Below are 47,443 nucleotides of genomic sequence, written 5' to 3'. Positions count from 1 at the left end.
GACTTCCACTTGTAGAATGTAGCAGAGCTCATACCATGTTCGCGGCACAAGTTCGGTATGGGTGTTCCTGCTTCAGCTTGCTTCAAGATACTCATGATCAAGCTGTCTGAATACTTAGATGTTTTCAGAGAAAATCTCCTTAAATCAAGGTTATTCGATTTTCTACTTTTAAACTCAATTATTTTTAGGGAGGATTACCGTGATAATCAATCATTTTAAAAAAATTAGACTTTAAATTATTTTTCTGTGCTTCATCTTTTTGATTAATAATTGTATAAATCAAGAGGAATATGCTTGATGCACTTAAGAGAGTACCTATAACTCCTCCATACAAATTACCTAAAGAAGCTCCTAAATTTGGATCAATCAAGGAGGTTACTCCAATTTGAAAAGCTTTGTTGGTAAAAATAAAATAGGTAGCTAGCAAACTAATAATTATCAAGACTATTGGTAGAACTAAGCAAAAAAACTTTATCCATCTATTCATTATTTATAACTATAAAAAAACCCCACTAAAATATAGCAGGGCTTTTTATCAGTGTCTAAAAATTAAGACACTTTATCACCCGGTTTTGCGCCAGATTCAGGTGAAATCACCCAAACACCTTCGCCATTACCCGCAGCAAGTACCATACCGTTAGAAATACCAAAACGCATTTTACGAGGTGCAAGGTTAGCCACCATCACCACCAATTTGCCTTTTAAATCTTCTGGTTGATAAAATTCACGAATACCACTAAACACATTACGTGGCTCAGCTTCACCTACATTTAAAGTTAATTGAAGCAGTTTGTCTGAACCTTCAACGGTTGCAGCCTCTAAAACTTCTGCAATACGTAAATCAATTTTGACAAAGTCATCAATCGTGATAATTTCCGCTTCACCGACTTTTGGTTCTGCTTTTTTCTCTTTGGCTTTTTCTTTTTTCTTTTCCGTTTTTGGTGCTTCAGCAGGTGCGGCTAAAGAATCTTTAGATGCATCTACCATTGCAGCTACCGCTTTCGGATCAACACGTTGCATGAGTGGTTGGAACAACGCAATTTCATGACCGACTAAAACAGTTTTACGTGATTCAAAGTTAAAGCTATCTAACTGTAAGAAGGCTTGAACTTGTTCAGCCAAGGTTGGCAGTACAGGCGCAAGATAAATCGCCAATTGACGGAATAGGTTAATCCCTACAGAACATACGTCATGAACTTGCTGTTCTTCGCCTTCAATTTTGGCTAAAGCCCAAGGCTTTTTCTCATCAATATATTGGTTGGCGCGGTCAGCAAGCGCCATAATTTCACGAATTGCCGCAGAGAATTCACGCTCTTCGTATGCTTTGGCAATCGAGTCACCTGCAGCAATAAAGCTTTGTACTAACTCAGGTTCAGCGCAGTTTGCACTTAATTTGTTATCAAATTTAGTGTTGATGAATTTGGCACAACGACTGGCAATATTCACCACTTTACCTACAAGATCAGAGTTTACTTTCTGCACAAAATCATCCAGATTTAAGTCAGAGTCTTCAACTTTATCAGACAGTTTTGATGCAAAGTAATAGCGTAAATATTCAGGATTTAAATGCTGTAAATACGTTTCTGCTTTAATAAATGTGCCGCGAGATTTCGACATTTTTTGACCATTTACAGTCAAGAAACCATTTACAAATAAACCTGTAGGCGTGCGATAACCCGCACCATCTAACATTGCAGGCCAGAATAAAGCGTGGAAATATACGATGTCTTTACCAATGAAGTGATAGACTTCTTTGTCTGAATCTTTTTTCCAGTAATCGTCAAAATTTAGGTCAGGGCGTTTGGTTTTTACGTAGTTTTCAAAACTCGACATATAACCAATTGGTGCATCAACCCATACATAAAAATATTTATTTGGTGCGTCTGGAATTTCAAAACCAAAATATGGTGCATCACGTGAAATATCCCAGTCATTCAAGCCATTTTCAAACCATTCATCTAATTTGTTGGCGATCGAAACTGGCAAACGACCTTCATCGCGTGTCCATTTTTGCAAATATTCGCCAAAATTAGGCAATTTAAAGAAGTAATGATCTGATGATTTTTCTACTGGCGTTGCACCGCTCAAAGTCGATTTTGGATTAATCAGCTCAGTCGCATTATAGGTTGTGCCGCAAACTTCGCAAGAATCGCCGTATTGATCTTCCGCTTTACATTTTGGGCAAGTGCCTTTAATAAAACGATCTGATAAGAACATGCCTTTTTCAGGGTCAAATAATTGCGTGACGGGACGAACAGCAATATTGCCTGCATCACGGTTTTTGACATAAATTTCGCTGGCACGTGCGCGGTTGGTGTCGCTATGCGTTGAATCATAATGATCAAAATGCACACCAAAACCGTCAAAATCGCGAATGTGTTCTTGTTGCACATTGGCAATTTGCTGTTCAGGGCTAATCCCGTTGGCTTCGGCACGCAGCATGATTGCTGTACCATGCGCATCATCCGCACAGACATAAGTCACGTCATGTCCCATTGCACGCATGGCGCGAACCCAGATATCTGCCTGGATATAACCGAGTAAGTGACCCATATGGATCGGACCATTGGCGTATGGTAGGGCGTTAGTGACTAAAATTTGACGCACGGATATAACTCTCTCAAATAGGGACGATGCAATTCGGGCAATTTTACCTTAGATAGCACATAGATGCACAAGGGATTCCAGGAATTCTTTTCAAATCCGCTTAGAAGGCTAAATACAATATCGAAACAAGCTCTTGGTCTGCATTTGAAGATAAATCATGTCAAAAACCAAGCAATATACTCAGAATTAAGTATTTCAGTGATAGCACGACTTAACCTTATACTGAATTATCGTTACACTATCAAAATCGCGGTATTTCCAAACTTTGGAGTAAATCTATGTCTTGGCTTTCTTCACTTAAATCAGTTTTTTCACCTTCGCATACGGTGAATGAGGAAGCTATTCAGCACGTGCTACAAAGTTATATATTGCCTGAATCTGAACATGCTTTAAAAGATCGTATTTCTCAAGTGAATGTGCAAGGTGATATTCTGCAAATCACCATCAATACTTATCCTGAAGAAAAACAACATTTACAACAAATTCATGATGAACTGGCAGATGCTTTAGAAAAATGCGGCATTAAAGAACTGAATATGCATGTGATTCAGCAGAAATCTGGACAGAAAAAAGAAAGTTGTGGGCATCAACATGCTGAAGATGAAAGCTGCGCAACATCGACCACACAGACTGCAACATCTCATTTACCACCGGTGGTCGATGCTGCGGGCCAAAGTTCAATGCAAGAAGCCGATCCGAATAATCCACCGATTCAAAAAGCTGCGCCACACCAACGTGATGTGCCGAAACATCCGCGTATTCAAAACGTAATTTTGGTATCTTCAGGCAAAGGCGGGGTTGGAAAATCTACCACTACAGTAAATTTGGCTTTAGCTTTGCAAAAGCTCGGCTTAAAAGTTGGCGTATTGGATGCCGATATTTATGGTCCAAGTATTCCGACCATGCTCGGCAATGCAGGCAGAACCCCAATGATTGAAGCCGAGCAGTTTGTGCCGTTGGATGCTTTTGGGATGCCTGTGTTATCCATCGGACATTTAACAGGTGACCACAATACACCTGTAGCGTGGCGTGGACCAAAAGCCACAGGTGCATTAATGCAGCTCTTTAATCAAACCTTATGGCCAGATTTAGATGTGTTGATGATTGATATGCCACCAGGAACGGGGGATATTCAACTGACCCTTGCACAGCGTATTCCTGTAACGGGAGCGGTGATTGTGACTACACCACAAAATGTTGCCTTAATGGATGCTGTGAAAGGCATCGAGCTGTTTAATCGTGTGCAAATTCCTGTGATGGGCGTAATTGAGAATATGTCGACGCATATCTGCTCAAACTGCGGCTACGAAGAACAAATTTTTGGTCAAGGTGGTGGCGATAAACTGGCAGAACAATATGACATTCCGTTACTTGGGCGTTTACCATTGAATGTCAGTATTCGTGAAAATGTCGATGCAGGTACGCCGTCAGTGATTGCAGGCGATGATGCTGCCGATAGTTACATTGCGATTGCTCAGCAAATTGCAAAAAAACTGCCTAAAGCTGAAAAAGATCAGAATCGTATTTTCTAGTGAGGGATCTCAGCTTGGAATGATTGCAGTTGCAGTCATTAAGTTATCATTCTTTAAATTTTGACTGATTCATCTTTAAAAGCTAAGTCACAATATTTTGAAAATTTGGCTCACTTCGGTGAGCTATTTTTTTTGATTAAAAAATACACAAGCATCTGATTTAATGGTGTTTAATCTCTAAATACCTTAAAAATGTTAAGATAAAATGACTTATAAGTTACCATTTAATTAAAAAATATTTTTTATATAAGTGATTGAATAAAATAATAAATTTAAAATGTTAAACTGATCAAGAATTTGTCTTACAAAATACTTTTTGCCAATTGCAATGAACTATTTTAATCTGCGCTCATTCAGTAGTGAGGTCAATGCATGATTTCATGGTTTTTTATCGGTTTGGTGATCACAATTTTATTGACACCAGGGCCAACCAATACCTTGCTTGCATCATCAGGTATTCAGGTTGGTATCCGCAAATCTTTCCGATTAATTCCAGCAGAAGCATTGGGTTATTTGATTTCTATTACACTTTGGGGCGCCTTAATTGGTACGGTGTCTACTCATCTCCCGTTGTTGCCCACCATTCTAAAATTATTCAGTGCAAGCTATATTATTTTCTTGGCGATTAAATTATGGCGCACGGCTAAAGTCGAGCAAAGCTTTAATCAACCTACGATCCGTGCGAGTGAGCTATTTTTAGCGACTTTACTGAATCCTAAAGCATTGTTGTTCGCCTCTGCAATTTTCCCAACGATTGCATGGGTAAAAGCAGACTATTATGTGGCACACATGTTGGCATTTTTATGTTTAATCGTGCCGATTGCTTTTTTCTGGACATTTATTGGTTCGGTGCTCGCTAAAAATAAAATTAGCTGGCTCAATCAGTGCAATCTACAAAAAACAGCTTCTATTGTGTTGCTGAGCTTTTCAATTCCTTTAAGTTATTCGGCTTTGTTGAGTCTATAAAGCCAACGTTGTATCTAAAAGTTGTATCTACTGGAAATAGGGTCTGTTGACATTTCATAAATGGCTTGCGCTGTAGGCTAAAACTGAGCAGATCAGGCATGAAACGCAGGGAATAGTGGGTCTATTGCCAAGTTTCATAACGCAATCTGAGAAAGTTTTAGCCACATGAGCGAGAACAAAGCATTGCTTTGTTTGCTGCGCAAGGGGACAAGCATATTTTTTGCTGCTATTGCGTTATGTGCCAGTCATTTAGAATGACTAAATTTCCTGTCCCATGCCTTATATCAGCTAAAAAACCTTGCGAGATATATCTCTCATGTCGCAAACATAGACGAATTGTCAACAGCCCCTAATCATTGCACTTAAAAAAGCGATGTGAGGGAAACGGCTGGTTTTCATTAACTTAGATTTCAGTTAAAGTACAGCACAGTTAAACATTCATATTTTGGATAGAAAATAAATGGCAATTAAGTCTGATCGTTGGATTCGCGAAATGAGCGAAAAACACGGCATGATTGAACCGTATGCAGAAAACCAAGTTCGCTTTGACGAAAATGGCGAGAAACTCATTTCTTATGGTGTTTCTAGTTATGGTTATGATGTACGTTGTGCACGTGAATTTAAAGTCTTTACCAATGTTCACTCCGCAATTGTCGATCCAAAAAACTTTGATGAAAAAAGTTTTATCGATATTGAATCAGATGTGTGCATCATTCCGCCAAACTCGTTTGCCTTGGCGCGTACTGTTGAATATTTCCGTATTCCGCGTAATGTCTTGACGGTGTGTTTGGGTAAGTCGACCTATGCGCGTTGCGGTATTATTGTCAATGTCACTCCGTTAGAACCTGAGTGGGAAGGGCATGTCACCTTAGAATTCTCTAATACGACTAATTTGCCTGCACGTATTTACGCTGGCGAAGGCGTGGCGCAAATGCTATTTTTTGAATCAGATGAAGTTTGTGAAACCTCGTACAAAGACCGTGGTGGTAAGTATCAGGGGCAAACAGGTGTGACTTTACCTAAAGCATAACTGATAGACTAATTCAGATTAAAAGAAAGCGAGCCGAAAGGTTCGCTTTTTTCATTCATCGGAAAGCTGTGCTGTTTAGCCAGTTTTTTTTTGCATTTGTATTAATATTCAGCATAATTAAATTTGAGATTGGTTTGGCATAATCACGTTTTTAAGGATAAAAACACCCTAATAAATAGCCAAGTCATAGATAAATAAAAGAAAGATGCGGAGCATCAGATAAAAGGAAGGTCGAGATGACTGAACACGCAATTACTTTCCCTTTTCGTAAGCGTTGCTTAGCCACTGCGATAGGCTTACTTTTGACGAACCCGAGTTATGCTTTACAAGCACTCTCCGATGACTCTTTGTCAAATACCACAGGCGAAGGGGTTGCTTTAGTCCTTGATGATTTCAAAATGGTGTTTCAGCAACCGAATGACCTATCAACAGGGTCGAGCTATACACGTGGGCTAGAAAACCCTAGTCAATATGATACGGGCTTTATTCGTATTATCCCGACGGGGGAGAATTATGCGCAGTTGGCAGAAAGTGCATACCATACGGTTTATAACAATACTTATAATCAAAGTGTTTTAGAAGGTAAGGCAGCACATAAATATAACGAAACTTACCGTTCAACTTATGAACAAACCTATACAAGTCAATATTCAACTCTGTATCAAGAATATACTAAAAATATTGAAAAAGATGTTGAAGCGAAAACAGAAACATTTACATTTGATGTTCGTGAAGGTTTTTTTAATAATGAGACGCTCAAGAATTATTACAATCAGCGTCTTGCAGACTATAGGGATGGGACTTCGGGGCGTAGAAAGAGTTTAAAAAAAGATGGAACTACTGCATATACCACACGACCAGTTAGCGAGGATCCAACTGGCGTTTTAAAGTATGAAAAGAAAGCAAAAGAATATGCTATTACAAACACTTATGAAATGCTTGATCTTTTATATGGGAGTCGGTCGGCAGAAGATAATAATGATTTATTGAATTCTGATTTTTATAAAGGGCTTGGCAACTTCACTCGAGAAGACCAAGTTGGCTCACAAGTAGACACATTAATACAGGCTGAAATAACCAAAGAAACAGCATCGGCTGATATTCGGGCTAAATATAATGCGAGTCAACTTGCAGAAGATACAGCCAAGTCTGCTGTGGCAGAAGTTTATGCTCAAATTATACAATCGGCTGAACAGGCAGCGGAAATTGCTGCATTAGGTTCTCCTGTGCAATCTTTAAGAACCAAAGCAGATGTCTTTATTTATGGTCTGGCATTATCTAAAAGTGATAACTCTTTAAGCAGTCGTTATAGCAATCAGGGTTTTAACTGGGGTTCTGCAGACAATCCATGGTTATTCCGTGCAGGTACAGAAAAAGTCAAACAATTTAAAAATGTAGAAAAAGATGTTGGTTATTTAGCACTAGAGGCACCGCTCGCAACTACTACAGCAACTGAAAGTGATAATAATATTAAATTGGGCTTTTGGACTGATATTTTTTCACGTCAGTTGAACTCAAGTGCAGAGGTGGATCCAAGCACTGGGGCGCCAAAATCTGGTTTAGATAAAGAGCACCGTTTACGTACTCAGTTTGTTGCCAATGGTTTAAGCCTAAATGGTTCTCAAACGCGACTATTTCAGACTTTAGACTCTGATAATCCAAATCATCATCAAACCTTGGGTATGGCAAGTTTATTGCGTTTAAATACCAATGATAATCCTGCGAATCTAAGTTTCACAGATTCAAACTTAGACAGTAAAGGGATTCGCATTAGTACAGCAGCAAAATCAGATACTTTGGATGGAACGGCGGTCACACCAGCAATAAATGGTTCATTGGCACCAGTTTTTCATGATACAGAGGGTTTGTATTTATACAGTCCGAATATCAATTTAGTTTTAGGGAATATGTATCAGCCTTTTGTGGTGGGTTCGGAAGGCAATAATATTGTGCTGGAAGTAACACGTATTCCGAATGTTCCTGAAATTTACAATAAAATTTATCAAAATTATGAAGATGGAAAGGGTGGGTATTTAGGTTCTACAGCATTTACAGGTTCTACCTGTAATGTGGTGAGTTGTGGCACACCGCTAAAAGCCAATGTCAATGACAGTGCTGCGATGTATCAAGGACGTAATGCGACGCATAGTAGTATTGCAATTGGTACTGTAGAACGCTTGCCAAATAATATGTTGCGTGCCAAAGATCATACGGATGCCACAGGTGTTGTATTTAAGGGTGTAGATGGTACTGCTAAGAATCTAGGTTCAGTTGCAATAGATGGTGTGCTGATTCAGCACCTTAAATTTAAAACAACAGGTCTATAAAAGGAGAATCATCATGTTGAAAAAACTGTCTTGTATTGCATTGATGTGTAGTCCTTTGACCCATGCCAATTTAATTGCACTGGAAAATCATGAATTAACGCAGGCTACTGGTCAAGGTGGAGCAGACCTCAGTTGGACGTTATCGTTAAACCATGAATATGCCGAAAATTTAGAACTCAGCAATATTTCTAAATTTAATGGTGGGACTAAACCTACAGAAGTTTATTATCGCTATAGTAAAAATTGTGCTGACAATAATGTGCTTTGTCGTTTAGCGATTGCACCCAATAACCATGAAGATAATAACGGCAATAAAAAATGGCTGGTATTTAAACAAATTCAGGGCACCATACAAATAGATAAATTTTCTTTAGATGGCACGACTATTATTAATCATAAAAATGACCCACAAACGGCAATGCAGCTTAAGTTTTATGATGATAAGCCATTAAAAATAAGAAATTTGGGTTTTGCAACCATGGCGATCGAAACAGGTACAGGGCAGGGAGCAAATGAAGGTTATGCAAATTCAGAGGTATATACCAAATTTCAAGGAAGAAATTATCAACAAGATGGTAGTTATAACTTAGTTCAGCAAGATGTACCTTTGTTTGATCAGGGCGCTGAAAAAGGATTTATGGGCTTAAATATTCACGGCAATATGCACATGTCTGGCAATGTGAAAATATTTAGCTACAACTGTACAGGTTCAGCAGCAAGTCGTTGTTGAATATAGGATTAAGTACAGTATAGGGAAATAACAATGAAAAAAATAATGCAGTTGAATTTATTAACATTGAGCGTACTTTGTGCGCAACAAGTGTATGCTTTAGAGCTGATTGCAGACCAGCATTTGTCTGATGTAAGTGGGCAAGATGGTATTGTAATCACCCATGAAATGTCTAAAGCCACGATTAATCAAGTCAATTGGTATGATCCTGATTTAGTGGCTGGAACTCAACAGGGTTTAGGCTTACATAATGTAGAAATTAAAGGACAGAATAACCAGCCTATTATCAGTAAGCTTGCTTTAGATGTGGGGAAAACTGATGTTGGCGCAGGTGTGCGTATCGATGCGAGTATTGATGCTTTTCAATCGACTGCAGATTTAAACTTGGTCAAAAAAAACTGTGTCGGAAATAGTTGTACTAAAGAAACACAAAGCTTGGGTCAGTTCGGCTTAGAAACTAAATCACCTTTAAAAGTTTTATTAGAAACCAAAGCAGGTTTATTCAATCAAAATGAAACGGCACATTTAAACTTCCAGTTACAGAATGCCAAAATTAGTCATGGTTTAGGTAAGCATGAATTATCTATGCATGATTTTAACTTTAATTTTGCGACTGACGGCTATATGTACATTGATGCCGATGAGGGATTGGTCTTTACCACTAAAAATGGCACCACCGACCATTTTGTGAATCTTGGACGAGTGAAAGACCTGAGTGATGTTGCTAGTAGCCGACAAAATGCAACTAACCCTGGGGTCAATATTGACTTGCGTTATGATGATAAAAATTTAATTCGCTTTGGTGCATCAGGTGCGGTAAGCAATGCGAAATTGTTTTTTAATGGGCATCAAAAAAATGTTGCCAATTTTGACGTTTCGAATAAGGTCAATGGTGTAATTGAAACTAAAAATACCGCAGTTACAGGCTACGATACTGTGGTGGGGCAAGGTGGTTTGCATTTGGGCTTATCTGCTGATTTTACCAATCAAAATACGGTAGGCTTGGCTGCAGGGCAATTACCAACAACCTTAGAAATTGGGCACACAGGAAAAGGCAGTTATGCGGTTGAGTTTTCGAATTTAAGACCGCTAACCACACGTGATGCACAAGGTGCTTTGCACAATAAAAATGCTTATATTGATTTTGGCGATATTTATATTAATACCGTACAAGCGAAAAACCTCAATTTTTTAGTCAATGAAAATATTAAAAATACCATTGGTGCAACCAGTCCTATTTTAAACCAGTTGCTATCGAGTAAGCTTGAAGGTGACCAGTTCTCACTGATCGCTGTTCGTGGTATGGACTTTCAGTCTATTGCAGCCAAAGCTAGAATTATTTCTGACAACTCTTTAAATGAATTGACAGGAGATGGTGGTTCTTGGGGTATTGGGATTCCAATTTATAATTTAAATGCCAATGTGGCCTTGTCGGGTAAACAATATCTGTCACCTTATGATGGAACGAACAAAACTGGAATTGGTTATAACGCTATTGTTTCTACCGAAGGTTATGGCATTGATTCAAAAACAGGCTTACCAAGTACCACTTCTATTATCTTAATTGACGGGCAAGACAGCCTGCATGCTGGTGAAGCTGTCAACTATTATGCTGGTTTAAGAAATATTGATGCATTAATTCAGTCCGACGGTGTGATTGGTTATGAAGATGAAGGGATTTATATTCGTGCAGATCATTTATTAGTTGCAGCAAAAGCAGAGTTAGCGATTGGACAATTACCAGGTTCGAAATACAACTGCGTCACAGGATCAACTAAATGCGGTGGTTTTGTACCTTACGATAATTTCTCTAAGAAAGATGATGTGTTGACCACAATTGCTTTTAAATTAGATGGCAATGGTGAATTGTTGGTAATTCCTGGAATGGATCCAACCGATACTAATCCGAACTCAAACTTTTTGTCTTTTGATGCGAACTTTAAGTTTAGAAGTCTAGATAGCACAGAACAGGCTGATCCGAAGAATTTAGGTAGTTATTTTAGTTTGATTAATGAAGATCAAGTGAATAATGAAACTGTTCAAACGTCTTCTATTAACTTGAATCGTATGGAAGGTCATTTAGGTGTCAAAGGAAAAGTCGTCGTCAGTGCAGATACGGTCACTTTAGACAATCAAGTGAAATTTAATTATAAAAATGATATTGCTCAACCCTTTAAAACAAACTTTGCAATGTCTACCAATGGCAATATGCAGAAAATCGCATCTGTCGCACTTACAGGTGGAACCATGCGCAGCACATTGGGCATTACGCCACGCTAAAGGATAGAAATAAAATGAAAAAAACAATTTTAGTTGCATCTATTTTAAGTACAGCTTTTTCATTCAATTCTGCTCAAGCGATGCAGGCTTTAAATGATGATCAGTTATCTCATGTACAAGGTCAGGCACTTTTGAACCTGATGACTGCGACAGATCAATCGCAAGGGTTAAATTTTTATAAACTAAGTGTTGATGCACTCATGGAGCTTAATGCCAACATTAAAACGCTACAATTAGGTTGTGGCGGTGTAAATAACGCGATTGGTGGTAAAGCGGGATGTGATATTGATATTTCTAATATTTCGTTAAGTGGTTTGAATGAATCCTATGATTCAACAGGTAACCCAAAGTTTAATGGTGAACGTGCGGGTACCAGTGCACAAATTACCAATCCATTTATTGAATTTGCGATTAGTGGAAATAGTGCGTCAACACGTGAAGTGGTTGGTTTTCGCTTAGGTGCAGAAGAAATTTTAGGTCTACTGACTTTGGGTACAGATAACGTGCAAAACCCAAATGACGGGATTAAAAGTTTCAGTGGTTATATGAAAATGGCACAAACGCAAGGGCATTCATTTACTAAAGAAGCTAAATTTGGTAATGCCTCTGACCAAAAAATTAGTGGGATACTGACTGCGTTGGGGCAGGATCGTGTCTATACAAGTAAACCTGGCGCAGAAGGACATACTGGGATTACCGTTCCATCGATGCGAGCTGATTTTACGATGCCTGAAACAGTAGTGACTGGTCAGCGTATGGAGTCCGCTATAGTTACGGGTATCCGTTCAACATTAGCTTCTATTCCGCTAGCGGCAACAGAGTCTGGGACATATACTGGTGATGTAAATGGAACACCTGACTTTTCAAAAGACCAGTTATATGTCACATTTCCTCCTTTATTGTTTGGTTCTGTTGGTGATCACTCATTCTTTAAAATGTCAGCAGGCTCGAGTTTGGATGAACTTAATATGGATATTACTTTTGTCCAAGCCCTAAATATGATTCACAATATTCCACTCAATGGCACAGGAGGGTATTTATCTCTGCAAAGTAAACCTGTGCAGTGGATGGGTGCAGATGAAAAAGATATTGCACAACAAGGTTGGTGGATGTCGTTTAAGGAACCAGTGCAATTAGGTTATTTGGCAACTGCGGATTTGGTAGATGTTTCTGCAGTACTACCACAGGTCGCAAAAGCATTAACTTCTGAGTTAATGCAAGATAAGCATAATGTAGATGTAAGTTTGTTAGAAGCATTAGGTTCATTGGCTGGTACACCAATCGAGCGTAAAATGAATATCGATGTTGGTGGTTACACAGGATATTACACGGGTCAACCAGCCAGATTAACACTTAATAATCAGGTTTTACAAAACCAAAACGTTACCCCTAACTGTTATGGTGGTATGAAATTCTGTTAATTCCAAATGAAAAAAATCCCGCAACTTGTGCGGGATTTTTTATGCTTAGTGTTTAACCTTATTTAGCAATTTTGATGAGTAATTCTTCTTTCGTCAGGTTGCTAGATTCAGCATCACGACGACCTTTATATTCAAAAGTACCTGCATCTAAACCTTTCTCACCAATCACAATACGGTGCGGAATACCTGTAAGCTCAAGATCAGAGAATTTCACCCCAGGACGTTCATTACGATCATCCAGTAATACATCATAACCTGCAGCTTGAAGTTCAGCATAAAGTGCTTCTGCTGCTTCTAATGTACGTGGTGATTTATGTGCGTTCATTGGCACAATCGCAATTTCAAATGGTGCGATGGCTGCAGGCCAAATAATCCCTTTATCATCAAAGTTCTGTTCAATGGCAGAGGCAACCACACGGGTAACACCAATCCCATAGCATCCCATGGTAACAGTAAACGGTTTGCCATCTTCACCTAATACTTTACAGCCCAACGCTTCTGAGTATTTAGTACCAAGCTGGAAGATATGACCGACTTCAATACCGCGTTTAATTTGCAGAGTTCCTTTCCCATCGGGAGATGGATCGCCCTCAACGACATTACGTAAATCATAAACTTCAGTATATTGTGCATCGCGCTCCCAGTTTACACCTGTTGCGTGTTGATCAACTTGGTTTGCACCTGCAACGAAGTCAGACAGTACTGATGCAGCACGGTCTACAATCACAGTTATGCCTTTTTCAACCAAACCTTGTGGACCAACAAAGCCAGCAGTTAAACCTAACGCTGCAATTTGTGCATCGGTTGCAAAAGTAAGTGGTGCTGCAATCTGTGGATGCTTTTCTGCTTTAATTTCGTTGAGTTCATGGTCACCGCGCAGGAATAATGCAATCACAGGCACTTGACCTGTTTCATCTGCAACACCTTGAACCAAGAGCGCTTTGACTGATTGGTTACTATTTGTGCCTAAAAATGCAGAAACTTCCGCAATGGTTTTTTGGTTTGGTGTATCCACAATTTTGAGTTCTTGCGTTGCCGCAGCACGTTCACCCACCAAAATAGCTTCAGCCATTTCAATATTGGCTGCATAATCAGATTCGGTAGAGAAGGCGATATCATCTTCACCACTTGAAGCTAGAACGTGGAATTCATGTGAACCTGAACCACCAATAGAACCTGTATCTGCCTGTACTGGGCGGAAGTCTAAACCTAAGCGCGAGAAAATACGGCAGTAGGTGTCGTACATGACATCGTAAGTTTCTTGTAAAGAAGCTTGATCGGTATGGAAAGAATAAGCATCTTTCATAATAAATTCGCGTGAACGCATTACCCCAAAACGTGGGCGAATTTCGTCACGGAATTTAGTTTGAATTTGATAGAAGTTGATTGGCAATTGCTTATAGCTTTTTAATTCATTACGCGCCAAATCGGTAATGACTTCTTCATGTGTTGGGCCAAGTACAAAAGGATTGTCGTGGCGATCTTTAAAGCGTAGTAATTCAGGACCGTATTGCACATAACGCCCTGATTCTTCCCAAAGTGAGGCAGGCTGAGTGACAGGCATAAAAGTTTCTAAAGCACCTGCGCGATTCATTTCTTCACGAACAATGGCTTCAACTTTATTTAGCACACGCACACCCATTGGCAGCCAAGTATATAAACCTGAAGCCAATTTACGAATCATACCCGCACGTAACATCAGCTGGTGAGAAATCACCTCGGCATCGTTTGGGGTTTCTCTTAACGTAGCAAATAAAAAGCGACTCGCGCGCATGGAAACTGTCCTAAAAAGTGAAGCGTTAAATGGAGTTTTTTCAAAGCCAGATTATACAATAAAAATCGGGCTAAACTTGCGTTAAAATTTAGCCCGAACGATTGTGTGACTTTGCGTGAGATTTTAAGAAATCAGTTTACGCGTTTGGCGTAACATAAAATTCTTAAAATCATCTAAGTAAGTGAAAATGACAGGTACGACCACCAAGGTGAGTAGGGTGGATGTAATTACACCGCCAATGACTGCGTGTGCCATAGGCGCACTTTGTTCGCCGCCTTCACCCAAGCCAAGTGCGAGTGGCACCATCCCCATCACCATTGCACTGGTGGTCATTAAAATAGGGCGTAAACGGGTTTTCCCTGCAGCTATAATTGCATCATAACGTGAATCGCCCTGATCCATGGCTTTTTTAATAAAATCAATTAGTAAAATCGCATTTTTGGTGACCAATCCCATCAGCATAATAATACCGATAATAGAAAACAGGTTCATGGTCGAGTTAAAAATAAACAGTGCCAAGAATACTCCAATCAACGATAAAGGTAGGGAAGCCATAATTGCTGCGGGGTGAATGAAACTGTTGAATTGCGAACCTAAAACAATATAAATAAACACAATAGACAGGGTAATTGCAGTCAGTGCATAACCTGCAGATTCAGCCATGTCAGCATTGGCGCCTTGAGTGTCGAAGCTATAACCTGCGGGTAATTTAAAGTTATCCTGAATTTTTTGAATGTCGGCACCAATGTCCCCTGCAGGACGTCCAGCAGTGTTAGCTTCGACCAAAACTTCACGGGCCAAATCACGGCGGTTGATTTGCGCTGCACCTAAACTTTCTTCAAACTTCGCCACACTTGCTAGAGGCACTAAAATATTTTGTCCATTGGCATCGGTTTTTTGTGAAGTTAAATACATATTTTGCACATCGCTCGGCAAGCTACGATGGTTTTCTGTAAGGCGAACATTGACATCGTAGGTTTCGCCACGTTCATCTTGCCAAGTGGTGACATCATCCCCCGCAATCAGTGGGCGGATAATATTGGCAATTTGATTTACCGATAGCCCTAAATCGCTGGCAAGGACACGGTTAATATGAACACCTAATGTAGGTTTAGGAGCTTTTAGCGAGCTTTCTAAATCGACAATACCATTCACCTGAGCAATTTCGGTCATAAAGCGGTCAGAGATTTTTTGTAATTCTGCTAAATCAGGGCCTTTAATAGACACCATCACAGGTTTTTGCCCACCAGAAACCGTTTCATCGGCAGAGGCGACAGAGGTGATGGTGATGCCCGCAACACTTTGTAGACGCTGGCGAAATTCGTTATTGAGTTCGGTTAGCGTTTGTTGACGTTCATTACGCGGGCTGACAGTTACACGTAAATTAACATGATTTTTCCCGCGATCTGTCACGCTGTTAATGGCCCCGTAAGTCGCGCGTACTTCTGGGTGTTGACGAATGATTTGATCTACTTGTTTTAATTTTGCTTGTGAATATTCAAGCGATGCATCCACAGGTGTTTCAAATTTAATCCGAATTTCACCTTTGTCAGGTACAGGTACAAACTCTGTGCCAATCAGTTTGGATAATCCGAGTGCAGCAAATAATGAACCCACGGCAATCAATAAGGTGATAACGCGAAATCGTAGTGCCAATTTTAAAAGTTTTTCATAATGATGGCTTAAATTGTCGAGTTTGTTAGAAATCCAGTTTAAGAAGCGTTTTACCCGTCCAGGTTTTTTATTCGGATTTGCTTTTTCTGCCCAGTGTGCAGAAAGCATTGGATCCAGCGTAAAACTGACAAACATGGAAATCAGTACGGCAGTACTGACGGTGACACCAAATTGATAAAAAAAGCGTCCGATAATGCCGCCCATAAATGCCACAGGTAAAAATACCGCCACAATGGTTAAGGTGGTTGCTAAAACTGCTAAGCCAATTTCTTTAGTACCATCCAAAGCAGCCGTGACATGGTCTTTGCCCATATCTGCATGACGCACGATATTTTCACGTACCACAATTGCATCATCAATCAATAAGCCAATACTGAGCGAGAGCGCCAGTAAGGTCATCATGTTGATGGTAAAGCCAAATGCCCAAATAAAGGTGAGTGTGCCGAGTAGGGCGATTGGCAGGGTCAATCCTGTAATGGCGGTAGAACGGAATGAACCAAGAAACAACAGTACAATCAGGACTGCCAGAATCGCACCCTCAATAATGGTGCGCGCTACATCACGGATACTGCCACGAATCCCTTTAGAAGAATCCACCACGACTTTTGCAGTCATGCCAGCAGGCAGTTGGGTTTGAATACGTTCTAAGGTTTTATAAGTGTTATCTACCACTTCAATGACATTAGAGTCTGAACTACGCAAGATATCGACAGCAACTGCAGTTTGCCCATTTAAAAATGCACTGGTTTCCAGCTCTGCTTGACTGTCTTGAATTGTGGCAACTTGTTTTAAAAAGATTGGCGCACCATTTTTATTGGCAATAATTAAATCGCCAAAAGCCAGAGGGTGAATGACTTTGGATTGGATTTCGACCACCAATTCACTATTGGCTTGTTTGAGTGTGCCGCCAGGTACTTCAATATTTTCAGCTTTGAGCGTGTTGATGACCTGATCTACACCCAGTCCAAAACTCATTAACTTTTGTGGATCTACCTCAATACGAATTTGTCGCTGTGCATCACCCAATAAATTAACAGTTCCGACACCAGACACAGTGCGCAGTTGCGGTACAACTTGTTGATCTAAATAGGAACTTAAATCACGCAAAGACATTTGTGAGGATTCAAACACAATCGACATGACTGCATTGGCAGTTGGGTCGTAGCGCTCCACCACAGGGTCTTGAATTTCATCTCGAAAGCCTGCACTGACAGACGAAATTTTATCGCGTACATCTTGTGCCGCCACTGCCGAAGGAACATCTAAATTAAACTCGGCAATAATAGTAGATAACCCTTCACTGGATTGTGAAACCAGTTGTTTGAGTCCAGAAATGGTGTTGATCTGATCTTCCATTTTCTTGGTGATTTCAGATTCAACTGTTTCAGGTGATGCACCTGGATAACTGGTATAAACCACTACAAACGGAAAATCGACGTCAGGAAATTCTTCCACGCCCATACGTTGCCATGAAGCCAAGCCAAGCACCATTAGACAAAACATCATCATGATGGTAAAAACGGGATACTTGACGCTAACTCGGGTAAACCACATAACAACGATCCTGATTTTTTATTTATTGGACATCTGCACTACTGCATTGAGATGAAATTCAATTTATTGAGGGTTATTTTGAATGATCACCTGCTGCTGAATTTGATCGGGGTTGAACACCACTCGACTGACTAGATCACTGCTCTGTAAGCCTTGAATCACAGCAGTATTGTCACTATAGCGCTGTTCTAAAACTGTGATATCCACGCGGGCAATTTTTTGATCTCGAATCACCCAAACATAAGGTTTGTTTTGGATATCGTGAATGGTATTGAGTGGGATGATTTGCCCTGAAATTGTCGTGTTCGCTAAAATATAACCATCCACAAATGCCCCAATACTTAAAGAGGGAAGACGATCAAGCGGGGTTGCAAAAAATTCAATTTGACGACTGGCTAAATCCGCAACAGGAGAAACACGGCTAATTTGTGCATTAAATGTGTTTGCTTGTCCTTGGAGTTGATATTCAATTTTTTGACCAATTTTGAGTGCGGCTTGTAAGTCGCTTGGTAATTTCGCTTGAATTTCTAATTGGTTCGGATCGACGACTTCAAATAAGGTTTGTCCTGCAGCCACAGTTTGCCCAGGCTCAACTTGACGTTGGGTAATGACACCATGAATTGGACTGGTAATCGTGCCATCTTGATCGGCTTTTAGTGCAATATCGACATTGGCTTGTTGGGCGCGTACATTTTCCATTTGCGCACGATAATCTAACTGACTTTGCTCATATTCCACTTGTGAAATAAAACCCTGATCGAGCAAACGTTTTTTTCGTTGCATCATGTTGCGGGCTTGGTTGGCTTGCGCTTGCGTTGCAGCTAAATTGGCGCGAGCTTGTGCTAAACGCGCAGCATTATCCTGATTATTTAAGCGTAGCAAGGTTTGACCACGTTGTACGCTATCTCCCACTTTGACATAGACTGAGGTTGCTGTGGCAGTCACCTGTGCTTGAATACTGCTTTGATTCACAGCACGCACTGTGCCTGTAAAGGCAGTTTTACTGATTGCGCTGCCTTGTTGTGGTGTCACTAAATCTTGCTGAATGAGTTCAATTTTTTCTGATACTGTTGTTTTATTTTCAGTTTCTGTTTTTTGGCAGGCACTCAGCAAAATACATAAACCGATTGCACCGATACGAAAAATGGGTAAATGCTGCCGATTAAACCTAACTGCGATACGCTGTGCAATGTGCATGCATATTTGTCCTTATTGATTGCCAAAATGACAAGGTAATTCAAATCAACTATTCAAGTGCTTTTAAGCGAGTAATAATTCTGTCGTATTCTGCTTGTGTATTTCGATAGCTTGTTTGTAAAGATTGAATCATATCTTTTTTAAGCTCGATGTTTTTTAAGTTATTGTCCAAATTGGTTTTTAGTTGTGCAGGCACAGGTTTGACCTTGCGTAAATACTCCATTTCTTGACGTTTAAAAGTAATACGGTCATTTTGCAGCTGTTTGAGTTGTTCTTGTTGGAAAATAATTTGCTTTTTAATATGCGCTAAAGCGTTATTACGTTTAGTGATTGCGGTTTGACTATTGGTATAGGCTTTTTTTAAACGCTGATCAGATTCCATTTGATACGCTTGAGCAGCACGTTGTGGGGCTTTTTTAATATCCATTTCAGTGTTGTATGGACGTGCGCGCTGAATCACTTGCATGTTACGGTCTAATGCTTCATAGCCATGACGAATATGATTAGGTGTCACATTACTACTAATATTTGCAACGCCATGTTGATCATAATAGCGATACCACACCGCTTTGTTCTGGCTGTCAGCCATGAGTGGGGCAGAGGACAAGAGCAGTAAAGCAAGCATGCCCAATTTAAGTGACTGCTTATTTTGTTTTAATTTGACAGCGAGTGATTTTGCAAAAAAAGTGCTCACGTTGTCCCCCACAATAAAGTTGACTAAATTACTTAAATTACACGTAATAATAGTGTTATATTAGATCAAAATTAGGAATTAAAAAAATACAACCGATAAAAAATATCAATGGTCACAAGAAAGTGTGAGCGGTTTGGTGATAATGGTGTAAAAGTGTAGATTTACACTAAATATGTTCATTGAAACTACAAGTAAAGATATGTTAAAAATACGATCAATGTGTAAGATTTTTCTACTCAGTTGCTTGTACAAACAAAAATGGGAAGGGTCATTGAATGGACGATAAATTCCAAAATCTAAAAGTCATGGTGATTGATGATTCAAAAACCATTCGCCGTACAGCTGAAACACTTCTGCAGCGTGAAGGTTGTGAAGTGGTTACCGCAGTTGATGGATTTGAAGCTTTATCCAAAATTGCAGAATCAAATCCAGATATCGTATTCGTAGATATTATGATGCCACGCCTAGATGGTTACCAAACGTGTGCCTTAATTAAAAACTCGCAAAACTACCAAAACATTCCTGTCATTATGCTATCAAGTAAAGATGGTTTATTTGACCAAGCTAAAGGACGTGTCGTGGGTTCTGATGAGTATCTGACTAAACCATTTAGTAAAGATGAATTATTAAACGCCATTCGTAACCACGTGACCGCATAATTATTAGTTAGTTAGATTTATTGGGGAAAATAATGGCTCGTATTCTTATTGTAGATGATTCACCTACAGAAACATTCCGCTTTAGAGAAATCTTGACCAAGCATGGTTTTGAAGTCATTGAAGCAGCGAATGGTGCAGATGGCGTGACCATGGCGCAAGCTGAATTACCAGATTTAGTATTAATGGATGTGGTTATGCCAGGCGTGAATGGCTTTCAGGCAACACGTCAAATTTCGCGTGGTGACACCACCAAACACATTCCAATTGTAATTGTGAGTACCAAAGATCAGGCAACTGATCGTGTTTGGGGAAAACGCCAAGGTGCAAGCGATTACTTAACTAAGCCTGTTGACGAAAAACAATTAATTGATGTGATTAATCAACACCTTAATGCAGGATAAGCTATGGCTGCAAATGGTTTTATTGAATTGCTTCGGTTATCTAAACGTGGAAACAAAAACTACGTTAGTACCGAAAATGAGGTAAACCGCTGGTCAGGCATTGCTTTTGAGATGATGGGGCAATATTTCGTTGCTCCATTAGGAGAAGTTTCTGAGGTTATTTATCCACCGAAATATACGCCAGTGCCAAATACCCAACCTTGGGTAGTAGGTTTAGCGAATATTCGCGGAAGATTACTTTCAGTTTCAGATTTGGCACATTATGTTTCTGGGCAAAGCAGCCAATATTCACCTACTCAAAAAGTAATGTGTATTAGTCATAATGACCATTATGTCGGTTTAGTTGTAGATCAAGTTTTGGGTATACAGCACTTTAATAAGAAAAGTTTCTTTTCTAAACACAATGATTTAGATAGTAATTTACAAGAATATTGTCAGGGGTATTTTCACCAACATAACCAACAATGGCATGTTTTCTTATTTAGTCGTTTATTGCAAAACCCAAAATACATGAACGCATCTATAAAATTTATAAATTAACTGTCGCGCACCTAAAAAATGAAGGCGTCAATCGGGGAGAAGCTGCATGGGCTTTAAACTTAAAAAGAAAAATTCAGGCGAAGAAACCGTCCGTAAAGCAAGTGGTCCAGGTTTTTTTGCAAAATTACAGGCGCGAACAGAAGAGTTTGCGAGTGTATTTGGCGAAACAGAAAAATCTAAGCCACTTATTTTAGGCGCAGCTTTTTGTATCATCTTATCGCTTTTCCTGTTGTTATACCTTTTTTATAGCGTGCCGCGTAATAACGATTTTACCCGTAGTTTGGGTGATTTACGTCTGTTGTCACAAACCATTTCACGTCAAGCAACCGAAGCGACTGCATCAGGTACGCCTGAATCTATTAAAAACTTAACAGATTCACAAAAAGCCTTTGCTGCTCACTTAGAAACAGTGAAGGATATTCATGCCAGCACAGATACACTGCGTGAAGTGGAAACACAGTGGAAATCGGTTTCTGAAAATATTGATTTGATTGCTTCGCAACAAAAAATCATTAACCAACTCTATGACACCAACATTGCAATTGGTGAAACCATTCCGGGTATTCAGGCTGAATATAACTTGATGGTTGACCAAATGGCACGTCAAGACATGCCAAGTAGCCAGGTGGTTATTGCAAAGAACCAAGTATTCATTGCAGAACGTATTTTACGTTCAATCAGTTCTGTATTAACAGGTACAGACAGTTCACGTGAATCTGCAGATGACTTTAGTGCCGATACCGAAACGTTTGGTGCTTACTTGGCAGCACAGTTAAATGGTAGTGTGGAACTTGGTGTACAACGTATTACTCAAGAAGATTTACGTAGTTCATTAGAAGGTATTCAAGCAGAATATGAAGATGTATTGAAATCTGCTGCTGCAACAGTTTTAAATAACTCAACACAAATTGTAAAAGTACGTCAGGCATCATCTTCTATTTTTGATCAGTCAGATAAGCTTTTAACCAATTTAAATAAATTGTCTAGCGGTTCAGGTTGGTCTATTGCAATTCCTGCAATTGGCTTAATTGCAGCATTACTTGCGTTCTTATTCTGTGTATTCAAACTCTTGAACTTACGTGGTGAAGCCGATAAAACTCGCGTGGTTCGTCTACAAGATGAATATGACCGTAACCAGAACGCGATTTTACGTTTACTTGATGAGATTGCCGACCTTGCAGATGGTGACTTACGTTCATACGCAACAGTATCGGAAGACTTCACGGGTGCAATTGCCGACTCGATTAACTTCGCAATTGACCAATTACGTGACCTTGTATCGCGTATTCACGAAACATCGCACGAAGTTGCACAATATACGGCAACCACACAGAACATTACCAACCAGCTTGCTGAAGCATCTGAGCATCAGGCGCAAGAAATTGCAGGTGCATCTGCCGCAATTAACGAAATGGCAATGTCGATTGACCAAGTATCTGCCAACGCTGAAGAATCAGCAGCGGTAGCAGAACGTTCAGTACATATTGCATCGAATGGTGCAGACGTTGTAAACCGTTCAATTGAAGGTATGGATATCATTCGTGAGCAAATTCAAGAAACCTCTAAACGTATTAAGCGTTTGGGTGAATCTTCACAAGAGATTGGTAACATCGTTGCCTTGATTAACGATATTGCCGACCAAACTAACATCTTGGCATTAAACGCAGCAATTCAGGCGTCTATGGCGGGTGAAGCAGGTCGTGGTTTCGCAGTCGTAGCCGACGAGGTACAGCGTCTAGCGGAACGTTCAGCATCTGCAACCAAACAGATTGAAACACTGGTTAAAACCATTCAGACCGATACCAACGAAGCCGTAATTTCGATGGAACAAACCACATCGGAAGTTGTACGTGGTGCGAACTTATCTAAGGATGCGGGTGTTGCACTGGATGAAATTCAAACGGTATCGACCAACCTTGCGAAATTGATTTCTAACATTTCGGATGCTGCAAAACTTCAGTCTGCTTCTGCAGGTCACATTGCAACCACGATGAACGTTGTACAGGAAATTACCTCGCAAACGACCAGTGCAACTTTCGATACTGCACGTTCGGTATCTGAGTTGGCCAACATGGCAGAATCATTACGTGAATCTGTAACTGACTTTAAACTACCTGAATAAGCGGGATTCCAGCTTGGGGAAAGGTGTACCTATACACTGTTATGGGTACACCATCATTCAGAGATAAAGCATCGCAAAGATGAACTTAACTTTTGGGTTAGGGGCATTCAGGATGGTTACAATTAAGTTGAAGTGCCTTTTGGTGCTGAAAACGTAAGAAGCCTTAGCTATGAAAGAAATATTAAAAAATTTAGTCGAAACAATGACGCTTCCTGAAGATAGTTATCTTGAGCAAGATGCGGAAATTCTTGAAATTTTTGTCGAAGAAATTGAAGAAATCTTCGAAGAATTAAATCCATTATTTACAACTTGGTTTGCGAACCCAACAGATCAAGAAACTTTAGTAACTATTCGTCGTCACTTTCACACTTTAAAAGGCTCGGGTCGCATGGTGGGTGCGAAGTCTGCGGGCGAGTTGGCATGGACGGTTGAAGATACTTTAAACCGTGTGCTTTCGGGTGCGGTAACACTCAATACTGATATTCAAAAATACGCAAAAACTGTTTTAAATATTTATCAATACAAGCTTTATCCAATTTTTAAGCAAGTCGGTTTAATTGATCTTGATTTACGCCCATTGGTGCTTTTAGGACAACAATTACAGCAAAACCAAAGTCCTGAACCTGCATTGGAAGAGTTGCTGGTTTTAGCAGATCAACTGACTGCCACTGATATGCCGACAGGACTAGAATTGACGGATGCTGCAGTTGAAACAGCAGCTGTCGCAGCAGTTGAATCATCTGAAGATGTAATGACTGCTGAAGAAATGCCGCAGACAGAAGTTGCACAAGAAGAGGCTGCTGATGCGAGTCTATTGGCTGAAACTCTGGCTATTTTTGTAGAAGAAGCTGAAGAGCATTTAGCGACCATTGATCAGTTCTTGGCACAAGATCAGATTTACTCACAAGACTATAATGGCTTAATCCGTGCATTACATACACTGCGCGGCAGTTCGTCTATGGCGCAAATTGATCAAGTTTTTCAAGCCAGTTCTAAAGTTGAAAACTTGTTTAAAGCGTTTGTACAAGATGAAATTGAATCTACATCAAAAGAAACTGCGCTGTTGGTGCAATATGCAGAATTTGTCCGGGATTATCTGCATGTACTTCGTCAAGGTCACTGTGATGGTTTAGATGTAATCTATGCAACTTTTAATAAAGCATGGGATAGCTACGGCTTTAGCACCAGCGATACAGAAGACTCTAATCCTCAAGGTTTAGTATCGAAGCTAATCGAACTGAATATTGATCGTTTACTTGATGCCGAATTTGAATTTGATAAATTGGCGCAAGCGCAATTCCCAATCTATTTAGAAGAACTCAGCGCACAAGCGCAATTGTTGGTAGAGCATACCGATAACCGTGCGTCTGTGGGTATTCATCAATTTACTGAAGAACTTAAAGCTGCTTACGACAGTGTTTTAGCCAAACCAATTCTGCTTAACTCTGAATATGGTTATGAGTTATTTGCACAGGCACACCAAGAGTTTATTCATTTATTCGATACCTTGGCTGCGGGACAGCGTGTTACGGTTACAGAAGACATTCAGAAAACCTTAAATGACTTAACTGCATTTGTGCAGCAAGACATTGATGCAATTGCACTTGAAGATGCTGAAACATCAGTGAGCGACAATGCTGTAGAAACAACAGTTGTTGCAGAACCTGAAGCGGTGCCTGCTGCAGTTGCTAGCGAAAATTCGGGCACAGTGAATTTGGCGCAATTGTCACAACGTATTGCATCAGATCAACAAAACATGCATGCCGATGATGCCAACAAAGACTTCGATCCTGACTTGCTGGATATCTTCTTGGAAGAAGCAGAAGAGCTTTTGGTGGGTATGGATGAAGATGTCAATACTTGGTCAAAAGACGCCAGCGATACTTCGGCTTTAAACAACTTAATGCGTTATTTGCACACTTTAAAAGGTGGTGCAAATATGATTTCTGCGACGCATATTGGTTTAATTGCACACAACCTTGAGTCGATTTACGAGCGTATCATTAACAACCAAATTGTTGTTTCACCTGCGTTAATTCAAATTATTCGTTTGGTGCAAGATGATATTGCAGACCGTATTCAGACCATTCGTGATGAGCGTGTGGACTATGCTGCGCCAGAGTCGATTGCAATTTTAGGCAACATTGTTAGCTTGGCACAAGGCGATGCAGATGTGTCAGTTGCAAGTGCGACAACCGCAGCGCAGCCTGAACAGACTATTGAGGCAGTAGAAGAGGTTGATGCACAGCCTGAGTTGGCGGTAGAAGCGTTGCAAGATACAACTGCAGATTTAGCTGAAGATGACGCAGTTATTGCTGATGATGCACATTTTGAAGACGCTGCTGCTGCGGCATTTGAGCCGATCACAGAAACTGTAAGTCTTGAAGCAAGTGCTGAATCTGAAGATGAGCAATTACATTCAATTGTGGTTGAAACTTTCCGAGAAGAAGCGGAAGAAATTTTGGATGCTGCAGATCAGCGTTTGAAACAATGGTTTGAACAGCGTAGTGACCGTAGTATCTTGCTTCAATTACAACGTGCGGCACACAGCTTAAAAGGCGGTGCACGTATGGCTGAAATTGAGCCTGTTGCGCAAATTGCCTATCAACTTGAAAGTGCCTTTGAACAGTTTGCGGTGCATCAATTTAACTCAAATGTTTATGATGCCTTGTTGCAAACCACGTTAGCGTGGTTACGTGATGCAATTTTCAAAGCAGATTACAGCAATTATGACAGCTTAAAATCTAGCTTGTCGGCAATGCAGTTTGTAGATGTATCTGCGCAATTGCCTGAGCGTTTAACGCATACCGACTTGTTATCGCCAAGCCGTAGTTATGAGTTTGTTCAGGGTGATGGTACAGAGCCGCCTGCAATGTCGGGTGAGTGGGGCGAAACCACACAGCTGGATAATAGCAATGAGATGATTCGTATCTCGGCCGATTTAGTCGAGAAGATGATTGACTTGTCAGGCGAGAACTCGATTAACCGTTCACGTATTGAAATGGAGCTTGGGCAACTGGGCGGTACGTTGAATGAGATGGAATTGGCGATTAAACGTCTTGCCGATCAGTTACGTCGAATGGAAGGCGAGCTGGAATCGCAAATTATTGCCAAGCACGGTTCTGAAAACTCACGTTATGCAGACTTTGACCCATTAGAGATGGATCAATATTCATCGTTGAATCAGTTGTCTAAATCTCTGGCGGAATCTGCATCGGACTTGGTGGACTTTAAGAGCACCTTGGCTGAAAAAATTCGTGATGCTGAAGGTTTGTTATTACAACAATCACGTATTCAGGCCGAAATTCAAGAAAGCTTGATGCGCACACGCCTTGTACCATTCTCACGTTTATTGCCACGTTTACAACGTATTGTGCGTCAGACTTCATCGACCTTAAACCGTCCAACAGAATTGGTGGTTTATAACACTGAAGGTGAATTAGACCGTACCATTCTAGAGCGTTTGGTGACACCGTTTGAACACATGCTGCGTAATGCGGTCGACCATGGTATTGAAGACCCTGCACAACGTGCTGCAGCCAATAAACCTGAAGTTGGTAAAATTGAACTGAACATTACTCGCCAAGGCACAGATGTTATGGTGACTTTTGTGGATGATGGTAAGGGTATTGATGATGCCAAGATTAAAGAAAAAGCATTGAGCTTAGGTTTAATCAAAGCCGATCAGAATTTAGATAAAAACGAAATTCTGCAATACATTTTCCACCCAGGCTTTACAACAGCACAATCGGTTACACAAATTTCAGGTCGTGGCGTTGGTTTAGACGTGGTGCAAAGTGAGATTAAGGCGCTCGGCGGTCACGTTTCTGTAGATTCAACATTAGGTCAAGGCACAACCTTTAGTATTCGTGTACCAACGACGGTTGCGGTATCCGATGCCTTAATGGTTAAAGTTGGTGATCAACAATTTGCTGTACCGTTGGCGCAAATTGACCGTATTGTACGTATTGCACCAACCACTTTGGAATCTTACTTCAACAGCAATGAAGATTTCTTCCAAATTGACAACCAGAACTACAAGTTACGTTACTTATCTGAGTTCGTTGGCAATCAGCCATTACCGCGTTTAAGCCATGTGGGTCATTCACTACCTGTTCTGTTAATTAAAGGCAGCACAGGTCAAACCATTGCTTTACTAGTCGATCAGTTGATTGGTTCGCGTGGTCAAATTGTTGTGAAACCAATTGGACAACAGTTCTCAAGCATTGGTGCAATTGCAGGCGCAACTATTTTGGGTGATGGTCAAGTTTGTTTGATTTTGGATGGTCAGAACATTGCCCGTCAAATTCTTGCAACGCAACGTACTAAACAAGCCAGCGATCAACGTGATAGCCAACGTCGTGATACACGCCGCTTAATTATGATTGTGGATGACTCAGTCACCGTACGTAAAGTAACTTCACGTCTGCTTGAGCGTCAAGGTTATGACATCGTGACTGCCAAAGATGGTGTCGATGCCATGGAGCAGCTTGAAAACGTCAAACCTGACTTGATGTTACTGGATATTGAAATGCCACGTATGGATGGTTTTGAGGTGACTAACCTTGTACGCCACCACGACATGCATAGCAATCTGCCGATCATCATGATTACGTCACGTACAGGTGAAAAACACCGCGAACGAGCGTTTAGCTTGGGTGTGACGCACTACATGGGTAAACCGTTCCAAGAGGCAGAATTGCTTGCCAATATTGAACAATTATTAGCAGTTAGTCAGGGGTAAACGATGAGTCAGACGAATAGTCCAAATTTACTCGGGCAAATCAGTCAGCAAGAGCTGCAACATTTAATTACCGTATCTACCGGTTTTATTGATGCTTATATTGTTGAATGTCATGGTAAACAACCAATGCTGATACCTCAAAATATTGTGTTGTCAGCGCTGGATAACGCCACTCAAGTTAAAACTGTGGAATGGCACGAATCGCAATTGCCTGTTTATGCGGTCAATGACCCAGAGAAAAAAATGGGCGTGGCACTGGTTATTGAAGGCGATGAAATGGAGCAGCGTTTTGCTTTGATGTGCAATGAAATGCCTAAAACCCTGCGCTTGCGTATTTCTGAAGTGGTAGATGATGACCAGCAAACCACGACTGATCCTGCGGTATTCCAATATGTCCGTATGGGTGAGCAGGTCTTTCATGTGCCTAATTTGCAATACATTCAAGAAAATTTGACGATCTAAACGCAATTTTCTCCGTTGTAAAATAGAAAAGGAACTCAAATAGAGTTCCTTTTCTGCTTCATGCAACTAATCTTATTGGATTTAAGTTAGTAATCCTTCCAAAATCTGTTCATAAATTTCTGCCAATGGCTCTAAATCAGCCACATCAACATGCTCGTTAATTTGGTGAATGGTGGCATTGAGTACGCCTAACTCCAACACTTGTGCACCTGTCGGCGCAATAAAGCGACCATCAGATGTACCGCCACTGGTCGATAATTCTGTTTCAACACCTGTGACATTGCGAATGGCTTGACGTGCAGCATTAACCAATTCGCCCACAGGGGTTAAAAATGGCAAACCTGAAAGCGTCCACTCGATTTCATAATCCACTTGATGGCGATCTAAAATTTCCAAGACACGTGCTTTTAGCTCATCTGCAGTCACTTCAGTCGAATAACGGAAGTTAAAGGTCACCGTCATGTTACCTGGGACAACATTGGTCGCACCTGTTCCTGCTTGAATATTTGAAATTTGAAATGAGGTGGCAGGGAAGTATTCATTGCCATGATCCCACACCGTTTCACACAGTTCCGAAATCGCTTTAGACGCGGTATGAATCGGGTTAATTGCCAAGTGTGGATAAGCCACATGACCTTGTTTGCCTTTTACAGTCAAGACACCATTGAGCGAACCGCGACGCCCATTTTTAATAATATCGCCTAATTTATGGGTACTTGAAGGTTCACCTACCAAACACCAAGTCATTTTTTCCTGACGTGCTTCTAAAGTTTCAACGACTTTGACGGTGCCGTTAATAGAGGGGCCTTCTTCATCAGAAGTGATCAAAAAGGCAATTGAGCCTTTGTGATCAGGATGTTTGGCGACAAAGCGTTCAGAGGCAACCACCATGGCTGCCAATGCGGTTTTCATGTCGGCACTGCCACGACCATAAAGTTTGCCATCACGAATTTCAGGTACGAATGGATCGGTATTCCATGCGTTTAAATTGCCAGTTGGTACAACATCGGTATGACCTGCAAAGCAAAAGACTGGTGCTTCCGTACCTTTACGCGCCCAGAGGTTATCTACATCGTCAAAACGCATAGATTCAATCTTAAATCCAATTTTTTCTAAGCGTTCTGCCATGAGGTTTTGACAGTTGTGATCGACAGGAGTGACAGACGGTTGGCGTAAAAGCTGAAGGCTTAAATCCAGAGTAGCAGAAGAGGTCATGAGAGTTTCAGACGTTTATCAAGAGTAAGTGCTAATAATAGGGGAATAATGCAACAAAAGTGAAATTTTAGCGTGAAAAAACCTTGTCCGAGAACAAGGTTTTTTGTGGTTTTTGTGAAGATATTCCTGAAATACTCAGAATTATTTGCGAATTTCTTGTTGGGTTTTTTCAGCAGTATTACTCACCGCATGACCTGCAGAAGATACGTCTTCGCCCACGCCTTTAATTGTATTACAACCCGTTAAAACAAAGGCTAATAGTAGTGAAGTCGCTAGAATTTTTTTCATGATCATCTCCAATATGTTCTAGATAGATTATTTTGATGTGTTTTTTAGCTTAGGAAATAAACAGAATAATAAATAGGCAACTTTTATGGTGCTTACGTAATAAAATGTTGAAACTGGTATTCAGCGTGTTAATGGTGGATAGCTAATCAGCGGTGCAGCACGATACATATAAAATTGTGAATGTGCCGCCCGATAATACAAGCCATCTCCCCACCATTGATTCGGTAGGCTACTGGCTTGAGCATTTTGACAAATCCATTCATGACGTTGTAGGCGATAAAACCGTTCTGCTTGGGCAGGAATATCACTCCCCCAAAGACCTAAACGACGAGCGCGATTAATCCAGTGTGGCGTAAGTGTTGTAGATGATTGTGCCAAGTGATGTATGGCGAAATACAATTGTCCTTTGAGTACAGCAAAACGGCGTTGAATCGGCACATCCAAGGCTTGCTTAAATTGAAATTGCTTTTGACTAAAATGATTCAGTTTACGCGCCAAAGTATCGGAGCGGTTTAAACCATACCAGTGTGCCAAAGAGCAATCCGCTTCGGCTAAATAGTATTTTAATGCGACTTCCCAATGTTCAACCTGCTGTGTGTCATGGTTGTGCAGTAAAAAATCCAGTTCACCCACAGTTTTAGCGCCATCAATAATTTGAATACTGTGTCCCAATAATTCGAAGGGATGATAATCACGATCACGCAGCCAAAACCACATCAGCATTTCAAAGCGTAAGCCTAAACGGGTACTTTTCAGTTGATTTAAAAAATCGTACACCGCTTCGGGATGTGAATCTAAATAGGCTAAACGTGATTGATAAGCGTGATAATGGTGTTGCCAAAAAGTATCTGAATGGAATTCAAAAGTATGTTGAATGGGCAATTGCTCAGGCACAGCACATAAAATATTCGGACTTGCCACACTAAAAGCCAACTGACGGATAAGCGGGGTTTTGTAGGTCAGCCATACTTCGGGCAGAAGCTCGGGTTGATGCAACTCAATCATTATGAATCCATGCTGAAAAATGCAGAATTACAACGGAAAATTAAAAAACGCTTTATACTACCGCAATTCGTAGTTTAGGACAGTGGTATGCAAAGCTTGTTATGGCGAAGTTTAGTGGTGATCTTTGTCATCCTTGGCTTTATTGGTGCATTGTTGCCGGGTATGCCTACTACAGTTTTTTTGATTTTAGCAGCTTGGGCATCGTCACGCGGTTGGCCGCAAATGGACAACTGGTTACTGAATCATCCTAAATATGGCAGTACACTCAGAGATTGGCGCGCCAATGGTACTGTACCGCGTAAAGCCAAATGGTTTGCAACGATCATGATGAGTATTAGTGCCGTGATCATGCTGTTCACAACTGCGCCCGTTGCGGTCAAAATTTTTACCAATACCACCATGTTGGTGGTGTGTATTTGGTTGTGGTTACGTCCTGAACCACAGCCGCCCACGAAAGAAGAAGAATAGGGTAGCGCAATGTCTTTTTTATACACACAAGCAGATATTTTGATTGATTTAGCCGAGCAAACTTTATATTTGCCGAAGCATCAGAAACTCTACGTCATCTCGAGTGGTGTGAATGGCATTGGTGAAACTGAAAATAGTGGTAAAACACCACGTGGCTGGCATGAAGTCGCTTTAAAGTTTGGTGAAAATGAACCTGAAAATGCAGTGTTCATTGCACGTCAACCGACAGGGGAAATTTACAATTTAGATTTAGCTGAACAATTTCCTGAACGGGACTGGATTTTAAGCCGCATTTTATGGCTCAGTGGTTTGCAAGAAGGTTTTAATCAAGGCATTGGCTGCGATACTTTTCAGCGTTATATTTATATACATGGCACACCAGATACAGAGCCGATGGGCATTCCTGCATCGCATGGCTGTATTCGGATGCGTAACCACGATATTTTAGAATTGTATGAACTGATTCCAGAAAAAGCCTTGGTTTATATTTCTGAACACAAGCTAGATTTAAATAGCTTAGGTTTGCTTGGTTGATGGTGCGAGTCAATTGAATAAAGTTGTATTCATCGCAACATAAAAAACCAACATATTGAGCAGATAGATTGCAGAGCTAACAAGTTGAAAAGCACATTAATTTTGCTTGAAAACTAAAATAACTTGCAGAATTTGTTTGTTTTTATAGCGGATCACCTATTTTTTAATCACTCAGTCACAAAAAACTGAAAACAAGCCGAAAAGCGTTTGACAGGCGGTAAAGATTCTCTATAATGCACCTCACAAACGATAAAGACGTTAAGGGCGCTTAGCTCAGTTGGTAGAGCGTCTGCCTTACAAGCAGAATGTCGGCGGTTCGATCCCGTCAGCGCCCACCAAGCCTTTACGTTATAGATTCTTACGTGCAGCGGTAGTTCAGTTGGTTAGAATACCGGCCTGTCACGCCGGGGGTCGCGGGTTCGAGCCCCGTCCGCTGCGCCACTTAAGATTCTTTAACCATTGTTTGTACCACAATAGTGACTTTGTGTAAGTGCAGCGGTAGTTCAGTTGGTTAGAATACCGGCCTGTCACGCCGGGGGTCGCGGGTTCGAGCCCCGTCCGCTGCGCCATTTACATAAAATTGCTTTTGAGGGCGCTTAGCTCAGTTGGTAGAGCGTCTGCCTTACAAGCAGAATGTCGGCGGTTCGATCCCGTCAGCGCCCACCAGATTCTTTTGCGATGCAGCGGTAGTTCAGTTGGTTAGAATACCGGCCTGTCACGCCGGGGGTCGCGGGTTCGAGCCCCGTCCGCTGCGCCATTCAAAAGAAAAGTTTAGGTTGCCTGATAGACTTAAACTGAAATGATGCAAAGTTTGACAGTTTTGCAAAATCAGAACAAAATATTGTTTTGATCTTATCAGGGCGCTTAGCTCAGTTGGTAGAGCGTCTGCCTTACAAGCAGAATGTCGGCGGTTCGATCCCGTCAGCGCCCACCATATTTTAGTATTTATGCTTGGCATACATACAAAAAAGACCTTAATTGCTTACGCAATTACCGTTGCAGCGGTAGTTCAGTTGGTTAGAATACCGGCCTGTCACGCCGGGGGTCGCGGGTTCGAGCCCCGTCCGCTGCGCCATTTTTCATTCCCTGATGTGAAAAATGTATTTCAAAGTTCAAGACGACGTTCTTTGCTTGTCTTGCATCATAAAAAATAACGATGTTATTTTTTAATCTTCAGGGCGCTTAGCTCAGTTGGTAGAGCGTCTGCCTTACAAGCAGAATGTCGGCGGTTCGATCCCGTCAGCGCCCACCATATCCTTTCATCCTCATTTATCTTATATTACTTGCGTATTGCAATAAATTCGCCTAAAATTTTTATTTAATAATAATACTAATATCCGTGACTTATGCGAAATCCTTATCAACGTAAAGCTGCATCTAAGCAAGCAACGCAAACTTATAATGCACAAGATATTTACAAGCAATTTATTGAGACCATTGTGTCTCAGGGGCATGTTTTTGCATTGTATGAAGATGGCTGGGCGCTCTGTGCCACGCCTACAGGGCAACGTGCTTTTGCAATGTGGCAAAATAAAAGTCTGGCAAAACTGTTAATTAAAGACAATTGGGCCAATTATCAAGTCGAAGAAATTTCACTGAAAGATTTTATTGAAAAAGTGATTCCATTTTTACGTCAGGAAGCCATCAATATTTCGATGAATCTAAGCCCAGAAGGGCAGAATGTATTGGTTGCCCCTGAAAAGTTATTGCTTGATCTAAAAAATTATTTGTATCAGGTGTATATGCAAAAACCTGAATTTTTTAAAGATATGCAAATTCCTTTACCACGCTCGATACGTTTGAATTAAGTGATCTGCTTGCTAGATTTTATTTTTAATACTCATTCAGCAGCCAACCACTGATATAAGCAAAATACTCGCGTAACCATGCGTTATAGCGGGTATAGAGTGGTGTCGTTGCACTGAGCATGCTGAACTGTGTGTATCCTTGTCGTTTGGCAATGGCTGCTGCACGTGGTGTGTGAAAGTCGCTGGTGACAATTATAATCGGTTGGGTTTTATCTGTGCCTAATGTATGCAGCAAGGGCTGACTGTTTTTCAAATTAAGTGCCGTACTGGTGCTTTGGGTTTCCAAGATAATGTGTGATGCTGCAATTGCATAACGTTGTTGCAAATAATTAGACATCACCTGTGCTTCAGTGAGTTGTTCCGCAAATGCAGGGCCACCACTAACAATGAAATAACTTTGAGGATGCTCCAAGGCATACGCGGCTGCAGTATCCAGTCGTTTGGCGAGCGTGGGCGATGGTTGTCCATTTTCAATGCCACTGCCGAGTACAATCACCACTTTAGCATTGTTGGTTACAGTATTTTGCTGCTGTGTACTGAAATGAATATAAGTAAAAAAGATCAGCAGGCTGATGCACCACAGCCAAAATACGCCCCAACCGAATTTCCACAGCCAATCTAAGCGTGTATGTTGTTTTAAGTAGCTTTGAATCCAAGTATAGAAAATGGCATAACACAGCAGCATCATGCCTATTAAAACAGGTAAAACGGTGCCGAAATGAATTTTCTTTAAGCTGATGAGATAGGCACCATCCAATACTAAAATTAATCCAATTAGGCTACTCAATATTCTTTTAAATAGACTAAATTGTGTTTGTACGTGACTTGCTTGCATGCCTTGCATAATTTTATTGTACTGTGATGCTGTACAAACAGTATAGCCGAAGCTGCTGAAAAATTTTGCCTCAACTGAATTATGTTTCGGCTGAGGCTATGGATAAAACTTGGGTGAATTGCCAAGTTTTAGCTATAGAGCTACAGCGCAAGCCATTTAAAAAGTGTCAACAAATCCTAATACACATCTCGGCGATAACGTCCTTGCTGACGTAATTGTTCCAGTTGAGTTTCACCTAGAATATCTTTTAAGGCTTGGTCGACATCACTGGCCATGCCTTGAATGCTACCGCAGACATAAATCACGGCATTTTGTTCAATCCAGCGTTTTAATTCTTCAGCCTGTTCGCGTAACTTATGGTGTACATAGACTTTTTCGGCTTGATCACGGGAAAAGGCCAAATCAAGGCGTTGTAGCATACCTGTGCTTTGCCAAGCCTCGATGGTGTGCTGATAAAAGTAATCGTGCGCTTGCTGACGTTCACCAAAAAACAACCAGTTTTGGGTGTAATTCAGGCGGGTACGTGCATGCAATAAGCTCATTAATCCTGCAAGCCCTGTACCGTTGCCAATACAAATAATTGGGCGGTCATCATCAATTAAATGGAAAGATGGATTATTGCGAATGCGTAATGCGATATTTTGCCCAAGTGCAGCATGTGCAGTTAACCAACCTGAACCTAAGCCAAGCTCGCCTTGAGCATCGAATTTTTGACGCACCACAAGTCTTAAAACCTGTTGTGAAGGAATACTGGCAATTGAATATTCACGACTAGGCAAGGGTGAAAGTTGTGCCAATAATTCATCCGCAGTTTTAAATGTCTGAATTGGCGCGGTGAGGTCTTTATCTGCCAAAGCCTGTACTAAGGTTTGCTGACCATCAGCAAGAATTGTATTGGCATCGAGTTGATGCTGTTTTAAAAAGGCGTGAATCCGTGCAGTGCTGTTTTCAGGCTGAATTTCTGCAATATCACCTGCAGACCAATGCACATCATGTTGTGCTAACAGTTCAATATTGAAGGCGGGTGCGCCTAAACTGTTGGGATTTAGCAAGTCACGTTGCTGTAAGGTCCATGTATCAAAAGTTTTTTCGATATGCATACTTGGTAAGTCAAGTTGTGTGACCTGTACCAAAGCCTGATTCCAACGCTGTATGTCTGCAGGATTGGCATTATTTACTTCAATGGTATTGAACAAGGCATGTGCTTGATTACGTTGCAGCCATGCAGCAATCGTATGTCCAAAACGGCAGTAATGATCTGCATATTCACGTGAACCTAAAGCCAGTACTGCATAACGCAAATGACTCAGGTCACAGGTTTGCGGTAGGATTTTTTTCACAAAACTTGAGGTCAAATCGGGTGCATCACCTGTGCCATAAGTGCTAGCAATACATAACAGTTGGGTGGTGTTTTTAAGATCTTCAAGGCTGAGATGTTGCAGGGCTTTGACTGTGACAGGCTGATGTGCTTCTTGCAGACTAGTAGCGGTGCGCCATGCCAATTGTTCGGCAGTACCTGTTTGGCTGGCATAGACAATGAGCCAGTGTGCAGCATTTGGGTCGATCTGAAATTGAGTCTGGTTTTGACGTGCAGCAAGAGTCAAACGCTTTTGTTTACGACGTTTTAAATACAGCATCCAACCTGTGACGAAAAACAGCGGCATCATCAATGCAGAAAGCATGGCTAAAAATTGATAAACAGGCCCAAAGAAACTACCGCGATGCACAGGCAGCATACTGCTCATGATTTTTTCATTAAGCCGTTTGTCTACATATAATTCAAGTTGAGTAATACGTGCTTGTTGATAATCAAAAGTTGCGTTATTGCGGGCACGTTCATGTTGTGGAATGACATCGACAAAGTTAATTTCAATTTCACTATTGGTGTGTTTAGGCACATTAAAAGTGATACTGGAATAATCCTGCCCCAATTGCTGCGGGAAATGTTGCCATGCCTTCGTCAATGCCAGATTGATTTGTGCCTGATCCAGCGTATTCTGCTTGGCTGGTTTTGTAGTGTTTGCGCGGCGTCCTGCAGTTTGTGTTTGCGCAGCCTGATGAAGTGCTTGAGCATTTGGATTTACAGTTTTATTGCGTCCATCTGCTTGCAATTGCGCTTGTGGTCTTTCCACACCCATGACTTTAAACATGCCATTGCGCCACCATTCATACGACCAATATAGTCCTGTGCATGCCAAAACTAGATAGAAAATCACCACCCACGTGCCGACTACCGCATGTAAATCCCAAATAAAATTACGTCCTTTTAATTGGGGTTTGAGTGCAAACCATTGTTTAAATGAATGGCGTTTCGGCCAGCGCAGGTAAATGCCACTTAGCACAAAGAACAACAACATGAGGGTACATGCCGCTGTAATTTGCTTACCAATAGGTCCTACGGTTAAATTACGGTGTAATTGCTGAATAAACTGGAAAAATTCACGTCCCCGAATTTCAGGCAACACTGCTGCCGAGTAAGGATTAATCAGGATATTTTGTCCACGTTTTGCACCTTCTTTCGCAATATTGATGCTTGAAGATGCAGCCGGGTCTTTTGCAACGGTGATGCTATTAATTTTATAGTCAGGTTGGGTACGCTGAAAATGTTGATAAATTTCTGCAGGGCTTAGTTTGGCTTTCTGCTCAACTTGTACCTGATAACTGTTCGGATTCATCCATTTTAGAATTTCTTGTTCGTAGGAATAAATCGCACCTGTCACGCCCATGAGTGACAAGATCAGTCCTGCAGTAATACCAAGGAACCAGTGAATTTGGAAAAAGGCTTTCTTCAGCATAAGCGTTGGTTGTTGAGTATGAATTGTGATGCAGAATAATGCAGAGATGAAGTTAATGCAAATGCTATTTATTCTCATTATCGTTCATTGTTTTAATTTTAAGCAAAAAAAACCTCCATCACAGGGGATAGAGGTTTATTTTTAAATAGGGATATTTAGATTTGCTTGGCTTCGCCTGCAGCTTCAGTCAAATGCTTGCGAATGGTGTTGAACGAAAAGTTCTTGCTGTCCATACGCTTAGGCAGAATATAAGCACCTTGCTGACCTTTTACTTTGAAGTTCATCAAGATAAACTCAGGGGTATTGTACCATTCATACACATCTTTCCAGCCAATTGCACCCACGCCTTCTTGAGCGCCCATTTGCTGACGCATCACGATACCGTGCGGCTGTACGCCTAAACGAATCCCTTTAATTTCTTGAACAGGAAATTCATTCATTTTTCGCTTAACGTACCATTCCAAGCCGTATTTACGCACCAGCAGGTAGAGCACCACACAGACAATGGCAACCCAGCAGAAAATTGTCGAATAATTTTTTAATAGCAGAATGCCTAAAATGGAAAGGGCAACAATCACACCCATAATAATCCATGCTTTCATGCCAATTTTATTGGTACTGCGCCAAATTACCAGTTGTGCGTGACGTTGTTCTTCTTCAGAAACTTCGTAGATCACAGGCTGTAGGGTATAGGCGTATAAACTTTTCGCGGTCATAGTGAAACTAACAAATTTAAAACTATAAAAAGTTTAGCATTAATTGCTGTCATGCAGTGAGTATATTGTCGCAAAATCATGCTAAGGTCGGTGAATTCATATTGTGCTAAGGCTGAGAAAGTAGACATAGATCCTTTGCAGAATGATTTATAAAGACGCCAGTTCAGTTGCGTCCTGATCATGTTCGTGGCTTAAACTTTGTTTTAAGCGACTTAATTGTTGCAAGATACTCATCATCAAAGATAATTGCTGCAAAATAATTAATGATTTTTGATCTTCTTCTTTGTTTTGGCTTAAACGCTGACGAATGGTTTGCAACATGTTGTGTGCACTTAAATCTGGCGTTTCATCTTTCAGTAAAGCACCTTGAATATCGTCCATTGCTTGATCGAGCAGTTGCAAGACTTCCTGATCGTCAATTTTGTCACGATGCGCACCAAGTGCAGCAATATAGCTAATAAAGGTGTGATTTAGACACAAGAACTCAAAGGCTTGAGCTTTTTGATTGGGGTCAAAATCAGGTTCGGTGGCGAGTGTTGAAATCAGTGAAGCAACTTCTGCATCGGTATTATGAGCAGCACGGCGCACGACACGATAATTCAAACCGTTGTTGCGTCCATTTTTATATTGTTCAATCACTTCTGCCAAATAGCCACATTGCGCGGTGAGTGAGCGGCGAATCGTGCGTGATAAACGACGGAATTTCCAATCGGGGAAGATAAAACTCACGCCAAACCATGCTAGCGCACAACCAATTAAGGTATCGACCATACGTGGCACAGCTGCGGCATAGCCCAAACCTTCTAGGTTAAAATTCATCAGCGCCAAAATGGTCATAAAGGCAGTGGCTTGTGCATATTGTTTACTGCGCAATTCAAAGAACAACATGCCACTAATCACTAAAACCAGTAATTGCCCTTCAACGGACGGTACAAAATATAAAATGGTGTAGCCGACTACAATCCCTGCTAACGTCCCAATAATACGCAAACGTAAACGCCGTTTGGTGGTGTTAAAGTTAGGCTGCATCACAAACAGGGCGGTCAGTAAAATCCAGTAGCCATATTGAATGTTGGTGACTTGCACAAAAATATAGCCAATCAACAGCACAATCGACAAACGAATGGCGTGGCGGAACAAAACCGATTCGGGGGTTAAATGCTGCTTAATCCGAATGACAATATCATCCCAACTTTTTAAGTCATCATCTTTCAGTTGCTGTTCAATATGTTTGGATTTATCCAGTTTAATATTGCGTTCGGTTTCAAGGTTACGCAATTGAGCATCAATAGATTTCAGGTTTTGGTATAGGGCAAACAATGCATTAATCCAGACTTGGTCATATTGCTGTTCACTGCGCAGTTTTTCTAAAGACTGTTTAAGATTTTCAAAAGCATGTTTAAAACGCTTGTTATGCACATAAGGTTTACGGTGCAAAATGCTTTCGCTTAAATCTTTACAGGCTTTGCCCTGAATCGACAAAATGCGTTGGAAGCGAAATAAAATATCGCTGTGCTGAAATATTTTCGCCAGTTTTTGATAATCAATATGTGCAGAGTCGGCACGTTCGTGAATGTCTTGTGCGACAAAGTAATACTGTAAGCTACGTCGGGTATCTTTTTGCCCGCGGTCACCTTTTAAACGGGTCAGTAAAGCGGTTTTTAAGTCGTTAAAAATCGCAATTAATTTGCCATTTTCAAGTGATAAATCAATGATACTTTGTTGATAACTCGGTGCAGTCATATCCACATCAAATAGATTTGATTTGGCAAATAAAAAATCACCCAAAGAAGAATAACTGAGTGAAAGTTTGTCTTGTAAGGCACGAACAGGGAACAGTAAAAAGCTGATGGTCGAAATTAAGCCGTACCAAATTGCGCCCGAAACCAAAAGCAGCGGCTGCATGTACCAGTCATCAAATAGGTTGACGCCAAGCATGGAATAGACCGATACTACCAAACAGCCATAAGAAATGGTGGCATAACGTCGTCCGAGCGAACCGAGCAAAATTAAGACAATACACGACAGGATTAAGCCTGTAGCAAATAAAATAGGATGCGGAAATAAAAACTGAATTGATGTGGCGGTAACAAAGAAACCAATATAGGTATAGAGCTGATTGACAATACGCACCGAAAAACGGTCATCAATATCACTCAAACCTGCGGCAAGCACACCTAAAGTTAAAGGAATAGTGGCAAGCTGCATCCCCATAAAATAGGGAACAAAAGCAGTTCCCGCAAATGCAATGAGCATGCGGATGTTATACATAAATGTGGTGTTATAGGTCGCTTGTTTGAGCTTTATCAGCCAAGGTTTCAACATCATTCCTTTAAGTAAACTTTTCTGTCTAAACAGAGATTTATGCTGCGAGATGAAAGGTTGCGTACATTGTAACTGTAGATGAGATATTTAGAGTGCTTAATATGTGAAAATTCATCTTTGATCACAACAAATCATACTATGGAGCGTGTAAGCTTGTCTGTACATCTGTCATTTCATCATAAAATATGAGCATATCGAAAACGCTGCCAAGTTCAAGCAGTACGCCACCATCTGCGCAACAACCCAACATGCGGCAATATTCGACTGCGTGGATTTTATTGTTGGCGTTATTGACTTCGCTTGGGCCTTTATCGATTGATATGTATTTGCCTGCCTTGCCCGTTATGGCAAGCGAGTTTGGCGTATCGACCCAAATGGTCGCAAACAGTTTGCCTGCCTACTTTTTAGGTTTGGCATTGGGTCAACTGATTTACGGGCCGCTGAGTGATCGGATTGGACGTAAGCCGCCTTTATATTTTGGCTTGGCACTATTTTCACTCGCCAGTATGTGGTGTGTGTTTGCACAAAATGAATGGGGACTGATTGCTGCACGTATTTTGCAGGCTTTGGGTGGCTGTGTGGGTGTGGTAATTGCACGAGCAGCTATTCGTGATCGCTTGGATTTGCAAACATCCGCTCAAGCTTTTTCGAGCATGATGATTGTGATGACCATTGCGCCCATTATTGCACCTACGCTGGGCGCATGGGTACTTAGATGGATGAATTGGCAAGCTATTTTTGTAGTGCTGACCTGCGTTGGAATTATTTGCTGTTTATGTGTGCACTTCTTTTTTAAAGAAACTTTGGCTAAAGAACGTCGTTTAAATTTGAACTTTCAGCAAGTACTGACCTTATATTTTGCCATTTTAAAAGATCGTGATTTTCGTTTTCCAATGTTGGCAGGCTGTCTGACTGGTGGGGCATTGTTTTGCTATATCAGCGGTTCAAGTGCAGTCATGATGGATCAATATGGCTTGAGTGAAACAGCTTTTGCTTATGTGTTTGGTGCCAATGCGATTGGTATTATGCTGTTTTCGACCCTGAATAAAAAAATCAGTGGCAAATTGGGTGTGTTACAACGCTTAAAATTGGGCAGCATGATTCAACTGAGTGGTGCGGTCATTCTACTGCTTGCAGGTAGTTTGGGGTATGCACCTTTGGCATTGGTGATGGTCGGTTTATTTCTTGCCGTGTCTGGGATTGGTTTTACAGGCCCGAATGCCATGGCACTAGCTATGGCAAAACAAGGCGCACGTGCAGGAACAGCCAGTGCGGTCATGGGCAGTGTGCAATTCTTTTGTGGCTTGATTGGTGGAGTGTTACTCAACTTTTTAACAGGCAGTGCTTTGCTGAATATGGCTGTATTAATGCTGCTATTTATTGGGTTTGGGATGTTTGCCGTTTTTCATATTTTACAACCGCAACCAGACTGAGTTGAGGTCAATACTTTTTCAAATGGTGATTTTTTTCGTAAAAATCTGGCTTTTAGGCAGAACCGAAATATATACAATAGTCTAATGGTGGTGTAAATACTTGAATAATCAACCTATTTAAGGTGTTGAATTTTATATGGTTTAATTGTTTGAATCTGTAATTATGATTAATTGTGATTTCTTATTCGGGAAAACTGATTTTAATAAACGTCATAACTTGATAGATTTAAGCCTGTAATAAATGACACAAATTGTAATATTTTAAATATTTGGGTGTCTTGGACTATTTGGCAAAAGTGTTTTGATTTTTCAGCCATTTTTATAATTCGATGTGAAATCGATAGATGACGAACAAAATCATCATGCACGGATGCAGCGTTGTTTTATTTTGGAGAGATAAATGAGTCAATTACTCAACGGTCAATTTATGATCAAAGGTTTAGCTATTGCTGTTACAACTTTAATGGTAGGTACTGCACACGCAGCAAAAACTGAGCAACAACAAATTCAAGAACTTCGTCAAGAAGTTGAAGCGTTAAAATCATTAATTCAGCAACAACAGCAAGTACAACAACAGCAGCAAACTCAAATTGCCCAAGTACAACAGGCGAAGCCTGCTGCACCTGTAAGTGCATTAAGCAGTTTAAAGTCTAAATCTGGTGCAGATGTTTCTATTTATGGTTCGATCCGTGGTGATGCAAACTATATTATTAAAGGTGCGGATAATGACTTTAACTCAGCACATACAAGTAAAGAAGAAGCAAGTGACAAATTACGTGCTACCGCAAAAGTCACCCGCTTAGGTTTAGACTTTAATACACCTGTTGGTGACAACAAAGTAGGCGGTAAAGTTGAGGTTGACTTTGCAAGCGGATCTGACAACTTGCGTATCCGTCATGCTTATTTAACTTTAAACAACTGGTTATTCGGTCAAACCACATCGAACTTCTTGTCAAATCATGCACCAGAAATGATTGACTTTGCAACGAATATTGGTGGTGGTACAACACGTGTACCGCAAGTTCGTTACAACTATAAATTAGCCCCTGCAACAGAATTATTTGTTTCTGCTGAAGAAGGTAATAGTTCTTCGCAAATTTATGATGCTAAAGAGGATAAAATTGTTAGCTCTGACGTAACTTACCGAGCTCCAGTATTGACTGCAAAAGTGACTCAAGGTTTTGCTGATGGTAAAGGTTTAGCTTCTGCACGTGCATTGGTTGAACATTACAAATCAGAAGCAGCAAATGATGATAAAACTGGTTGGGGTGCTGCTGTAGGTACGAATTATCAAGTTGCAGAACCTTTAAAAGTGTCTGCTGATGTCTCTTATGTTAAGGGCAACAGCAACTACTTATATGGTAATAACTCTGCATTTTACGTAAATACAGTTAATGGTGAAATTGAGCAAAATGAAACGATTGGTGTACAAGTGGGTGCAACTTATAAGTTCTCACCACAACTACGTTCAACTTTAGCCTATGGTGCTTTATTTGCGGATGATGGTACAGACTATGCGCGTTTAAATACGGGTGCTAACGAGAAAGTACAACAAGCGTGGATCAACTTCATTTACTCACCTGTAAAACCAGTCGATTTAGGTATTGAATATATCAATGGTGAGCGTGAAACATTTGCTGGTGATAAATTCAGTGATGACCGCGTAGGCTTTATGGCACGTTATAGCTTCTAAGTCGCTACTTTTGAGCAAAATCGAAAACAGAGCTTAATTTTAAGCTCTGTTTTTTATTTTGAAAATTTATGTTATTCACTCAATAACTTAAATTTTATCCAGTTTAAAGGAATGTTGTAACTTCCTCTTATAGCTGAACACAATCATTAAAATTTTTAGAAAAAACCGCAGAAAATAGCAGCTTTTTGTCAAAAAAAATGCATAATGATCGACCTTTAATCTTGCTGTTTTTTGTCAAGTGGTTGAATATCTTTATCGGAAGGTATTTATCTACCTCAGATATTTTGGAGCTTATATGAGATTACCTCTCAGTGTTAAGCCGATTCAGTTGTTTGCACTCGAAGTCACCCCGAAAGTGAAAATGCTGTCTTTTGTCTTTCTTTTCTTCTGTTCTAGGCAAACGCAGATGATAACGCTTGAGTGAAACCAAAGGATGGGTTGGCTGAGCGAAATGCATACCTCTTAAACTTCAGTCAAATACGATACTGTTTACATACTTTGTATTGCGGCATTTTTTAGTTGATTTAGAGTCATAGTGATGCAAATGCTTTGGTTTGCATAGACAGCTCTTCATCATATTAAAAATAATCTGCAATCACTATATGGATATTGCCATGGAATTTACTTTTAATGCGTTTTATACGCTGATTGCTGCGGTCATCGTCCTGCTCTTAGGGCGACTTTTAGTCAATAAAATTGATTTTTTAAAACGCTATAATATTCCTGAACCTGTTGCAGGTGGTTTGGTTGCCGCTATTGTTTCATTGTTGGTGAATCAATTTTGGGGTTATAGCATTACCACCAGTAGCGCATTGCAAACTAGCTTTATGCTTATTTTCTTCGCCTCGATTGGTTTAAGCGCGAACTTCACAAAATTGCGTCAGGGCGGAATCGGTTTAATTATTTTCTTGATTGCAATTTCCACATTTATTGTGTTGCAAAACATTGTCGGCATTAGTCTTGCAACATTGTTAGGTATTGATCCACTAATTGGTTTAATTGCAGGATCGATTACTTTAACTGGCGGTCATGGTACAGCAGGTGCGTGGGGTGAAATTTTAGAAACCCAATATGGTATTCAAGGTGCTTTGGCACTGGGCATGGCAAGTGCGACCTTTGGTTTAATTATTGGTGGTTTAATTGGTGGTCCACTGGCTAAAACTTTAATCAATCGTCATCAATTGGCTGTACCACGTACCGACGAACAAATTGAAAAACGCGATAATACGCCTGCGGATCAAGATTCCAATGAGTTTATTCCATTTGAATATCCGCATCAGGTTCGTTTAATTACAGCAGATAATGCAATTACTACTTTAGGTTTATTTGCAGCGTGTTTGGCATTTGCCGAATTTATGACAGGCGCTGCCAAAGGCACGATGTTTGAATTACCAACTTTCGTTTGGGCATTGGCGGGCGGTGTGGTTCTGCGTAATGTCTTAGAAAGTATTTTTAAAGTTAATATTTTTGACCGTGCGATTGATGTGTTTGGGAATGCATCTTTATCGTTATATTTGGCGATGGCGTTGTTGTCACTCAAACTATGGCAATTGGCCGATTTGGCAGGTCCGTTGATGGTGATTTTAGGGGCGCAAGCACTCACAATGGCGTTATATGCAGCTTTTGTGACCTTCCGTCTTATGGGGAAAAACTACGATGCAGCCGTGTTGGCAGCAGGACACTGTGGTTTTGGGATGGGGGCAACGCCAACAGCAGTCGCCAATATGCAGGCCATTACCAATATGTATGGTCCATCTTATAAAGCGTTCTTGATTGTGCCGCTGTGTGGTGCATTCTTTGTCGATTTAATTAACGTTGCGGTGATTCAATCTATTCTAAAATTCTTTGGTGGCTAAGCTCCAAAGCATTCAGGCTTGATTCAGTCATCCACAAAAAATGCCAGTTCAATTGAACTGGCATTTTTATTTGATCTGTAGCATTTTTCATTTAAGCCATGAAATGCAAGAATGCTGTATAGACCAGGAAACTACCAATTAAACTGAGCCAAACAGGTAGTTTGGATTTTAATAATCCAATCACCAAAACAATAAACAGCAGATCAACAATACTCAAAATATGACGCTGTGCCATTTCGAGCACCATATACAGAAGCAATCCGACTACCGCTGCATTAATACCTGTTACCGCATGACGGATATAGGCTTGCTGCATTAACCAAGACCAATAAGGCAAGGTCGCAAATACCAAAAAGAAAGACGGCAGAAAAATCGCCAACGTGGCTAAAGTCGCATTCAGCAGCATAGATTCTGTCATTGGAATCAAACTGCCCAAATATGTTGCAAAGCTGAACAGTGGGCCAGGCACCAATTGCGCCATGGCATAACCCAAATCGAACTGTTCTGCACTGACTAAGCCTGTGCTAACAAAATCTTGATGCAATAAAGGCAAAATGACATGCCCACCGCCAAAGACCAAAGATGCGGCTTGATAGAAACTTAAATTGGCTGCATAGAGTAATTGAGGTTGCAGCCAGTTTAGACCTGACAGCACAATAAAGGGTGTAACAAAAAGTACTGCCCAAAATACAGCATAACGACGATGTTTGAGTAAATGTGCCGCAGTAAAATGAGTATCTGTCGCCGTTGTATTGGTGGATGCTGGTGCAGCAGTCGGTGCTGCGTGTTTCGCCATCCAAATGCCAAAACAAGCGGCAATCAGAATCACCAAAACTTGATTGAAGCTCAATGGCACCAGATAAATAAATAGGGCAGAAGCAAACATTAAGGCATATTGCCAAACCGTTTTACAAAAACTGCGCAACATTTGCCAAAATGCCCAAGCTACCACGGCCAATACGATCAGTTGAATACTGTGAAAGCTATTTGAAGACAGGACATCTAAATATTGATGTCCCAAAACTGCAACCAAAGCCATAAACAACGCTGAAGGTAGGGTGAAACCCAACCAAGCTAGGACTGCACCCCAATAGCCTTTTTGCAAATAACCAATCGCTAACCCCACCTGACTACTAGTTGGGCCAGGTAAGAGTTGTGCAAGTGCGACAATTTGTGAATACTGGGATTCATCTAGCCATTTGAGTTGTTGCACAAAACGCTGATGGAAAAACACCAAATGCGCTGCAGGCCCACCAAAAGACAGACAGCCTAATTGCAGAAAAATCCAGAATAATAAGGAATAAGAAGGTGTTGGCATATAATTTTAGACAGATTCGACTTGTGCGCCACTGTAGTCGCTAGACGTGACAGTTTAACGAATTACTACAAGGATCGGTTAAAATAATAGATAGACTATGGGCGCTCATGCAAGGTAAAAACAGAGAGCATAACTGTTGACGTTAAGAGGGTTGCTGTATCAAGTAGGCTGATCAACCTTGACACGATTGATGGTGAAATATCGACTGAAACCTATGGATTCAAGAAGGTCATTATGAAAATTGGGTATGTATCTCTTACAGCATTACTGATGGTGGGATGTCAGGTGGTGCCATCGCAGCAGCAATTTTCGACGGCTTTGTTGCACAAAGATTTGAAATGCAAAGCGCCCCTAATTGAGCCAAATTTAAGGCGTAACTTGGGTAACTGGTCGACCTAATTCCGTAAATCTGTTGAGGACTGCTACACGTGCATGAATCT

General features: G+C 40.8%; 35 protein-coding genes and 8 tRNA genes. 28 read left to right on the top strand and 15 right to left on the bottom strand.

Features of this window, described 5'->3' with window-relative positions; all coding sequences use genetic code 11:
* The 3 genes from FTU58_RS11195 to metG all read right to left on the bottom strand — a co-directional run.
* The coding region (locus FTU58_RS11195) for a transposase (protein WP_180062440.1) at nucleotides 1-128 on the bottom strand (128 nt) is incomplete at its 3' end.
* Between the two features lie 56 nt (nucleotides 129-184).
* Nucleotides 185-370, bottom strand: coding sequence for a hypothetical protein (locus FTU58_RS11190; protein WP_180062438.1), 186 nt, complete (start codon nucleotides 368-370; stop codon nucleotides 185-187).
* A gap of 179 nt (nucleotides 371-549) precedes the next feature.
* Entirely contained in the window at nucleotides 550-2,607 is a 2,058-nt protein-coding gene (gene metG, locus FTU58_RS11185; RefSeq protein ID WP_180062437.1) for a methionine--tRNA ligase, read from the bottom strand.
* Between the two features lie 278 nt (nucleotides 2,608-2,885).
* On the opposite strand from metG, the gene apbC reads away from it, so the two are divergent.
* The 7 genes from apbC (at nucleotide 2,886) to FTU58_RS11150 (ending at nucleotide 12,893) form a co-directional block, all read left to right on the top strand.
* Nucleotides 2,886-4,139 carry an iron-sulfur cluster carrier protein ApbC gene (apbC, locus tag FTU58_RS11180; protein ID WP_178867167.1) on the top strand — a complete coding sequence of 418 codons (1,254 nt, stop codon included), beginning with the start codon at nucleotides 2,886-2,888 and terminating at the stop codon, nucleotides 4,137-4,139.
* 372 nt (nucleotides 4,140-4,511) lie between these two features.
* Entirely contained in the window at nucleotides 4,512-5,105 is a 594-nt protein-coding gene (locus FTU58_RS11175) for a LysE family translocator (protein WP_070152620.1), read from the top strand.
* Nucleotides 5,106-5,565: 460 nt separating this feature from the next.
* A complete protein-coding gene (gene dcd / locus FTU58_RS11170) occupies nucleotides 5,566-6,135 on the top strand; it encodes a dCTP deaminase (protein ID WP_004975507.1) in 570 nt (189 codons plus the stop codon).
* 236 nt (nucleotides 6,136-6,371) lie between these two features.
* Complete coding sequence (locus tag FTU58_RS11165) at nucleotides 6,372-8,462, top strand: hypothetical protein (RefSeq protein WP_180062435.1); 2,091 nt, start codon at nucleotides 6,372-6,374, stop codon at nucleotides 8,460-8,462.
* Nucleotides 8,463-8,475: 13 nt separating this feature from the next.
* Nucleotides 8,476-9,192, top strand: a complete 717-nt coding sequence (locus tag FTU58_RS11160; protein WP_004975509.1) for a hypothetical protein — start codon at nucleotides 8,476-8,478, stop codon at nucleotides 9,190-9,192.
* A 33-nt stretch (nucleotides 9,193-9,225) separates the two neighbouring features.
* A complete protein-coding gene (locus tag FTU58_RS11155) occupies nucleotides 9,226-11,472 on the top strand; it encodes a DUF6160 family protein (RefSeq protein WP_180062434.1) in 2,247 nt (748 codons plus the stop codon).
* A gap of 14 nt (nucleotides 11,473-11,486) precedes the next feature.
* Complete coding sequence (locus FTU58_RS11150; protein WP_180062433.1) at nucleotides 11,487-12,893, top strand: hypothetical protein; 1,407 nt, start codon at nucleotides 11,487-11,489, stop codon at nucleotides 12,891-12,893.
* 58 nt (nucleotides 12,894-12,951) lie between these two features.
* Here the strand turns inward: FTU58_RS11150 and FTU58_RS11145 are convergent, their stop codons facing one another.
* The 4 genes from FTU58_RS11145 to FTU58_RS11130 all read right to left on the bottom strand — a co-directional run bounded on the left by FTU58_RS11145 (nucleotide 12,952) and on the right by FTU58_RS11130 (nucleotide 19,786).
* The gene (locus tag FTU58_RS11145) at nucleotides 12,952-14,667 is read right to left on the bottom strand and encodes a proline--tRNA ligase (RefSeq protein ID WP_179988582.1); all 1,716 of its coding nucleotides are present in this window, start codon (nucleotides 14,665-14,667) and stop codon (nucleotides 12,952-12,954) included.
* A 123-nt stretch (nucleotides 14,668-14,790) separates the two neighbouring features.
* Complete coding sequence (locus FTU58_RS11140; protein ID WP_180008765.1) at nucleotides 14,791-17,895, bottom strand: efflux RND transporter permease subunit; 3,105 nt, start codon at nucleotides 17,893-17,895, stop codon at nucleotides 14,791-14,793.
* Between the two features lie 63 nt (nucleotides 17,896-17,958).
* Nucleotides 17,959-19,092, bottom strand: a complete 1,134-nt coding sequence (locus tag FTU58_RS11135; protein ID WP_131261509.1) for an efflux RND transporter periplasmic adaptor subunit — start codon at nucleotides 19,090-19,092, stop codon at nucleotides 17,959-17,961.
* Nucleotides 19,093-19,141: 49 nt separating this feature from the next.
* Complete coding sequence (locus FTU58_RS11130; RefSeq protein WP_154320463.1) at nucleotides 19,142-19,786, bottom strand: hypothetical protein; 645 nt, start codon at nucleotides 19,784-19,786, stop codon at nucleotides 19,142-19,144.
* Between the two features lie 275 nt (nucleotides 19,787-20,061).
* On the opposite strand from FTU58_RS11130, the gene pilG reads away from it, so the two are divergent.
* The 6 genes from pilG to FTU58_RS11100 all read left to right on the top strand — a co-directional run bounded on the left by pilG (nucleotide 20,062) and on the right by FTU58_RS11100 (nucleotide 28,714).
* Nucleotides 20,062-20,445, top strand: coding sequence for a twitching motility response regulator PilG (gene pilG, locus FTU58_RS11125; RefSeq protein WP_004975524.1), 384 nt, complete (start codon nucleotides 20,062-20,064; stop codon nucleotides 20,443-20,445).
* A gap of 32 nt (nucleotides 20,446-20,477) precedes the next feature.
* The gene (locus FTU58_RS11120; RefSeq protein WP_004975526.1) at nucleotides 20,478-20,846 is read left to right on the top strand and encodes a PleD family two-component system response regulator; all 369 of its coding nucleotides are present in this window, start codon (nucleotides 20,478-20,480) and stop codon (nucleotides 20,844-20,846) included.
* 3 nt (nucleotides 20,847-20,849) lie between these two features.
* A complete protein-coding gene (locus FTU58_RS11115) occupies nucleotides 20,850-21,386 on the top strand; it encodes a chemotaxis protein CheW (protein WP_004975527.1) in 537 nt (178 codons plus the stop codon).
* A 46-nt stretch (nucleotides 21,387-21,432) separates the two neighbouring features.
* The gene (locus tag FTU58_RS11110) at nucleotides 21,433-23,508 is read left to right on the top strand and encodes a methyl-accepting chemotaxis protein (RefSeq protein ID WP_004975528.1); all 2,076 of its coding nucleotides are present in this window, start codon (nucleotides 21,433-21,435) and stop codon (nucleotides 23,506-23,508) included.
* A 169-nt stretch (nucleotides 23,509-23,677) separates the two neighbouring features.
* Nucleotides 23,678-28,252 carry an Hpt domain-containing protein gene (locus FTU58_RS11105; RefSeq protein ID WP_180062432.1) on the top strand — a complete coding sequence of 1,525 codons (4,575 nt, stop codon included), beginning with the start codon at nucleotides 23,678-23,680 and terminating at the stop codon, nucleotides 28,250-28,252.
* Nucleotides 28,253-28,255: 3 nt separating this feature from the next.
* Nucleotides 28,256-28,714 (top strand): hypothetical protein, encoded by a 459-nt coding sequence (locus FTU58_RS11100; protein WP_004975530.1) that lies wholly within the window; start codon nucleotides 28,256-28,258, stop codon nucleotides 28,712-28,714.
* Nucleotides 28,715-28,795: 81 nt separating this feature from the next.
* Here FTU58_RS11100 and dapE read toward each other — a convergent pair whose 3' ends face one another.
* The 3 genes from dapE to FTU58_RS11085 form a co-directional block, all read right to left on the bottom strand.
* Nucleotides 28,796-29,929: a succinyl-diaminopimelate desuccinylase gene (gene dapE, locus FTU58_RS11095; protein ID WP_167846161.1), complete on the bottom strand. Its 1,134-nt coding sequence runs from the start codon at nucleotides 29,927-29,929 to the stop codon at nucleotides 28,796-28,798.
* A gap of 141 nt (nucleotides 29,930-30,070) precedes the next feature.
* On the bottom strand, nucleotides 30,071-30,217 hold the full coding sequence (locus tag FTU58_RS11090; RefSeq protein WP_096901466.1) for an entericidin A/B family lipoprotein: 147 nt from the start codon (nucleotides 30,215-30,217) through the stop codon (nucleotides 30,071-30,073).
* Between the two features lie 120 nt (nucleotides 30,218-30,337).
* Nucleotides 30,338-31,222, bottom strand: a complete 885-nt coding sequence (locus FTU58_RS11085) for a DUF1853 family protein (protein ID WP_154320467.1) — start codon at nucleotides 31,220-31,222, stop codon at nucleotides 30,338-30,340.
* An 87-nt stretch (nucleotides 31,223-31,309) separates the two neighbouring features.
* On the opposite strand from FTU58_RS11085, the gene FTU58_RS11080 reads away from it, so the two are divergent.
* From FTU58_RS11080 to FTU58_RS11030, 11 genes are all read left to right on the top strand, one after another.
* On the top strand, nucleotides 31,310-31,690 hold the full coding sequence (locus FTU58_RS11080; RefSeq protein WP_004968265.1) for a YbaN family protein: 381 nt from the start codon (nucleotides 31,310-31,312) through the stop codon (nucleotides 31,688-31,690).
* Between the two features lie 9 nt (nucleotides 31,691-31,699).
* Nucleotides 31,700-32,224: a cell wall-recycling L,D-carboxypeptidase ElsL gene (elsL, locus tag FTU58_RS11075; RefSeq protein ID WP_004968267.1), complete on the top strand. Its 525-nt coding sequence runs from the start codon at nucleotides 31,700-31,702 to the stop codon at nucleotides 32,222-32,224.
* Nucleotides 32,225-32,486: 262 nt separating this feature from the next.
* Nucleotides 32,487-32,562, top strand: a tRNA-Val gene (locus tag FTU58_RS11070).
* Between the two features lie 26 nt (nucleotides 32,563-32,588).
* Nucleotides 32,589-32,665: transfer RNA gene (locus FTU58_RS11065), tRNA-Asp, on the top strand.
* A 51-nt stretch (nucleotides 32,666-32,716) separates the two neighbouring features.
* A tRNA-Asp gene (locus FTU58_RS11060) sits at nucleotides 32,717-32,793 on the top strand.
* Between the two features lie 21 nt (nucleotides 32,794-32,814).
* Nucleotides 32,815-32,890, top strand: a tRNA-Val gene (locus FTU58_RS11055).
* 14 nt (nucleotides 32,891-32,904) lie between these two features.
* A tRNA-Asp gene (locus tag FTU58_RS11050) sits at nucleotides 32,905-32,981 on the top strand.
* A 101-nt stretch (nucleotides 32,982-33,082) separates the two neighbouring features.
* A tRNA-Val gene (locus tag FTU58_RS11045) sits at nucleotides 33,083-33,158 on the top strand.
* Between the two features lie 64 nt (nucleotides 33,159-33,222).
* A tRNA-Asp gene (locus FTU58_RS11040) sits at nucleotides 33,223-33,299 on the top strand.
* 101 nt (nucleotides 33,300-33,400) lie between these two features.
* Nucleotides 33,401-33,476, top strand: a tRNA-Val gene (locus tag FTU58_RS11035).
* A gap of 94 nt (nucleotides 33,477-33,570) precedes the next feature.
* On the top strand, nucleotides 33,571-34,032 hold the full coding sequence (locus FTU58_RS11030; protein ID WP_180061166.1) for a DUF2750 domain-containing protein: 462 nt from the start codon (nucleotides 33,571-33,573) through the stop codon (nucleotides 34,030-34,032).
* A 25-nt stretch (nucleotides 34,033-34,057) separates the two neighbouring features.
* On the opposite strand, the gene FTU58_RS11025 is transcribed toward FTU58_RS11030, so the two are convergent.
* The 4 genes from FTU58_RS11025 to yccS form a co-directional block, all read right to left on the bottom strand.
* The gene (locus FTU58_RS11025; RefSeq protein WP_131261500.1) at nucleotides 34,058-34,876 is read right to left on the bottom strand and encodes a YdcF family protein; all 819 of its coding nucleotides are present in this window, start codon (nucleotides 34,874-34,876) and stop codon (nucleotides 34,058-34,060) included.
* A 167-nt stretch (nucleotides 34,877-35,043) separates the two neighbouring features.
* Nucleotides 35,044-37,662, bottom strand: a complete 2,619-nt coding sequence (locus tag FTU58_RS11020; protein WP_180062431.1) for a sulfite reductase flavoprotein subunit alpha — start codon at nucleotides 37,660-37,662, stop codon at nucleotides 35,044-35,046.
* A 155-nt stretch (nucleotides 37,663-37,817) separates the two neighbouring features.
* A complete protein-coding gene (locus tag FTU58_RS11015; RefSeq protein ID WP_004977388.1) occupies nucleotides 37,818-38,378 on the bottom strand; it encodes a YcxB family protein in 561 nt (186 codons plus the stop codon).
* 147 nt (nucleotides 38,379-38,525) lie between these two features.
* Nucleotides 38,526-40,700: a YccS family putative transporter gene (gene yccS, locus FTU58_RS11010; RefSeq protein WP_131261543.1), complete on the bottom strand. Its 2,175-nt coding sequence runs from the start codon at nucleotides 40,698-40,700 to the stop codon at nucleotides 38,526-38,528.
* 251 nt (nucleotides 40,701-40,951) lie between these two features.
* Between yccS and FTU58_RS11005 the strand changes: the two genes are divergently transcribed.
* From FTU58_RS11005 to gltS, 3 genes are all read left to right on the top strand, one after another.
* Complete coding sequence (locus tag FTU58_RS11005) at nucleotides 40,952-42,136, top strand: multidrug effflux MFS transporter (RefSeq protein ID WP_180062439.1); 1,185 nt, start codon at nucleotides 40,952-40,954, stop codon at nucleotides 42,134-42,136.
* 400 nt (nucleotides 42,137-42,536) lie between these two features.
* Nucleotides 42,537-43,829, top strand: coding sequence for a DcaP family trimeric outer membrane transporter (locus FTU58_RS11000; protein WP_180062430.1), 1,293 nt, complete (start codon nucleotides 42,537-42,539; stop codon nucleotides 43,827-43,829).
* 614 nt (nucleotides 43,830-44,443) lie between these two features.
* The gene (gltS, locus tag FTU58_RS10995; protein WP_026438165.1) at nucleotides 44,444-45,685 is read left to right on the top strand and encodes a sodium/glutamate symporter; all 1,242 of its coding nucleotides are present in this window, start codon (nucleotides 44,444-44,446) and stop codon (nucleotides 45,683-45,685) included.
* Nucleotides 45,686-45,776: 91 nt separating this feature from the next.
* On the opposite strand, the gene chrA is transcribed toward gltS, so the two are convergent.
* Nucleotides 45,777-47,003, bottom strand: coding sequence for a chromate efflux transporter (gene chrA / locus FTU58_RS10990; RefSeq protein ID WP_180062429.1), 1,227 nt, complete (start codon nucleotides 47,001-47,003; stop codon nucleotides 45,777-45,779).
* Nucleotides 47,004-47,237: 234 nt separating this feature from the next.
* Here chrA and FTU58_RS10985 point away from each other — a divergent pair, with 234 nt between their 5' ends.
* Entirely contained in the window at nucleotides 47,238-47,402 is a 165-nt protein-coding gene (locus tag FTU58_RS10985; protein ID WP_180062428.1) for a hypothetical protein, read from the top strand.
* Nucleotides 47,403-47,443: the final 41 nt, after the last annotated feature.

The sequence above is a fragment of the Acinetobacter sp. YH12120 genome, assembly GCF_013418795.1.
GTDB classification, from domain to species: domain Bacteria; phylum Pseudomonadota; class Gammaproteobacteria; order Pseudomonadales; family Moraxellaceae; genus Acinetobacter; species Acinetobacter towneri.
This window is presented reverse-complemented; position numbering and strand designations above follow the sequence as displayed.

Bases quoted from the DNA above. Each gene is read 5' to 3' on its own strand.
- FTU58_RS11005 (WP_180062439.1), top strand. From the start codon at position 40,952: ATGCGGCAATATTCGACTGCGTGGATTTTATTGTTGGCGTTATTGACT.
- FTU58_RS11015 (WP_004977388.1), bottom strand. From the start codon at position 38,378: ATGACCGCGAAAAGTTTATACGCCTATACCCTACAGCCTGTGATCTAC.
- elsL (WP_004968267.1), top strand. From the start codon at position 31,700: ATGTCTTTTTTATACACACAAGCAGATATTTTGATTGATTTAGCCGAG.
- dapE (WP_167846161.1), bottom strand. From the start codon at position 29,929: ATGACCTCTTCTGCTACTCTGGATTTAAGCCTTCAGCTTTTACGCCAA.
- FTU58_RS11100 (WP_004975530.1), top strand. From the start codon at position 28,256: ATGAGTCAGACGAATAGTCCAAATTTACTCGGGCAAATCAGTCAGCAA.
- FTU58_RS11080 (WP_004968265.1), top strand. From the start codon at position 31,310: ATGCAAAGCTTGTTATGGCGAAGTTTAGTGGTGATCTTTGTCATCCTT.
- FTU58_RS11105 (WP_180062432.1), top strand. From the start codon at position 23,678: ATGAAAGAAATATTAAAAAATTTAGTCGAAACAATGACGCTTCCTGAA.
- FTU58_RS11145 (WP_179988582.1), bottom strand. From the start codon at position 14,667: ATGCGCGCGAGTCGCTTTTTATTTGCTACGTTAAGAGAAACCCCAAAC.
- apbC (WP_178867167.1), top strand. From the start codon at position 2,886: ATGTCTTGGCTTTCTTCACTTAAATCAGTTTTTTCACCTTCGCATACG.
- chrA (WP_180062429.1), bottom strand. From the start codon at position 47,003: ATGCCAACACCTTCTTATTCCTTATTATTCTGGATTTTTCTGCAATTA.
- FTU58_RS11150 (WP_180062433.1), top strand. From the start codon at position 11,487: ATGAAAAAAACAATTTTAGTTGCATCTATTTTAAGTACAGCTTTTTCA.
- FTU58_RS11025 (WP_131261500.1), bottom strand. From the start codon at position 34,876: ATGCAAGGCATGCAAGCAAGTCACGTACAAACACAATTTAGTCTATTT.
- FTU58_RS11120 (WP_004975526.1), top strand. From the start codon at position 20,478: ATGGCTCGTATTCTTATTGTAGATGATTCACCTACAGAAACATTCCGC.
- FTU58_RS11160 (WP_004975509.1), top strand. From the start codon at position 8,476: ATGTTGAAAAAACTGTCTTGTATTGCATTGATGTGTAGTCCTTTGACC.
- FTU58_RS11090 (WP_096901466.1), bottom strand. From the start codon at position 30,217: ATGAAAAAAATTCTAGCGACTTCACTACTATTAGCCTTTGTTTTAACG.
- FTU58_RS11115 (WP_004975527.1), top strand. From the start codon at position 20,850: ATGGCTGCAAATGGTTTTATTGAATTGCTTCGGTTATCTAAACGTGGA.
- FTU58_RS11110 (WP_004975528.1), top strand. From the start codon at position 21,433: ATGGGCTTTAAACTTAAAAAGAAAAATTCAGGCGAAGAAACCGTCCGT.
- pilG (WP_004975524.1), top strand. From the start codon at position 20,062: ATGGACGATAAATTCCAAAATCTAAAAGTCATGGTGATTGATGATTCA.
- FTU58_RS11135 (WP_131261509.1), bottom strand. From the start codon at position 19,092: ATGCACATTGCACAGCGTATCGCAGTTAGGTTTAATCGGCAGCATTTA.
- FTU58_RS11155 (WP_180062434.1), top strand. From the start codon at position 9,226: ATGAAAAAAATAATGCAGTTGAATTTATTAACATTGAGCGTACTTTGT.
- FTU58_RS11140 (WP_180008765.1), bottom strand. From the start codon at position 17,895: ATGTGGTTTACCCGAGTTAGCGTCAAGTATCCCGTTTTTACCATCATG.
- FTU58_RS11000 (WP_180062430.1), top strand. From the start codon at position 42,537: ATGAGTCAATTACTCAACGGTCAATTTATGATCAAAGGTTTAGCTATT.
- FTU58_RS11165 (WP_180062435.1), top strand. From the start codon at position 6,372: ATGACTGAACACGCAATTACTTTCCCTTTTCGTAAGCGTTGCTTAGCC.
- FTU58_RS11175 (WP_070152620.1), top strand. From the start codon at position 4,512: ATGATTTCATGGTTTTTTATCGGTTTGGTGATCACAATTTTATTGACA.
- FTU58_RS10985 (WP_180062428.1), top strand. From the start codon at position 47,238: ATGAAAATTGGGTATGTATCTCTTACAGCATTACTGATGGTGGGATGT.
- dcd (WP_004975507.1), top strand. From the start codon at position 5,566: ATGGCAATTAAGTCTGATCGTTGGATTCGCGAAATGAGCGAAAAACAC.
- FTU58_RS11030 (WP_180061166.1), top strand. From the start codon at position 33,571: ATGCGAAATCCTTATCAACGTAAAGCTGCATCTAAGCAAGCAACGCAA.
- FTU58_RS11085 (WP_154320467.1), bottom strand. From the start codon at position 31,222: ATGATTGAGTTGCATCAACCCGAGCTTCTGCCCGAAGTATGGCTGACC.
- FTU58_RS11020 (WP_180062431.1), bottom strand. From the start codon at position 37,662: ATGCTGAAGAAAGCCTTTTTCCAAATTCACTGGTTCCTTGGTATTACT.
- gltS (WP_026438165.1), top strand. From the start codon at position 44,444: ATGGAATTTACTTTTAATGCGTTTTATACGCTGATTGCTGCGGTCATC.